The following is a 56,838-nucleotide window of genomic DNA, read 5'->3' on the forward strand; positions in this document are numbered from 1 at the left end:
GCGCACCGGCGATCTGGCGCAAGTCATCAACGGCATCGACGCGGCCAACGCCGCGGGATTTCGCCATACCAAACTCAATTGCGTGGTGATGAAGGGCCGTAACGACCATGAGATCAACGACCTCGTGAGCTTTGCCATCGACCGAAATCTCGACATTTCTTTCATCGAAGAAATGCCCCTGGGCACTATCCATGAACACAGCCGCGCCGAGTCGTTTTACGCAAGCAGCCAGGTACGAGAACGGATCGCTGAGCGCTACACGTTGATCGAGTCCGCCGAGTCGACCCAAGGCCCGTCGCGCTACTGGCGCCTGGCCGAGGCACCGCAGATTCGCCTGGGGTTCATTTCCCCCCACAGCCACAACTTTTGTGGCACTTGCAATCGGGTTCGGTTGACGGTGGAAGGTCGTCTGCTGCTGTGTCTGGGTAATGAGCACGCCGTCGATCTCAAGGCCGTTTTGCGCAGCCATCCCGGCCAGCCCGAGCGCCTGGAAAAAGCCATTATCGACTCGATGAAACTCAAACCCTATCGGCACAATTTCGAAGTGAACGACGATGTCCAGGTGGTTCGCTTCATGAACATGACGGGCGGCTGAACACCATGATCGTTAGACCCAAACCCAATCTGATCGGCGTCCTGACGTCACTCAAGGGCTCGATCGCCAAACGAATTGCCTGGCGCAGCCTTCTGGTGACGCTGCTCGCCTCGGCCATCGTGCTCATCGAAACCTTGCACCCGAGCTATTTTTCCAAGGTCAGTGCAACGCCCTTCACCCTGCTGGGTTTGTCGTTGTCGATCTTCATGAGCTTTCGCAACAACGCCTGCTACGACCGCTGGTACGAAGCGCGCAAAGCCTGGGGCGACATGCTGGTGGACGTTCGCTCGATGGTGCGCGAAACCCAGGTCATCAAGGACGCGAATGAGCGACACAATATCCTCAGCAACCTCTGCGGCTTCGCCCATGCACTGAATGCAAAACTGCGCAAAGAAAACGAACTGGCAGCCAGTGGCGAATGGCTGAACCCGATGCCCAAGGACAACGCGGCGGATATCAGCGGGGGGATTCTGCTGCAGGTCGGTCAACAGTGTTCGGCGCTCGCCGAGTCAGGCGCAATCAATGAATGGCGCTATACGCTCATGGCCAACCATTTGACCCGCCTGACCCAGGTGCAAGCGGTTTGTGAGCGGATCAAACACACACCGCTGCCCTTCCCCTACACCTTGTTGCTGCACCGGACCATCTACCTGTTCTGCATTTTGCTGCCCTTCGCGATGGCCGAGCCACTGGGCTGGCTGACACCGATTTTCACCGCCATTGTCAGCTACACCTTTTTCGGTCTGGATGCGATTGGCGATGAGTTGGAAGACCCGTTCGGTCGCGATGAAAACGACCTGCCCACCGATGCACTGGTGCGCAGCGTCGAACGGGATGTGCTGGCGGCACTGGGCGTGACACAACTGCCGCCGCAGCTGGAACCGGTGGACTATGTGTTGAGCTGATGGGCTCGATGATTCACCGGGCATTGGTACATGCCAGTAGACGCAGAACCTGTGGGAGCGGGCTTGCTCGCGAAAGCGGTCTTTCAGTCGACATCAATGTTGGATGTGCCGGCCTCTTCGCGAGCAAGCCCGCTCCCACAGGGGTTTCGTTTTCAGAACAATTCGCTGAAGGGGATAAACCGCGCCATGTCGCCGACTTCCAGCGTGCAGCCCTCTGGAATCTCGACCAGTCCATCCGCCCATGAGGCGCCCAGCAACACGCCGGAACTCTGGTTCGGATAGAGCACCGCTCGACCCGCCTCCAGCCGCGCCCTGAGGTACTCCCTGCGGCTGCCCGGTTTAGGCCAGGCAAAACCGACGTTGATCGGGAAGCTCAACGGCGTGACGTCTTCGACACCCTGAATCCGCAACACATAAGGCCGCGCCAACAGGCCAAACGTCACCAGCGCCGACGTCGGGTTACCGGGCAGGCCGATCACAGGCACGGTGCCAAAGTGGCCCACGGTCAACGGCTTGCCCGGCTTGATCGACAGCTTCCAGAGCAGCGGTTTGGCGCACTCACGCAGCACCTGCCCGAGGCAATCGGCGTCACCGGCGGACACCCCGCCCGTGGTGAGAATCAAGTCCGCCGCGTGCTGCAACTGTTCGAGCTTGAGCCGCGTCTGCCGCGCTTCGTCAGGAAGAATGCCGGCATCGATGACTTCGCAACCCAATGCGCTCAGCCAATGGCTCAACAAAGTGCGATTGCTGTTGTAGATGCTGCCGGGTTTGAGCGGCGTTCCCGGATCGATCAGCTCATCACCCGTGGAGAGCAAGGCGACCCGTGGCCGCCGCACCACGTGCACATAGGTGCAGCCCTGAGCCGCAGCGACGGCCAACTCGAAAGGCCCCAGTCGCTTGCCGGCCAGCAACAGCACTTGCCCGGCACGGTTCTCCTGGCCTTGCGGGCGGATATTGTCACCCACCGCCAGCGGCTGCTTGAAACTGACGCGGCCGTCGTCCAGCACCTGTGTGTTTTCCTGCATTTCCACGCAGTTGGCCCCTGACGGTACGGGGGCTCCGGTGAAGATGCGGGCGCAGGTTCCCGGGCGTAACGCTTCGGGGGCCCTGCCGGCAAAAATCTGCTGCGACACGGTCAGTGGCTCGCCGTGCCAGTCGTTCACATTCAGGGCATAACCATCCATGGCGCTGTTCGGCCAGGGCGGCAGATCCAGCGTCGCCAGCAAATCATTGGCCAGCACCCGTTGCCGAGCTTCACTCAACAGCACCGGCTCGCTGTCTTGAAGACGTTGCGCCTCGGCCATCTCCAGCAAACGGGCGATGGCCTCTTCCACTGGCATCAGCGGTGACCGATTCATCCCCGTGACCCGCATGTTTGCACAGGCTTGAGGTGCGGCACGAAATTGCACGGACGGTGGCGGGCGTCCAGTTGCTCAGCAAGAATGCCCTCCCACGCCGTGCGGCAAGCGCCCGTGGAGCCTGGCAGGCAGCACACCAGCGTGCCGTTGGCGAGCCCGGCCAAGGCCCGGCTCTGCACCGTGGATGTGCCGATGTCGAGGATGGAAATCGCGCGGAACAACTCACCAAAGCCATCAATCTGTTTATCCAGCAAACAGGCCACCGCCTCAGGCGTGCTGTCACGGCCGGTGAATCCGGTGCCCCCGGTAATCAGCACCACCTGAATCCCTTCATCGGCAATCCAGTGCGCGACTTGCGCGCGGATTTTGTACAGGTCGTCCTTCAACAGGTTCCGTTCACTCAGGGTGTGACCGGCTTCCAGCAAGCGGCTGACCAGTAATTGCCCGGACGTGTCATTGGCATATTCACGGGTGTCGCTGACGGTCAGCACGGCAATATTCAACGGTATAAATAACGCATCAGACTTCACGCTCATGTCATTCTCCGGCCGATATAAGTTAAATAACTTTCGGAGACTAAATGGCTTAAACAAGCACTGTCTAATCACTCTAATCAACCAGATTATCGAGCGTATCTATCGACAATAAGTGGGTGTTAATTGCAATTAATCCGACCAGTGATAGAGCCCATCGATAACCCCTTAAATACTGCTGATTGGACGCATGGCAACGACAGTGAGATCGTCTGCGCCTAACGCCATCAGCCCAGCCTTGTGTCTTGGGCACCTGAGTCAATACTTACCTCTCATTCCTCCGCCAGCGGGTGCCATCATGGACATCAAACAACTCAAGTTCCTGATCGCACTGGAGCAGACCCGACACTTCGGGCAGGCCGCCGCGCGCTGCCACATCACTCAGCCGACCCTGTCCATGCGCTTGCGCAACCTGGAGGATGAACTGGACCTGGTGCTGGTCACCCGGGGCCAACGCTTCGAGGGTTTTACCCAAGCCGGTGAACGGGTGCTGGCATGGGCCAAGACGTTACTGGCCGCCCACGACGGGCTCTTCGCTGAAGCCGCCGCGTGCCGTGGCCAGTTGGTCGGTAACTTGCGATTGGGCCTGGTGCCGCTGAGCAGCTTTAATCCCGTCAGCTACATTCAAGGCCTCAACCGCAGCTTCCCCGAGCTGAAATTCAGCCTGTGTTCCCTCAGTTCAGACCAGATCATCGAAGGCCTTGGCAACAATCAACTGGACTTGGGCGTGTGCTACCTCGATCACGTCAACCCGAACTATTTCGAGTCTTTCGAGATCGGCGAGACCCGCGTCGGCCTGCTGTACGACACGCGGCACTTTCATTTCGAAGGCACTGAAATGAGCTGGGAAGACGCCGCCGAACTGCCCCTGGGGATGATCAGCAACGGCATGCACTATCGAAAATCCATCGATCTGAGCTTCCGCAGCCGCGGGCTCAACCCGCAGCCGATACTGGAAAGCGATTCGACGTACCAGTTGCTCCAGGCGATTCACGAAGGCTTCTGCTGCGCCATCATGCCGCTGGACAGCGGTCTGGAAGAGCCCATCGAACATCTGGCGTTCATCAACCTGCCGGATGCCAGTGTGCTGGCGCCCCTGGGGCTCGTCATGCGCAAAACCGAGCCACGTTCGGCCATTGCCGAGAAATGTTTTGCTGAAGCCAGGTTGCTATTCAGTCCAAAGAGCTGACACTTGTTATTTTCAACTAACAACGTATTCACGCACTTTAAGACAGGGTGATCGACGTAACTAATCACTGAATCAGAACAAGCGATTAGACGCACTCATTGAATATCCGTAGCCTGAACTTAGTCCAGTGGGAGGACGCACAATGATTCTGATCAGTTACTTCGCTCGCTATCGCGAGCAGCTGAACCTTGGCGGTGAAAAGCTGCCATTGACGGCAACCCTCAAAAGCATCGACGACGTCCGCCAACTGCTGATCGCGCGTGGCGGTGTCTGGGCAGAGGTGCTCGGTGAAAACAACCTGATGTGCGCCTTGAACCAGGAGCTGTGCCACCCGGATCAGGCGATCGAGGACTTCGACGAGATCGCCTTTTTCCCGCCGGTGACCGGGGGCTGAAGCATGACGCGCTTCACGCCTCCACCTGCACCACTTCAATCCCGAGCTTCTGATAGTCCCCGACATTGCCCGACGCCACGTGGCGCTCGGTAATCAGGGTATGAATGCGCTGACACGGCGCGACCACGAACGGCTCCACCGCCCCCAGTTTGTCAGCAGTGGTGACGGCTACGACATGGGAGGCGCTGGCGAGCATCGCCTGTTTGACCGGCACCTCATCGAAATGCAGGGAGGTGATGCCGACTTCCGGGTGAATCGCACAGACACCCGTGAACAGCAGATCAGCCTTGATGCCCTCGATCAGCCGCAGGGTTTCATGTCCGCTGGCCGACATGGTCGCGGGGTTGAGTTGCCCGCCGGCCAGTATCACCGTGATGCCTTTGTATTCGGCCAGGGTGATCGCGATCATCGGCGAGGCGGTGACGGCCGTGATGACAATGTCCGAAGGTAGCGATCGGGCGATCTGCAGCGTCGTGCTCCCCGAATCGAAAATCACAATCTGGCCGTTGTGTACCTGGCGTGCGGCGAGTTGCGCCAGGTGAGTTTTCACCTCATCGGTTTCGCTGACGCGGGTGAAATAATCCTTGCCGGTGTCCTTGGGCCGCGGCAACGCCCCGCCGTGCACCCGCTGCACCAGCCCAGCAGTCGCCAGCTCCGCCAGATCACGGCGAATGGTGTCTTCGGACACCGCGAAATGCTGGCTCAGCTCGCCCGCCATGACCTTGCCGTCACGTTCGAGGATCAACAGGATTTTTTGCCGGCGCAGATGAGGGAGTTCGGCGGCTGAATGTGAATCGTGCATGTTTTTGCCCGCTTTTGCGTGTAATTGCGTGTTTGTGCGAGACTAGCCAAAGCGCGGGATAAACACAAACCAGCCAGCTATCAATTGTTTCGATGATTCAAATCATGAAGCCGAATTTTTTATTTGTTTGTGACCTATTCAAGATGGCGCCATCACACATGTTTTGGATGAAAACTTCATGAATCTAAATTTTGCCTTTGCCTGCATGATCGTGGTCTCGTTCGCGATTGCGTTGGGTCACGCCTAATCAGCAAAAGCCAAGGGCCATTCGCTCCCTCCTCCATCCAGAGTCCACTCATGCTGTGTTCCCTTGTTTCGAACGGCGCGCTCGTCACGCCTGAAAGGCCGGATACAACGGTTCCCTGGTGGAGCTTTACCAAAACCGTGCTCGCGGCCGCGGCGCTGTCACTGGTGCGTGACGGGTTGATCAACCTGGACGACACCGTCGCTGAAGGCCCCTTCACTCTGCGCCAGCTGCTGCGGCATGAGGCCGGGCTGGCGGATTATGGCGAACTCACCGACTACCACAACGCCGTGGCCCTCCATGAGACGCCCTGGCCTGCCGATGACATGCTGCAACGCCTTGATGCCAGCCGGTTGCGCTACGCACCCGGGGACGGTTGGCGCTATTCGAACGTCGGCTACTTGTTCGTGGCACGACTGATTGAACGCGTGACGGGGCGCTCGCTTGACGATGCGCTCGCGGAACGTGTGTTCGCCCCCCTCGGTTTATCCCGCGTACGCCTAGCCAAAACGCGAGCCGATCTGGAGGGCGTGAACATGGGAAGCGCGCCATCCTACGACCCCGGCTGGGTCTATCACGGTTTACTGGTTGGCCCGCTAGAGGAAGCCGCGCTTTGTCTGGACGGTCTGCTGGCCGGCAACCTTCTGCCAAACCCACTGCTGCAATCGATGCAATCGGCACGCGTCCTCGGCGGCCCGATTCCCGGTCGCCCATGGCTTTCCCCGGGCTACGGTCTCGGCCTGATGCAGGGTTTGGTCAGGGGCGATCTGTCGTTGAGCGGACACACCGGCGCCGGTCCGGGCAGCGTGGTGGCGGTCTATCGCTGCGTAGATGGCGAAAACGCGGCGAGTTGCGCGGTCTTTCATGAAGGTGCCGACGAAGGGGTTGCCGAAACAGAGGTGGTCGAACGCCTGTCGGCAGTCCTTGGCAAAAGCCGGTAGAAAAGCCGTAACCCTTCCCAACAGGGTCTAAACCCGTGTCCACATGATTTGGATCAGGGAGCCTTGAAGTCGCCCTCGCTAAATTGATCTCTTGAAAAAAGCCGACAAGTGACTGTCCGCCAGGAGATTCCCCCCCGCATGAAAGCAGCCCTGAAAATTGCCGCCAGTGATTCCGCGTTCGATTGTTTCCAGACCTCCCGAGAAGTAATTCCGCTCAATCAAACCGACTACACCGATGTCGCGGTTGCGGTGTTCTCTGTAGAAGATGTGATGGCGGGCGCCCTGGACGCCCTGCAGCGTACCGGTTTCGATATCCCCATTTTTCTCGTCGCCTCCCCCGGTTCCGGCAACCGCGCCCGGGACGTCTACCAGCACCTGCAAGATGTTCTGCTGCAGGTGAATGGCATTTTTGACCCCTCGCGCAACAACGCCGAATACCATGGCAACCAATTGGAGACCGCGGCAAAAGCCTATGAAGAAAGTCTGCTGCCGCCGTTCTTCGACGCGCTCAAGCACTACACCGAATCGGCCAACGCTACATTCGCCTGCCCGGGCCACCAGGGCGGCCAGTTTTTCCGCAAACACCCGGCTGGCCGGCAGTTCTTCGACTTCTTCGGCGAGACCCTGTTTCGCGCCGACATGTGCAACGCCGACGTCAAGCTCGGCGATTTACTGATCCACGAAGGCCCGGCCCTCCTGGCGCAAAAACACGCGGCGCAGGTGTTCAACGCCGACAAGACCTACTTCGTGCTCAATGGCACATCGGCCTCCAACAAGGTGGTCACCAACGCGCTGCTCACGCCTGGCGATCTGGTGCTGTTCGACCGCAACAACCACAAATCCAATCACCAGGGTGCGTTGATCCAGGCCGGGGCTACCCCGGTTTACCTGGAAACTGCGCGCAACCCTTATGGGTTCATCGGCGGGATTGACGCCCATTGTTTCGAAGAAGGCTACCTGCGCGAACTCATCTGCGAAGTCGCACCGGACAAGGCCGAGCTGCCACGGCCGTTTCGCCTGGCGATCATTCAGCTGGGCACCTATGACGGCACCGTCTACAACGCCAGACAGGTCGTCGATCGCATCGGCAAACTGTGCGACTACATCCTGTTTGACTCGGCGTGGGTGGGCTACGAACAGTTCATCCCGATGATGAAGGACTGCTCGCCGTTGCTGCTGGATCTGCATGAAAACGATCCCGGTATCTTTGTCACGCAATCGGTGCACAAACAGCAGGCAGGGTTTTCCCAGGCGTCGCAGATCCACAAGAAAGATCGCCATATCAAAGGCCAGGCCCGTTATTGCAGCCATGCACAGCTGAACAACGCCTTCATGGCCCAAGCCTCCACCAGCCCGTTTTACCCGCTGTTCGCCTCACTGGATGTGAACGCGCGCATCCATTCCGGCCGCAGTGGCCTGCGCCTGTGGGAAGACTGTGTGAAGTTCGGCATCGACGCACGCAAGTTGATTCTGGAAGCGTGCACCATGGTTCGTCCCTTCGTGCCGGACACCATTGACGGTCGCCCCTGGCAGGACCATCCGACCGAGGACATCGCCAACGACATCCGCTTTTTCGAGTTCCATCCGAAGGATCGCTGGCATGCCTTCAGCGGTTACGCCGACAAGCAATACTTTATCGACCCCTGCAAGTTGCTGTTCACCACGCCCGGCATCGACCCGGTGGATGGCAGTTACACCGACTTCGGCATCCACGCGGGCATCCTCGCCAACTTCCTGCGCGAGAATGGCATCGTTCCGGAAAAGTGCGACCTGAACTCGATTCTGTTCCTGCTCACCCCGGCCGAAGACTGGGCGAAGATGACTCATCTCGCTTCACAGATCGCGCGCTTTGAACGCTTCATCAGTGATGACGCGCCGATGAGCCGGGTGTTGCCGGCCATCTATGCGCAGCACGAGGAGCGCTATCGCAACTACACCATTCGCCAACTCTGCCAGGAGATGCACGACCTCTACCGCACCCACAACGTCCAGCAATTGCAGAAGGCGATGTTCCGCAAGGAACACTTCCCGAAAAAGGCCATGAATCCGCAGGCAGCGCAGTTCGAATTCATCCGTGGCAACGTCGAACTGGTGGCGCTGGCCGACGCGCAGGGTCGCATCGCTGCCGAAGGTGCGCTTCCCTATCCACCCGGCGTGCTCTGCGTGGTGCCCGGGGAAATATGGGGCGGTGCGGTGCTCAAGTATTTCCTGGCGCTGGAGGAAGGCATCAACTCACTGCCTGGCTTCACGCCGGAACTGCAGGGCGTGTACTTGAAGCAGGAAGGTGATCGTATTCGAGCCTATGGGTACGTGATCAAGACGCTCCCACATTAAGTGACGCGCACATCATCTGTAGGAGCATGGCTTGCCCGCGATGGGGCCCTCGGGAACGCCAACAGCATCGCGAGCAAGCTTTGCTCCTACAGGGCCGGTTTGCAGAGAATCGGAAGGTGATCGCATTCGAGCCTATGGGTACGTGATCAAGACGCTCCCACATTAAGTGACGCGCACATCATCTGTAGGAGCATGGCTTGCCCGCGATGGGGCCCTCGGGAACGCCAACAGCATCGCGAGCAAGCTTTGCTCCTACAGGGCCGGTTTGCAGAGAACAGGAAGGTGATCGCATTCGAGCCTATGGGTACGTGATCAAGACGCTCCCACATTAAGTGACGCGCACATCATCTGTAGGAGCATGGCTTGCCCGCGATGGGGCCCTCGGGAACGCCAACAGCATCGCGAGCAAGCTTTGCTCCTACAGGGCCGGTTTGCAGAGAACAGGAAGGTGATCGCATTCGAGCCTATAGGTACGTGATCAAGACGCTCCCACATTAAGTGACGCGCACATCATCTGTAGGAGTATGGCTTGCCCGCGATGGGGCCCTCGGGAACGCCAACAGCATCGCGAGCAAGCTTTGCTCCTACAGGGCCGGTTTGCAGAGAATCGGAAGGTGATCGCATTCGAGCCTATGGGTACGTGATCAAGACGCTCCCACATTAAGTGACGCGCACATCATCTGTAGGAGCATGGCTTGCCCGCGATGGGGTCCTCGGGAACGCCAACAGCATCGCGAGCAAGCTTTGCTCCTACAGGGCCGGTTTGCAGAGATCTCATTCAGAAAACAATTGCCCGCAACAACTGATGCGCCGGATCGCGATGCGGCTCACAGGGGGGATAGCCCAGGGGTAAACGTGATGGCGAGTGGATATCTGCGCGAAGCCGATTATGCTTCAAGAAACCTTGCAGCGATGCGAGGCCGTCAGCCTGTGTGCATGCTTCGCGCAATCCGTAATCCGACGACATCAGCCCCAGGGCCTGGGTGCGGCAAAAAGGTAACGAGGTACTCCGGCCTATAACAAGAACGACGGAGAAGACTCATGGCCGCAATCGACAACACTTCCACGGGCAGCGCGCCCCACCACGGGATCACCAAGGAGGAGCGCAAGGTCATCTTTGCCTCGTCCCTGGGCACCGTGTTCGAGTGGTACGACTTCTACCTTTATGGGTCTCTCGCGGCGATCATTGCCAAGCACTTCTTCGCCGGCGTCAATGAGACAACGTCCTTCATCTTCGCGCTGCTCGCGTTCGCCGCGGGCTTTGCGGTACGCCCCTTCGGTGCCATCGTGTTCGGCCGACTGGGGGACATGATCGGGCGCAAACACACCTTTCTCATCACCATCGTGATCATGGGTATCTCCACCGCCGTGGTGGGCTTTTTGCCCGGCTACGCGACCATCGGCGTGGCAGCACCGATCATCCTGATCAGCCTGCGCCTGCTGCAAGGCCTGGCCCTGGGCGGTGAGTACGGCGGCGCGGCGACCTACGTGGCCGAGCATGCGCCGAAAGGCAAGCGCGGCTACTTCACCTCGTGGATTCAAACCACGGCAACCCTTGGGCTGTTCCTCTCGCTGTTGGTGATCCTCGCCTGCCGAACCATTCTCGGCACAGAAGCGTTCGAGGCCTGGGGCTGGCGGATTCCGTTCCTGCTGTCGATCCTGCTGCTGATCGTCTCGGTGTACATCCGCTTGCAACTCAGCGAGTCACCGGTGTTCTTGAAAATGAAGGAAGAAGGCAAGTCGTCCAAGGCGCCGCTGACTGAATCCTTCGCCCGCTGGGAAAACCTCAAGATCGTGATCATGGCCCTGCTCGGCGGCACTGCCGGCCAGGCCGTCGTCTGGTACACCGGGCAGTTCTACGCGCTGTTCTTTCTGCTGCAGACGCTGAAGATCGAACCGCAGACCGCCAACCTGTTGATTGCCGGCTCCCTGCTGATCGGCACGCCGTTCTTCGTCATATTCGGCAGCCTGTCCGACCGCATCGGCCGCAAGGGAATCATCATGGCCGGCTGCATCCTGGCGGCAGTGACCTACTTCCCGATCTTCCATGCGTTGACCCAATACGGTAACCCCGACGTGTTCATCGCGCAGGAGAAGAACCCGGTCACGGTGGTTGCCGATCCGGGCCAGTGCTCGTTCCAGTTCGACCCGGTGGGCAAGGCCAAATTCACCAGTTCCTGCGACCTCGCCAAGACCGTGTTGGCGAAGAGGGCCATTCCCTACAAGAACGTGAAAGCCGAACCGGGCACCGTCGCGCAGGTCCGCATCGGCGACAAGGTGATCCCGAGCTTCGAGGGCACCGGCATGCCGGCCGCCGACTTCAAGGTCAAGAACGACGCCTTCGCCGCCACCCTCGGCACCGCGCTCAAGGACGCCGGCTACCCCGAGAAGGCCGACCCGGCCAAGACCAACTACCCGATGGTGCTGCTGCTCCTGACCATCCTGGTGATCTACGTGACCATGGTCTACGGCCCGATCGCCGCCTGGCTGGTGGAACTGTTCCCGGCGCGCATCCGCTATACCTCGATGTCGCTGCCCTACCACATCGGCAATGGCTGGTTCGGCGGTTTTCTGCCCACGGTGGCGTTCGCCATGGTCGCGGCCACGGGCGATATCTACTACGGGCTGTGGTACCCGATTGTCATCGCTGTGATGACGGCCATTCTTGGCACGTTCTTCCTGCCGGAAACCAAGGATCGGGAAATTCATCACACCTAAGGCTGGCACCCGCCCTCTCCTGCCAGGGAGAGGGCAATCCGAAAGGAAATGGGGATCTATTTGTTCGGCTCGTCAGGAGCGCAACACGCCGATCGCCCGCCGATATTTTTCAACGCGCTCCAGGTCTTCCCACGACGGCTGCGCGATTCGCGACAAGTCGCTGTTCTCTTCCAGGTCCGCCAGTTTCACCACCCGGCCTATCGGGTTCTTCGCCGCGCGTTCGACGAAGGCTTCATAGGACTCGCCCGGCACTTTGGTGACCGACTCGATGGCGGTCAGAACGGCTTCGCTGAAGCCTTCCTTGCGCAGGTCATCAAGGCTGATGCCGCAGTCTTCGACCACGTCATGCAGCACCGCGACGATGCGTTCTTCCAGCGTGTTGACCCGCAACATGACTTTCAGCGGATGCAAGATGTAAGGACTTCCGCCCTTGTCCACCTGCCCCTCATGCGCGGTGGCGGCGATGGCAATGGCACGTTCCAGTGTCTGGCTCATGTCGTTCTCGAAAATCCGGGATCAGCCCAACAGATGCTGTGAGATGAGTTTGGAAATCTCGACCATAGACGTCTTTCCGGTGAATTCAAACTTCACTTTGCCCAGCGCCGAGAAGTAGATTTCCAGCTCAGAGTCCAGGTCGAAGGTGCCCGAGGTTTCCACGGAGTAAGCGACGATGTTCTTGTAGGGCAACGAAGTGAAGTCTTTTTTGCTGCCGGTGATGCCTTGCACGTTCACCGCGATGATTCGTTTGTTGGTAAACACCACGCCGTCGCGCATGGATTTATAGGCATCAATGACCTGCTCGCCGTCCAGCAGCAGCGCGGTGACTCGCTCTGCGTACTCGTTGTTTTGCTTGAGTTTGAAAAAGCCTTTGTTGTTGAAATCGATCATCCGTCATCCCCTTCCTTAAAGAGTGTTCCCTGGATTGCCAGCACGTGGCGCGGCGAGCATACCATCGGGCCCGCGCTTTTTCGCGCCCCCTCCCACAGCGGATCTAAAAAACCAATGGAACCTCGCGCCTCATCGCGTTTTCGAAACCCTATCAGCGCTGATCTTTGATCAAACAAGGCGCCATTGGAGAGGAAATCCCGATGAACAGTAGACTGCTGTTTTTGCTGGCCAGCCTGAGTCCCACCCTGGTCATGGCTGAAGGCTGTGACGTGCTGACCCGCTCTCAAAGCCCTTCCGTGCCGGTGGTCGAAACGCATAGCTGCTATGAGTACGAAGGCATGCCGGTGAACGCCATCGATTGGTCATGCAGCAACGAGAGCAAAGACATGCTGACCAGCACCAAGAAAAAAGTCGAACAGTGCGCCGATCATTCTCAGGCCACTTGCATCGCCACGTTGACCCAAGAATCGCTGGCCAATCCTCACTCCACCAGCAAGGACAAGAGCAACACATCGCTGAATATTCCGAACAATGCTCAGGTCACTACGTATTACTACGGCGCTGAGCATTTGAGTCAGGCGAAAATTGATTGCGAGTCGGGTGGAGGTCACTGGAAAGCGCAGTAACCCCCCAGCAGCGTGGGTTAGCCCTTAACAGCCGCTTCAATCGTAGCGATGTCGATCTTTCCCATCTCCATCATGGCGTCGAACGCGCGTTTGGCCGCTGCTTGATCAGGATTGGCTATCGCGGCGCTCAGAACACGTGGTGTGATCTGCCATGACAATCCCCACTTGTCCTGGCACCAGCCGCATACATTTTCCTGGCCGCCATTTCCGACAATCGCGTTCCACAAGCGGTCCGTTTCGGCTTGGTCGTCGGTCGCCACCTGGAACGAAAAAGCCTCATTGTGCTTGACCCCCGAGCCCCCGTTCAGTCCGAGGCAAGGGATGCCCATCACCGTGAATTCGACCGTCAGGACATCGCCCTGCTTGCCTGCCGGATAGTCGCCAGGCGCGCGAAGGACCGCTCCCACAGCGCTGTCGGGAAACGTCTTGGCGTAGAACGTCGCAGCGTCCAGCGCGGTGCCGTCGTACCACAGACAAATCGTGTTTTTGCTGATCATCTTGGTTCTCCAGAATCAAAACGGGTTCGTGCATTCTGGTACGGGTTCGCTCTTCGTGCACCTTGAAGTCAGAAACCCCCAAGCGCTGAGTGTAATGCTGTTCACTTAAGACATTCTTCAGTCGAGCTAGAGCCTGTGGCGAGGGGATTTATCCCCGTTCGGCTGCGAAGCAGTCGTAATCCAGACAACTTAGTCTGTCTGAAAAGATGCTGGGGCCGCTTCGCAGCCCAACGGGGATAAATCCCCTCGCCACAAATGTGGAAGCCGCGCTTAAGTGAACAGCATTACAATCGCTGAGTGACGCCAACGCCACTCAGCGCGCCGCGTCCACCGGTTGGATCACCAGGTAGCTGTCGACGGCATCGTCGATGGTTGGAAAGAACGCCGTTTCGCCAAGCCGTGCGAACAGCCCGAATCGCTTCAGCTTGTCCTTGACCGGGTCCTTCATCTCGGCCACGCACAACTTGATGCCCGCCGCGTGCAAGGTGTCGTCCAGTTCAGCCAGCATGTCGGCAGAGGTCACGTCCACACTGGTGACGGGTTCTGCCGCAACGACCAACCAGCGCACGGGCGTAGGCGACGCCGCCACGGCAGCAAGCACTCGGTCATTGAACAGTTCGGCATTGGCGAAAAACAACGGCGCATCCCAGCGAAACAGCACCAGGCCGGGGATAAGGCTCGCGTCGGGATAACGCTGGATGTCGTGGTAGCCCCTGACCCCCTTGGCTTGCCCCAGCACCGCGGAATACGGCCGCCAGCCATCCCACAGAAATTCGATCACGGCGATCACGATGGCCAGCCCGATGCCCTCGATCGCACCGAACACGGCCACGCCGACGGTGCAGACGATCGACAACCAGAACTCCCAGCGCTGGATACGATAAATGCGTCGCAGGTCGGCGACTTCAATCAGGCCGATGGCCGAGGCGATCACCACCGCTGCCAGTGCGCTACTGGGCAAACTCTGCAACAGGTTCGGCGCCACCATCAGCAGCAGGGCAACGGCCAAAGCGCCGACAACCCCGGTCAACTGGGTTTTGGCGCCTGCGGCTTCGGCCACGGGGGTACGTGAAGAACTGCTGCTGATTGGAAAGCCCTGGAAAAAACCCGCCGCCAGATTGGCAAAACCGAGCCCTGCCATCTCCTGGTTCGGATCGACATAGGAACGGGTCCGCGCCGCATACACACGCGAGAGCACGCTGGTGTCGGCGAACGACACCAGGGCGACGGCGAAACCGCCGATGAGCACGGGGACAATATCGGCGCGGGTGATCCAGGGGATGGCGAACGCCGGTAAACCTTGTGGCAAAGCACCGAGGACCGACACACCCGCACGCGCGGCAAGGTCCAGCACACCGACGGCAATGGTCGCGCCTGCCACGGCGATCAAGATGCCCGGCACGCGTTTGAAGCCCTTGAGCAGCATGATCACGACCAAGGTGGCTGCGCCGATCATGAACGTGGTCCAGTTGGTCTTTCCTTCCATCACCGCGGTGACGATCGCCCATATGTTTCTCAGCGGGCCGTCGGACTCAATCGAAAAACCGAAAAACTTGGGCAGTTGGCTGATCAATACGGTCAGCGCGATGCCGTTCATGTACCCGTAACGAATCGGTTTGGAAAGCAACTCCGTGATGAAGCCCAAACGCATGATGCCCGCCAGGATGCACACGGCGCCTGAAACGATCGCCATCATGCCCGCCAGGGCGATGGCGCGATGCGGGTCGCCACCCGACAGGGGCAGGACGACAGCCAGGATAACGGCGGCCAGTGAGGAATCCGGGCCCAGCACCAGAATCCGGCTAGGCCCGAACAATGCGTAAGCGAGTAACGGAACGATGGTCGCGTAGAGGCCATAGATGCCGGGTACGCCCGATGCCACGGCGTAGGCAATGCCGACGGGCACCAACATCGTGGTGAGCACCAGCCCGGCCATGATGTCGTGACGCAACCAGGCCACCTGGTAACCGCGCAGCGTGCGAAGCCCGGGAAGCCAGCGGCTCCAGCCGGATTGCACGCCGGTATTGCGGTGTGCAATCCGGCCCGGTTCCGGGACGGGAGGTGAAGAATCCGAATCGCTCATAGAGCTGTGGCCTATAGGTGTACAGCGCAGATTCGTTTAAACGTGTCCGTCAGAATTTTTCGGGCACTCGCCGGTGCGGATAATCCGGGTCACGATAGCCGCCTGGCTTCTGCCGTTTGGGCAATACCACCTCCTCGCGTGCGACTTCCTTGTACGGGATACGGCTGAGCAAATCGTTGATGATGTTAAGGCGCGCCCGCCGCTTGTCGTTCGAGTTGGCCACCAGCCAGGGGGCATGATCGGTGTCGGTTGCCTTGAACATGTCGTCACGCGCGCGTGAATAGTCATACCAGCGGCTGTATGACTTGAGATCCATGGGGGTCAGTTTCCAGATTTTGCGCCCATCCTTGATGCGCTCCTGAAGCCGGCGGGTCTGCTCCTCTTCGCTGACTTCCAGCCAGTATTTGAGCAAGATCACGCCCGAGTCGACGATTGCCCGCTCCACCAGAGGCGTTGTCCTCAGGAAATTGGCCACCTGCGCTTTGGTGCAGAACCCCATCACCCGCTCGACACCCGCCCGGTTGTACCAACTGCGATCGAAGATCACCACTTCGCCGGCCGCGGGCAGGTACGGCAGGTAACGCTGGACATACATCTGGCTTTTCTCTCTATCACTCGGCGCCGTTAGCGCCACCACCCGAAAGACACGCGGGCTCACGCGCTCGGTAATCGCCTTGATCGTTCCGCCCTTGCCAGCGCCATCGCGCCCCTCGAAGACGATGCAGACCTTGATGCCCTTGGCTTTTACCCACTCCTGCAACTTGACCAACTCGACATGCAGGACGCGCAGTTGCTCCAGGTAATCCTTGTTTTTCAGCTTCAGGGTTTCAGCAGCATTACGCTTAGGGGCTTTCTTCTTGTCCTTTGCCATGACCAAGACCTCATAGATGCCAGTCGCCAATAGGTATTCAGCGTAGGTTGCTTTCTGCTCATCCGCCGAGCGCGATGATCGCGGTGATCAGTACAGCGCCGATGACTGCCGTCGCAAGACCGCCTTGCCACGGTTTTGCGCCGGCGTACTTCGAGAGCATCCAACCGGCGATGAACAGCACCCCGAGTCCGATCAGGTTAGACAGGCGCACGGCGAGCTCCGTCTGGTCGAGCAACAGAAACGGCACGACAAGCGGGAATGTCGATAACACCACCAACAGAAACACGCCGAAAGCGCCCCTGAAATCATCCCAACCGAGGCGCGGCTGTACCGGCATGGATGAATATTCGACCAGGCGGCGACGCAACGATTCCAGTTCTTCAGGGCCGGCCGCAGCTGCGAGACGCGGGGGTAACGCCTCGGCAATGAGCGCTTGCCCGGCGGCGGCATCCGTCGCACCGAGCAGGTTGGTGCGAAGCGTACGGTTGCGCGTGCGCTCGATCAGGGTCCGCAGCAAATACATCACGGCGTCCGCGAGTCCCCAGGCGAGGTTGCAACCCAGCGCGGCGATCATCATCGTGCGCTCCGCCTCCTGGCCAGACGTGGCCACGCTGATCGTCCCAGTGAAGGTCATTGCCATGAGCAGGCCGAAGATGACCTCCGTGACACGGTCGACCGGATCAAGAACACGGGCCCGCTTTTGCTCTCCAGTGCTTTGCATGCGCTCATCCTCGCCACGGCTGCGTCAGCGTGGTCCTGTCCTGGTTTTCAGCCGTGCCTGGATGGCCAAGACCCGGCATCCGCAAGCACACGGAACAGCTTAGTTCAGACTTGACCTATCACAACGCGACGTATCGACAACGACTAAACTTTTGCGATTGAACCTTGTTTCCAAGGAGATCTCTGTGAGCGCCGCGCCCCTGTCCGAACTCGATGCCGCTCTACCCGGTCTGGCCCGCAAGATCCACGTGCTGGAGGCCCTGGCCTGGCCGGACGGGGTCGAGGAAGTATTCCTCGCGCGTTGGCGCGCCGGGCGGGCGGAACTGCCCAAGGTCGAACTGCGCCCGCATGACCACAGCGCCGACATCACCGCCCTCGAAGCCTTTATCGGCCGCTGCGATGAGGGCCATCCGGCCGGGCGTCACCTCGCCATGACGGCGCGCAGCTATGCGACGGCGGGGCAAATGCTAGGTGCCATTGGCACCCCCGCCTTTACGCAGTATTCGTCAGCGTTGTACCGGCGCCCGGACTTCTACTATCCACGCCTGAAACTGAGCATGCTGGACGCGGCCCAATTTTTCCTCAAGACCACCGACGCCCTTCTGGGCGGTGCGCGGATTCCACCGTGCCCGGCCGACATCCCGGCCGAGGTCTTCGCCGCCTGGATGCAACCGGAACTCGACCGCTTCTTCGGACCGGGCCGGATCACCATCGTGCTCGATCCGACCCTGGCCGCCAAGGCCATCGCCGGGGCCAATCGCATCCGCCTGCGTGCCAGCGCCCTGTTCTCGGAACTGGACAAGAACCAGCTGTTGCAGCATGAGGCCTTCGTGCATGTCGCCACGGCACAAAACGGCGCGCTGCAACCCAACCTCAAAAGCCTGGGCCTGGGGGCGCCACGCACGACCCAGACCCAAGAGGGCATCGCCACCCTGGCCGAGCTGTTCACCGGCAGCATGGACATCAACCGCCTGCGCCGCCTCGCCCTGCGCGTACTCGCGGTCCAACAGGCGCTGGATGGCGCCGATTTCATTCAGGTATTCGAAGGTTTTCTGGCGGCGGGTCAGTCGCAAGAGGAGTCCTTCCGCTCGACCCAGCGGGTGTTCCGCGGTGCCGACCTGCGCGGCGGCTCGGCGTTCACCAAGGATGCCGCCTACCTGACCGGTTTGCTCGGCGTGCATACCCTGTTGCGCCTCGCGATCCGCGACAACCGGCCGGAACTGGTGGGCCATTTGTTCGCCGGGCGCCTCAGTCTGGGCGATACCGTTCGCCTGGCCCCGCTCTTCGAGTCCGGTTGGCTGCAGGGGCCGGTCCATGTCCCGGCCTGGGCCTCCGATCTGCGCCTGCTCGCCGCCAACCTGGCCTTTTCCGCTTTTATTTCCCGAATCAAGCTGGATGTACTCGACCTGGAGGTGCTCATGGCCTTCGCCGACGAGCATGAAGCCGATGCCAGCGCCTAGCGTTTAAAGGACGAGCCACCGAACCAAACGCTCTGCATCAGTTATTTATACTCAAATGCCAGCTTAATAATATTTTACCGATACCAGGGTGATCCCTAGTCTTGACCCCAAGAAATGGCAGGCCGTTACCGACCTAAATCCAACTTCGAAGGGTATAGAGATGACCACTGAAAAAATAAAAACAGATACGCTGATTGTTGGCGCCGGTCAGGCTGGCGTGGCCATGAGTGAACACTTGAGCAAACTCGGGGTGCCGCACCTGGTGCTGGAGCGCAACCGTATCGCCGAACGCTGGCGCACCGGGCGCTGGGATTCGCTGGTGGCCAACGGTCCAGCCTGGCACGACCGTTTTCCCGGTCTCGATTTCGACGACCTCAGCCCCGACGACTTTGCCCCGAAAGAGCGGGTCGCCGACTATTTCGAAGCCTACGCCAAAAAATTCAACGCCCCGATCCGCACCGGCGTTGACGTGCTGAAGGTTGAGCGCAATGTCGGTCGCCCGGGCTTCACCATTGAAACCTCTGAAGGCGTGATCGAGGCCAACCGCGTGGTGGCTGCCACCGGGCCTTTCCAGCGCCCGGTTATCCCGCCAATCGCGCCTAAAGATCAGCCATTCACCCAGATCCACTCGGCCGAATACCGCAACCCGGCGCAACTGCCTGAAGGGGCTGTTCTGGTCGTCGGCGCCGGTTCGTCAGGCGTGCAAATCGCTGATGAACTGCAGCGGGCCGGCAAGAAGGTTTATCTCTCGGTCGGCGCCCACGACCGCCCTCCTCGCGCCTATCGCAACCGTGATTTCTGCTGGTGGCTGGGTGTGCTCGGCGAATGGGATCAGGCGGCCATGAAACCCGGCCGGGAACACGTGACCATCGCGGTCAGCGGCGCACATGGCGGCCGCACCGTGGACTTCCGTGGGCTGGCCCATCGCGGCATGACGCTGGTGGGCTTGACCCAGTCGTTCAACGGCGGCGTAGCGACTTTTCAACCGAACCTTGCGGAGAACCTGGCGCGCGGCGATGAGAACTATCTGGCGCTGCTCAACGCGGCTGACGCCTACATCGAGCGCAACGGTCTGGACCTGCCGGAAGAACCTGAAGCGCGCATTACCTTTTCCGATCCGGAATGCGTGACTCACCCGACTCTTGAACTCGACCTGACCAAGGCCGGCGTGACCTCGATCATCTGGGCCACCGGTTTTGCCACGGATTACAGCTGGCTCAAGGTTGATGCCTTTGACGACAACGGCAAGCCAGCGCATCAGCGCGGCGTGTCGAGTGAGCCGGGAGTGTATTTCCTCGGCCTGCCGTGGCAGTCCCGCCGCGGGTCTTCGTTCATCTGGGGCGTTTGGCACGACGCCAAGTACGTGGCTGATCACATCGCCATCCAGCGTTCCTACCTCGACTACCACGACGCCGCGCAACGCGAGGCGGAAACCGTCCCGGCCGCCCATAAAGCAACCGTCAGCGCTTGAGCCATTTTTCTTTAGGAGCTTCAAATGTCCACACCAACCCATACCCGTATTCGCATGTTCAACACCAAGGAAACCTACCCTAACCAGAGCCTGGACAATGACCTGTGCCAAGCGGTCCGGGCCGGCAACACCGTTTATGTTCGCGGTCAGGTCGGGACTGATTTCGAAGGCAACCTGGTGGGCCTCGGCGACCCGCGAGCGCAAACCGAGCAAGCCATGCGCAACGTCAAACAGTTGCTGGAAGAGGCTGGTAGCGACCTTAGCCACATCGTGAAAACCACTACCTACCTGATCGATCCGCGGTATCGCGAGCCGGTTTATCAGGAAGTCGGCAAATGGCTTAAGGGCGTGTTTCCGATTTCGACCGGGTTGGTGGTGTCCGCGTTGGGGCAGCCGCAGTGGTTGATGGAGATTGATGTGATTGCGGTGATTCCTGAGTAAGCAGGTACACCGAGTCGCGGCCATCGCAGGCAAGCCAGCTCCCACAGGTTAGTCGTCGTACACAAATCTGTGGCCACTGAAGATCCCTGTGGGAGTGAGCCTGCTCGCGATGGCGCCCGCCCAGACACCCATTTCGCCAAGGCAAACCAAGGAGCAAAACCATGACCTTCTCCATCGCAGCACGTTGCCCCGAAACCGGTCAGTTCGGCATTGCGATCAGTTCCTCCAGCATCGCCGTCGGCGCCCGCTGCCCCTGGCTGCTGCCCGGCGTCGGCGCCGTCTCCACACAAAACATCACCTTGCCGTCACTCGGCCCGGAAGTCCTCGCCCTCATGGAACAGGGCCTTGCACCGGCCGAGGCGTTGGACAAAGTCCTGACCCGCAACGGCTACAGCCAATATCGCCAGATCACGGCGATTGACCACCTCGGCCAGACCGCACACTTCAGCGGTTCGCAAACCCTGGGCAACCACAACGCCGTGTCCGGCGACCAATGCGTCGCTGCCGGCAACATGCTGGCGGACCGATCAGTGATCGAAGCCATGGTCGAGGCATTCGAGCATGGTGAAGGCCAACTGACCGACCGCCTGCTCGCGGCCATGAAAGCGGCCATCGCCGCGGGTGGCGAAGCCGGGCCGGTGCATTCGGCGGCGGTGGTGGTGGTCGGCGAATTGACTTGGCCGATCATAAACCTGCGGGTGGATTGGGCGGATCACGATCCAATCGGTCAATTGGAGAAACTCTGGGACGCCTATCGCCCCCAAGTCCAGGACTACATCGACCGCGCCCTGGCCCCCGACAAATCCCCTGGCTACGGTGTCGCCGGAGACGACCGATGAGCAACAGCCTCGATTTGCTGAAAACCTTGGTGGCGTTCGACACCACGAGCCGCGAATCAAACCTGCACCTCATCGAGTTTGTCCGCGACTACCTCGAACGATTCGACGTGCCTTGCGAGCTGGTCTACAACGAGCAGCGCAACAAGGCCAACCTGTTCGCGACCATTGGCCCGGCGGACCGGCCGGGCATCGTGCTGTCGGGGCACACCGACGTGGTGCCCGTCGACGGCCAGCCGTGGACCGTTGCGCCGTTCGAACTCACCGAGCGCGACGGCAAGTTGTACGGTCGCGGCACGGCGGACATGAAAGGCTACATCGCCTGCGTACTCGCGCTGGTCCCGTCGCTGGTGAACGCCACGCTGCGGCTGCCGGTGCACATCGCGCTTTCGTACGATGAGGAAGTCGGTTGCCTCGGTGTGCGTTCGTTGCTGTCGGAATTGGAAATGCGCCCGGTCAAACCGATGCTCTGCATCATTGGCGAACCGACCGAGCTCAAACCGGTGCTGGGCCATAAAGGCAAACTGGCGATACGCTGCGACATTCACGGTGAAGCGTGCCATTCGGCGTACTCACCGCTCGGGGTCAATGCGATTGAATACGCCGCTGAACTGATCGGTGAACTGGGGCGGATCGGCAACCGGCTCAAAGCGCCGGAGCATCACGATACGCGTTTCGATCCGCCGTTCAGCACCGTGCAAACCGGCGTGATTTCCGGCGGCAAGGCCTTGAACATCGTCCCCGCCGATTGCCGCTTCGACTTCGAAATCCGCGCCCTGCCCTCGCATGATCCGAGCGAGGTTGCGCAGGAGCTTAAGGCCTATGCCGAGCAACAGGTTTTGCCGCGCATGCGTGCTGTGAGTGAACAGAGCGAGATTCGATTTAGCGAGTTGTCGGCGTATCCCGGTTTGGCGACCGATGCTCATAGCGAAGCGGCTGAGTTGATCGCTGCGTTCTCAGGCTCCCGAGAGCTCGGCACCGTAGCCTTCGGAACCGAGGGCGGCCTGTTCGACGCCGCAGGCATTCCCACCGTCGTCTGCGGCCCCGGCAGCATGGATCAAGGCCACAAACCCGACGAATTCGTCAGCCTCGAACAACTCACCGCCTGCGACGCCATGCTCCATCGAATGCTGCTATCAATCAGCTAATTCGCCCCCACACGCCTCCCCTGTGGGAGTGAGCCTGCTCGCGATAGCGGTCTGACAGTCAAAATTTATTTGGCTGACAGACCGCTATCGCGAGCAGGCTCGCTCCCACAGGTTTTGTGCCCATCCAACGACTGGTATTCAACCCCGTCTGCGCCCGCGCGGACGCCGTAAAACCAGCCATCACACCCTCCCCACACGACATACATTTTTTAGCGTCTATACCCACAAACTTACTAATTTATCTCTCACTCCCCACCGCACATCATCAACTCCAACAAGAAAAGCGTCGCCCCCGTGCAGCGCTCACCGAAGTACGTCCACGTACTCAAATTGCCTTGGAGTCCGTCATGGTTACCGCAGCAACAACCTCCGCCCCGCTCATCGAAAAACACACCATCGGCTACGTGCCGCCCGAAGATCGCCACGGAAAAACCCGCGACCTGTTCACCCTCTGGTTTGGCGGCAACATCGCGCCGTTGCCCATCGTCACCGGCGCCCTCGGCGTGCAAATGTTCCACCTGAACCTGGTGTGGGGCATCGTCGCCATCCTCGTCGGCCACCTGGTCGGCGGCGTGCTGATGGCGCTGCACTCGGCGCAAGGCCCCCAGATGGGCATTCCACAAATGATCCAGAGCCGCGCCCAGTTCGGCTCCCTCGGCGCACTGCTGGTGGTGCTGATCGCCGGCATCATGTACATCGGCTTCTTTGCCTCCAACATCGTCCTCGCCGGAAAATCCCTGCACGGCGTGGTCGACAGCGTGCCAGTGCCGGTCGGCATCGTCATCGGCGCCCTTGGTTCCGGCATCATCGGCATCATCGGCTACCGCTTCATCCACGTACTCAACCGCATCGGCACCTGGGTACTCGGCGCCGGCATCGTGCTGGGCTTCGGCTACATCTTCACCCACGTGCAGACCGCCGACTTCCTCACCCGCGGCAGCTTCAACATCTCCGGCTGGCTCGCCACCGTCTCCCTCGCCGCACTCTGGCAAATCGCCTTCGCCCCCTACGTCTCCGACTACTCGCGCTACCTGCCCGCCAACGTGCCCGTGGCCGCAACGTTCTGGACCACCTACCTGGGCACCGTGCTCGGCTCCAGCCTCTCGTTCATCTTCGGCGCCGTCGCCGTCCTCGCCACACCCGTCGGCATGGACACCATGGACGCCGTCAAACTCGCCACCGGCTCCATCGGCCCACTGATGCTCGTGCTGTTCCTGCTCAGCGTCATCAGCCACAACGCCCTCAACCTCTACGGCGCCGTGCTGTCGCTGATCACCCTGGTCCAAACCTTCGCCTACCGCTGGATCCCCACCGCCAAAAGCCGCGCCGTCCTCTCGGTCATCGTCCTCGCGGCCTGCTGCTTCGCCGCCGTCGGCGCCTCCGCCAACTTCATCGGCCACTTCGTCGACATGGTGCTGGTGCTGCTCGTGGTACTGGTGCCGTGGACCGCGATCAACCTGATCGACTTCTACGCGATTCACAAAGGTCAGTACGACATCGGTTCGATCTTCAAGGTTGATGGCGGGATCTATGGGCGGTACAACCCGCAGGCGTTGTTGGCGTATGCGATCGGGATTGTGGTGCAGATTCCGTTTATGAATACGCCGCTGTATGTCGGGCCGATTTCAGAGCACATCAATGGGGCTGATTTGTCGTGGCTGGTGGGGTTGTTGGTGACTTCGCCGTTGTATTTCTGGTTGGCGAATCGGGACAGTGCTTACAAGCGTCGGTTGTCGAGTGGGAAACTGGCCACCAGTCTCTAACTGAAACCCAATCCCCCTTGTAGGAGTGAGCCTGCTCGCGATGAGGCCCTGACAGTCAACATCAATCTTGACTGTCACACCTTTCGCGAGCAAACCCATTTGCACAGCCCATAAAAACCTCACAAATCACCCGACCCAGATCTGCTACATTCCCCACCCTCAATGTCCCAACAAGGAATGTTCGCACATGAAATTCGGCTACCTGATCATCTACGTCCCTGACGTCCCAGCCTCCCTCCAATTCTTCTCCTCCGCCTTCGGCCTCACCACTCGCTTCCTCCACGAATCAGGCACCTACGGCGAACTCGAAACCGGCGAAACCGCCCTGGCCTTCGCCGCCGACGAACTCGCCGCCATGAACTTCAGCAGCGGCCACGTTTCTGCTCACTCTTCCGCCAAACCGCTGGGCATCGAAGTTGGCCTGGTGACCGACGACGTCCCCTCCGCCCACGCCAAAGCCCTGAACGCAGGCGCCACCGAAATAACCGCCCCAGCCCTAAAACCCTGGGGCCAAACCGTCTCCTACGTGCGCTGCCCGGACGGGACACTGGTGGAGCTTTGCACACCGATAAAATGAACCCTGCCCACCACTGCCCACCTAACTGAATGACTATCAGGAGGTGGCTAATGCAAATCGAAGCAATCTGGATCGTGCTGACAGCAGCTCTTTTGCTGGTCGAGTTATGGGCAATCAACAAAGTGCGAAAAGCCGAAGGCAAATCCAGCAACAAACTGGTGTGGATAGTGGTAATCGTGTTTGTGCCACTGTTCGGACTGATAGCGTGGGCACTGGCGGGACCGAAACACACCGATCACAACCCGCATTCACCGCAGGCCAGGCAATAACGTCGGATGCTGTGCGGTAAGGATTTTTGAACGGCGCTATCGCACCACCCGATTCTATAAACCTGACGTCCGAAAATTTCGTAGGAATGTACCCTTTGTGGCGAGGGGATTTATCCCCGTTGGGTCGCGAAGCGGCCCCAAAACCTGCCCCTCATTTCCCAAGGCACTCCACACGGCCCGAATCACCGCGACAAGCCCGAAAACAGTGGCATTCAGCCTTGTCACAACAAACGCCAAACCGTCCTACAGCCCGGTTGTGAGCACAAAAATGGACGCCTATATTCGACCCGTCGCTCACAGCAGTTAGCGGCAGGGATTCGCAGCCCTAAAAAGAAGACACCGAATACCGTTATCCACCACACAGCCGATTTCCGTCTGTGCATTGGTTATGACGGATGTGACTCATCTTTCTAGGACTAAAACCATGACAACCCAAAACCCGCCTCGCCGCTTCACCCCCATGTCCCAATTCGCAACCGACTACCCCGTCCTGCTCATCGACAGCGACGCCCCACTCCGCGAACTCCACAACTGCGTCAGCGAACGCCTCAGCGCCGTCCTCAAGTACCTCAATCTCATGGCCTGCACCAGCCTCCCTGACTACGCCGAAAACGACATCAACACCGTCACCAACATCGCCAGGATCATGGTCCAGGATGTGAGCGATGTGTTTCGGGTGATTGAGCAGCGGGGGTTTGATACGCCTCAGGGCTAATGACTACATTCGGCCCTAAAAAACCTGCATTGTTGCGGGTTTTTTATTGTCTGCTCCGCTCGTCTGAACCACACCGCACCAAGCTATAATCACATCATGCTTGGTTTTTTTTTGCATCACTGTTGATTTTTGTTTGACGCTAAAATACCATCACCACGTCAATACAGAGGATATACCCATGAGCAAATTGAGTACCCTTATAAAAGAATCAGTGGCCGCCAAGCGGGAGTCTGTCGCATCAACCGTCCGACTTCCTAAAGAGCTGTACTCGTTTGTCGAGGGGTTGGCAGAGCACCTCGCAATTTCCAAGCAAGAGATGCTGGTACACCTAATTGAAGCTGGGGCGGAACAGGCAGAGGAAGAGTTAAAGCTCAATGAAGTTAGCGAACAAGATGACGCGACCTTCCATGTTCTAAACACGAACAAACGTCATAGCCTGGATGATCACGAGCGGATGGTGGACGAAGGCCTTGCAGCAGCGTTTTATGCCCCTTGGAAATTCAACATCAATAGAATTAAGAAAAACGATACTGTTTTTCTGTATGAAAATGGTGTCGGCATCATTGCGTACGGAAAAGGAACTGGCGAAACACTAACTGCTGATCATCATGGTAAGAAAGATGAACGTCACTACCAAAAACTCACGGATTTCAAGGTACTCAGCAAACCACTTCCGGCTAACGAAATTAAGAAGATCCTCAATCGTAACGTTATATTCCTACGCACAATGTCGGGCATGCCTGACGGCCAGAAAATAATGGATAGACTGAAATCAGAATAAGGTGACGTGGCAAGTTCACTTTATCCTCAGACACCTGTCCCTCACTGCACTCTAACTAAAAGAACGATTAATAAACTGTATTTATCCATTAGTTCAACGGAGTCAATATGCCAAAAAGAGAAAACTTCAGCACATCATTGAAATGTCCTAATTGCAAGTTGGTTGGCCGTGCCGGGTGGTCTGAAAATGAAAACCCTGTGCACGGCGACGGTCTGGATTCGACACTTGAGTCTGTGACTGATGGATTTTTAATAGGCCACAATAAAAACCTGCAAGGTGACACTAAAATCTTGTGTTCAAAGTGCAACATTACGATCGTCAATTGAGCATACAAGAGGGTGATCAACCTATTGGTTCAAATAGGTTGAGCATTTCCCACCTTAAACCTACAAATTTATTGACTCATTCGCCTGCATTAAAATTGCGATCATATTAGGAAATAGAAACTTACGAAATGTTCCCACTGGATAAGCGTTCATACGCTGCTGAAGCGATTTTACCCCAATCGCCTTATTTACATTTATTACAATTTGAGTAGGAACCGATTGATTTGGCGTAGACTTAATATTGTTCAGGACATTATCAAACAGTCGCCCAGGCATTGCCGGTTGCAAAGTCAGAGCCAAGTACAAACGAATTGCTGTGGCCACCTCTTGATTAAGTGGGCTTACTGAGACTGTAGTTCCCGCGCTCGCCCCTACTCCCGAATTTGCGCCTGAGACAACAGAAGTACTAATCAACGGATTGAAGAGCGGTAAGGCATTATGCCCGGTCAGTTTCAGAAACTGCTTTGCGCAATTATCCCCCACAAAAAAATTACTCAACACCTTTGTTATACGGTGCTCCGCAGAAAACTGATAGTACACATCCGTCAATTCTTTTCGACAGCAACTATAAATAGTCTGCCCGGGCAACAACTGAATATGTTCAATAGGCCGAATAACATATTCGCGCACAATCTTGTTTTTTTTGACCCCGTGACAATCCTGAATACTCATCTCACTTCCTTTTTATCTAGTTACTTCTGGGCATTACGGGCGGATAGATCTGGGCGCTGCCCCTTTCCCTCAGCGACAAACAACTCTGCCTTCAGTCGATTCAAACGAAAAACTATCCGAATTATTGAATTCAAAACACTCCATCTCAGTCAAATACTCGAAGAATCCATTATTATGGACCCCAGTAAGTTTATTCAAGCACGAGTAAGACACCTGAAGAAGGTCCGCACTTTCCTTCTTGAATGCGAAATTCACCCCGTACCTATTCTGCATTGAGGGGTACGCTATAGCATCGATATCTTCATTTGTGGAAAAAATAGCATCAGCCAATATTGACGATAAAATATGGTAACCATCGTCTTGATCATACAAAATATCAGACATGGCACACTCTAATGCCGAGTAGCCTTTAATAGTTCGGTCAAATCCATCAGCACCAAACAACTCTCTCATTTTCCCCTTAACATAATCAGAATCTCTGGGGCTATTTGAGTAGAGCTCGCTAAAAAAACCAAGCCTGTACACTTTCAATGGCCTATTGGCAGTAAACCTGGTCAACTGAAACTTCTGCCCTATAAATTCTTCTCCTATACGGGTTTCCGCCATTGCAGTAAACTCATGAAAAGAAGTATACAAAACGCGAAAAGATGTATTATTCATCCTATCTTTATGTTCAAGGCTTGGGTCAGGGTAAACCAACTCTTTTCTTGAACCGTAAGGCCTTCCGTCCTTCGCTTTCCGGACCCGGTAGAAACTCCCCCCGCTAATCTCGGAGCCATACCGAAGAAAAGATGTAAAACTACAAAAATATTTTTTTATTTCATTATATATCCTACCATGTTCAAGCACTTCTTTTCGAAAAGCCTCATCTTCAGAAATCCTTGTCTTTAATATATTAGATTGCTCAACAAACGCTCTAACCTCGGCTAAGTTGCATCCCCAAATTGCCATAATCTCACCCAACATTAGTTTTAATTATCGCTACAGGCCACCCAACTAAAACTTAGCCTAAGACTAAAAAAAGCGACAGATCTATTTATTAAATAGACTCACCTTTTTATTGATTTTGACCAGTTGCTAGGGGGCTTGATGTTTCACAATTGTATTACACGCACCTTTCTTTTTTCTTTTTTTGACTCGCGCCAGACCTCTACACGAAATTGTTGACCAATAAGTGGTTCTGGCTTAGGGCGCGGTGAGCGCGGTGAGCGCGGTTGGCGCTTTTTATTTCCGACCTGTAGAAAAACGTCTTGCTCAAAAGTATTTAGAGGTAACGTTAATTGCTTTGCTAGTAGAGGAGTGTTTTCAAATGAACTTTTCATTTCACTCATGAAGTCTGGCTCGGATTTCGCTTCGTCGCCGAACATGACTTCAGCCTCAAGCATTGCTTGTTCAGCCGTAATTTTTCCTTGCTGAACTTTAAAAAAAAGGTGTTGCAGCGCACCTAAAGAACCACTATGTTTTTTGATTTTTGGTTTGACTTCATTAGAAGAGAAAGGCGTAGTCGCGTGAGTAGCCAGAAAATCGCCTATTGAGCTTATTTGGCCTTGTATTGTTTGAACTCCCGATATGAACGAGCCATATTGGCCTACGCCCATATAAAGAGCGTAAAGAGTTGCTGCAATTTTAGCTCCACCTTTTATTGAGCCCTCTTCAACCTCAAGCGCAAGTGCATAATCTGGGATTTTTAATACTTGCTCGACATATGCCTCCCACTCATCAAACAACTTAGTCGAATATTTCTCGAACTCATGCCGTGGCAAGCTCGGTACGTCAATATAAAAATCTGTTGCTCCGAGATCGATCATGTTTCATCCATGTACTGTATTGACGCACCCTAACTAAAATTGGGTGACATGCTATGTCGCATCCAAGCGCGACATAGGCGACTCGATCCTTTTCGAGCATTTCTAGCTACAGGCTATCGTTTTGCCAGCATGGTGTCCACTGACGGCTCTTGCCCGATTACTACCCGTCATGCCAGGCACAGTACTCGACCCTTGGCAGCCGTTCGAGGAGCCGGATGCGTGTTGCAGTTATGAAATGAAGTCCATTTACTTTGAAAAACCCTGTGCCGCGGTTTCCATTGGGAATTGGTGTTGGTCGCGGACGCAGCCTTCGGCAGCTGCTACAGGATTGCGTCCGTTTTGAGGTTAGAAGTTGGCTGGGGTGTTAGCACTGATGATTTCCGCCTCATCCGCCCCAATATTCCGAAACCGATGCGGCAACGTCGTCGGAAAGTAATACCCATCCCCAGCATTCAACACACTAATCTGCCCATCAACCGTCAACTCAACCGTCCCCCGCGTAACCAGCCCACACTCCTCCCCTTCCGAATGCACAATCGGCTCTTCCCCCGAGCTCGCCCCTGGCGCGTACTGCTCGCGCAACAGCCGCATCTGCCGACTCGGCACCGAAGCGCCAATCAACAACAACCGCAGCCCATGACGGCCGAGGTCCGGCTGTTCATTAGCGCGGAACACGTATTGATGCTCACGCGGCGGCTGATCAAAGGTAAAGAAGTCCGCCAAAGACATAGGTATGCCTTCGAGCAGTTTTTTGAGGGAGCTGACGGAGGGACTGACGCGATTTTGTTCGATCAGGGAGATGGTGGCATTGGTGACGCCGCTACGCCGGGCCAGCTCGCGCTGGGAGAGTTTGTAGCTTTCGCGTACTAATTTGAGTCGTGAGCCCGTGTCCATGACAGCCTTATGCGAGGAATACTTAAGGGTTATGGGGGTGGATGGCGGGCGACTTTTGGCCGCGAAAACACCGCTTCCCTGTCCCGGAAATTTGAAAGGCGGGTATTAAATCACGTTTGGTGGTGTTGCTCAGCAGGTTCGATAAATGGTTGGGTAAAAAGGTTGTTTTGTCCTGAGGTTGGGTGGTTTGGCTGTACAGACTGTGGATGTGATTGCTGTGTGTCAGTTGGGATTGATGGTGACTGGTATGGCCTCTTCGCGAGCAGGCTCGCTCCCACAGTTTGGTTCTGGTTGGTCACAGATTTTGTGTCTGCCATGGATCTCTGTGGGAGCGGCGGTGCGACGATTCGACTTGCTCGCGATGGCGGTGTGTCAGTCGATATCAATGTTGACTGTGCCGCCGTCATCGCGAGCAAGCTCGGCTCCTACAGGGTAGTGGTGTGGCAGGCGCCTTCGATGGTGGCTGGTATGGCCTCATCGCGAGCAGGCTCACTCCCACAGTTTGGTTCTTCTGGTTGGTCTCGGATTTTGTGTCTGTCATGGATCTCTGTGGGAGCGGCGGTACGACGATTCGACTTGCTCGCGATGGCGGTGTGTCAGTCGATATCAATGTTGACTGTGCCGCCGTCATCGCGAGCAAGCTCGGCTCCTACAGGGTAGTGGTGTGGCAGGCGCCTTGATGGGGGCTGGTATGGCCTCATCGCGAGCAGGCTCGCTCCCACAGTTTTGGCGTGGGCGATCACAGGTTTGTGCCCATCATCAATCTGCTGTGGGAGTGAGCTTGCTGGCGAAAACGGTGTGTCAGCCACTTCAATGGCGGCTGACAGGGCCCTTTCGCGAGCAAGCCCGCTCCCACGGTTGATCAGTGGTGTTTCCACAGTATCTGCATTGGGGTTAGATGCCGAAACGGTCGCGCAGTGCGTAGTACGCGGCGCCCATGGCGGTGAGTGGGGCCTGGAAGGTGCGGCCGCCGATCATGGGCATGTGCGGGAGCGAGGCGAAGGCATCGAAGCGTTCGGCGTCGCCGCGGATCATTTCCGAGATCAGTTTGCCGGCCAGGTGCGAGCAGGTGACGCCGTGGCCGCTGTAGCCTTGCATGTAGTAGGCGTTTTTCTCGATGCGGCCGAATTGCGGCATGCGGGACATGGTCAGCAGGAAGTTGCCGGTCCAGCGGTAGTCGATCTTCACGTCCTTCAGTTGCGGGAAGGTCTTGAGGATTTTCGGCTTGATCAGTTGCTCGATGTCGTCCGGTTCGCGGGCGCCGTAGACCACGCCGCCGCCGTACAGCAAGCGGTTGTCGGCGGTGAGGCGGTAGTAGTCGAGCAGGTAGTTGCAGTCTTCGACGCAGTAGTTGTTTTTGATCAGGCTGCGGGCAACCTTTTCGGACAACGGTTCGGTGACGACGATTTGCGAGCCGCACGGCATGCTTTTGCGCGTGACGCGGTTGTCGAGGTCTTGTGGCAGGTAGGCGTTGCCGGCGATCAGCAGGTACTTGGCGCGGACCACGCCTTTGGCGGTGCGCACGGTGATCGGTTCGCCGTAGGTGATTTCCACTGCGGCCGATTGTTCGTAGATTTTGCCGCCCAGGCCGATGATGGCCGAGGCTTCGCCGAGGGCCAGGTTCAGCGGGTGGATGTGGCCGCCCTGCATGTCGAGCAGGCCGCCGACGTAGTTGTCGCAACCCACTTCGCGCTTGATGTCTGCCGCGTCGAGCATTTTCAGGTTTTTGTTGCCGTAGCGTTCCCAGCTGCTTTTCTGCTCGGCCAGGCCTTTGAGTTGCTTTTTGTTCAGCGCGGCGAAGATGCCGCCCGGGCGGTAGTCGCACTGGATGTCGTAGTGCTGGATGCGCTGACGGATGATGTCGGCGCCTTCGAAGATCATGCTACCGAGGACTTCGGCGGTTTTGTCGCCGTAGCGTTCTTCGATGACATCGACGTCGCGACTGTAGGAGTTGACCAGTTGGCCGCCGTTGCGACCGCTGGCGCCGAAACCGACTTTAGCGGCTTCGAGCACGGTCACGCTGTAGCCCGCTTCGGCGAGGAACAGGGCCGAGGACAAACCGGTGTAGCCGGCGCCGATCACGCAGACGTCGCATTCCACCAGTTCTTCAAGCACCGGGAAGTCGCCGGTGAAGTTGCGGGTGGCGGCGTAGTAGCTGTTTACATGTGTTGTTTGTTTCATAGGTTTCTCCGATGGCCGCTGGCATGTGCCGGCGACCGTCGCTTTTTTTATAGGTGTTAGAGCTTGATCCAGGTCGCTTTGAGTTCGGTGTATTTGTCGAACGCGTGCAGCGATTTGTCCCGACCATTACCCGACTGCTTGTACCCGCCGAACGGCGCGGTCATGTCGCCGCCGTCGTACTGGTTGACCCAGACGCTGCCGGCGCGCAAACCGCGAGCGAAGGTGTGGGCCTTGCTCAGGTTGCTGGTCCAGACACCGGCGGCCAGGCCGAAGATGCTGTCGTTGGCGATGGCCAGCGCTTCTTCCTCGGTGTCGAAGGTGATCAGCGACAGCACCGGGCCGAAGATTTCTTCGCGGGCGATGGTCATGGCGTTGGTCACGCCGTCGAAGATCGCCGGTTCCACGTACAGGCCACCGGTGGCTTCGAGGGTGCGGCTGCCGCCGGCGATCAGTTGCGCGCCCTGGTCTTTGCCGACCTGGATGTAACGCAGCACATTGTCCAGTTGACGCTGATCGACGACCGCGCCGACGGTGGTTTCTGGATCGAGGGCGTGCCCCGGTTTCCAGGCTTGCAGCGCTTCCACCAGCAGCGGAATGAACTGCTCGCGGATCGAACGCTCCACCAGCAAGCGCGAACCCGCGGTGCAGACTTCGCCCTGGTTGAAGGCAATCGCACCGGCCGCCGCTTGTGCTGCCGCGCGCAGATCCGGCGCGTCGGCGAACACCACGTTCGGGCTCTTCCCCCCAGCTTCGAGCCAGACGCGTTTCATGTTGCTTTGGCCGGAATAGATCAGCAGTTGCTTGGCAATCGCGGTCGAGCCGGTGAAGGCCAGCACGTCGACGTCCATGTGCAACGCCAGCGCCTTGCCGACGGTGTGACCGTAGCCCGGCAGGACGTTGAACACGCCTTTCGGGATGCCCGCTTCCAGCGCCAGTTGGGCGATGCGGATGGCGGTCAGTGGCGACTTTTCCGAAGGTTTGAGGATGAACGAGTTGCCGGCCGCGAGGGCTGGGGCGAACTTCCAGCTGGCCATGATCAGCGGGAAGTTCCACGGCACGATGGCGGCGACCACGCCCGCAGGTTCGCGGGTAATGAGGCCGAGTTGATCGTGCGGCGTGGCGGCGACTTCGTCGTAGATCTTGTCGATGGCTTCGGCGCTCCAGCGGATCGCGTTGGCGGTCGCCGGGATGTCGATGTTCATCGAGTCATTGATCGGCTTGCCCATGTCGAGGGTTTCGAGCAGGGCGAGTTCTTCCTGGTTGGCCAGGATGAGATCGGCGAAGCGGATCAGGATGCGCTTGCGCTCGGCCGGGGCGAGATTGGCCCAGATGCCGGATTCGAAGGTGCGGCGCGCGACGGCGACTGCCGCATTGGCGTCGGCTTCGTCGGTGCTGGCGACGTTGGCCAGGAAGCGGCCATCGACCGGGCTCATGCATTCAAAGGTGTCGCCGCTGAGTGCCGGGCAGTATTGGCCGTCGATGAATGCGCGGCCTTCAAGTGTTAGGGACTGGAAGCGTTGCTCCCAGTCGCTGCGAGTGTTTGTCATGGTTGTGACTCGACGCGGGGAAATTGGGTGGTTGTCTGGCTGATGTGTTCGGCTTGGGATCCAGCCCTCACCCTAGCCCTCTCCCGGAGGGAGAGGGGACTGACCGAGTTGTCTAAGGAAATTCAGCGACCTGATCGATCCAGTCGATTATGGATTCGATACAAAAGCATCAGGTCGCAGGAGCTCCCGAGCATCCCCCGGTCAGTCCCCTCTCCCCTTGGGAGAGGGTTAGGGTGAGGGCCTTCGCAGACTCAAACCGTATGCAGATACCAGTTGTACTCAAGGTCCGAGATGGAGTTTTCGAACTCGGCCAGCTCGCTTTCCTTGCACGCCACGAACACGTCGATGTACATCGGGTCGATGTATTTGGCCATGACTTCGCTGTCGTCCAGCTCGCGCAGTGCATCACGCAGGTTGTTCGGCAGGCTCTGCTCGTTCTGCTCGTAGCTGTTGCCTTCAACCGGGGCGCCCGGCTCGATTTCGTTGGTCAGGCCGTGGTGAATACCGGCCAGTACCGACGCCATCAGCAGGTACGGGTTGGCATCGGCGCCCGCTACGCGGTGCTCGATGCGCACGGAGTCCGGCGAACCGGTCGGCACACGTACCGCAACGGTACGGTTGTCGATGCCCCAGCTCGGCGAGTTCGGCACGTAGAACTGCGCGCCGAAACGACGGTACGAGTTGACGTTCGGGCAGAGGAAAGCCATCTGCGCCGGCAGGGTCTCGAGCACACCGCCGATCGCGTGACGCAGTGCGGCGTTCTGCTCGGGATCCTCGCTGGCAAAGATGTTGTTGCCTTCGTTATCGAGAATCGAAATGTGTACGTGCAAACCATTGCCCGCCTGGCCCGGATACGGCTTGGCCATAAACGTGGTGTCCATCTCGTGGTCGTAGGCGATGTTCTTCACCAGACGCTTGAGCAACACCGCGTAGTCGCAGGCCTTGATCGGGTCATTGACGTGATGCAGGTTCACTTCGAATTGCGCCGGGGCGCTTTCCTTGACGATGGCGTCAGCAGGAATGCCCTGCTCTTTCGCGCCTTCGAGGATGTCTTGCAGGCAATCGACGTATTCGTCCAGGTCGTCGATCAAGTACACCTGAGTCGACATCGGACGTTTGCCGGAGACCGGCGAGCGTGGCGATTGCGGACGACCGTTCACGTTGTCCTGGTCGATCAGGTAGAACTCGAGTTCGAACGCGGCGCAGATGGTCAGGCCCATTGCATCGAACTTGCTCACGACCTGACGCAGCACTTCGCGAGGGTCAGCGAAGAACGGCTGGCCTTCGAGTTCGTGCATGGTCATTAACAGTTGCGCGGTCGGGCGCTTCTGCCAGGGCTCGATGCTGAGGGTATCGGGGATGGGGAAGCAGATTCGGTCTGAGTCACCGATGTCCAGACCCAGGCCGGTGCTTTCCACCGTAGAACCGTTGATGTCCAGAGCAAACAGTGACGCCGGGAGGTTGATGCCTTTTTCGTAAACCTTATGAAGACTGGTGCGTTCGATGCGCTTGCCGCGCACCACACCGTTCATATCCGCAATCAGAAGGTCGACGTACAAAACCTCAGGATATTTCTTAAGGAATGCGTTTGCTTCGTTGAGTTGAACGGTACGCAGAGGGACCGACATGATGCACCTATTAGCTGTTAATTATTATGTTCACTACCTTGTTGCGAGCCCAGTCAACCCGAACGGCAAAGTGAAGTCAATAGCGAACACCTGGCCTCTCAACCTTTATTTTCGGGCCTTTCTTGGGCGCGAGAGTGCCAAATCAGTCTTGCGCACCGTGTAACCCCTGAAGATCAGACGTGCGGCGTTTAGAATTTTTTACATGAGAGTTGTTAATTAAAATCAACAAGGCTAAGCTCCGGAAAAGCTCGTTCAAGTGTGAAACTTCGAGGTGATAAAAATGGCACTCAAGCCATTGATCGGTGTTACTGCGTGCGTCAAACAGATTGGCCTGCACCCCTACCATGTCAGCGGCGACAAGTATTTGCGTGCTGTCAGCGTCGCGGCTTTGGGGCTGCCGGTTGTCATTCCTTCCTTAGGCGATCTGACCGAAATCGATGACCTGCTCGCGCAGCTCGACGGTCTGCTGCTGACCGGATCGCCCTCGAATGTGGAACCCTTCCACTATCAAGGCCCCGACAGCGCCCCCGGCACGGATCACGATCCGCAACGGGACGCCACCACCCTTCCTTTATTGCGTGCGGCCATTGCGGCGGGCGTTCCGGTGCTCGGCATCTGCCGGGGCTTTCAGGAAATGAACGTGGCGTTCGGCGGCAGCCTGCATCAGAAGGTCCACGAACTCCCGGGCATGCTGGATCACCGAGAAGCGAATCATCCGGACCTTGCGGTGCAATACGCACCGGCGCATGCGGTCAACATGCAACCGGGCGGTGTGTTCGAGGCGCTGGATTTGCCGCAGGTGTTCCAGGTCAATTCGATTCACAGCCAGGGCATCGACCGACTGGCGCCCGGCCTGCGTGCGGAAGCGATTGCGCCGGACGGTTTGATCGAGGCGATTTCGGTTGAACACAGCCCGACCTTCGCCGTTGGCGTGCAATGGCACCCGGAATGGCAGGTGCTTTCGAATCCGCCCTACTTGAGTATTTTCCAGGCGTTCGGTGATGCATGCCGGCGACGGGCGGCGCTACGCAACAAGCGCTGACTTAACACTCGATTAATCAATTTACTGCCCCCGAGAGTCAGGCGGGCGTGCCTTTGCGCGCCGGTCCCTCACGACAACAACAAACGCGATAACAACAAGTACCACCAGGCAGCCAGGACGGCGGCGCCGAATAAGCCCAGCCGGATTGGGTAACCCTGTAGGAGCCGAGCTTGCTCGCGATGGCGGCCGAACATTCAACAGTGATGTCGGTTGTCAGGGCCTCATCGCGAGCAAGCTCGGCTCCTACAGGGACCGTACCGGGATTGGGCTTGCAATCAACTATTAAGTCAGGCCGCGTTGGCCCGACGACTGAAACCTGTTGGGAGTTTCACATGGCAAACGCCTCCAGCATCTACAGGAAGGCTCTTGAAGGTCACCAGTCACCGAAAAAGGTGCTGGTGAAAGTCGACCGCGTCACCAAGAAATTCGACGAAACCACCGCGGTGGACGATGTCTCGCTTGAGATCCATCAAGGGGAAATCTTCGCCCTGCTCGGCGGTTCCGGTTCGGGCAAATCGACCCTGCTGCGCATGCTCGCAGGTTTCGAGCGCCCGACCGAAGGGCGGATTCTGCTCGACGGTGTCGACATCACCGACATGCCGCCGTACGAACGGCCGATCAACATGATGTTCCAGTCCTACGCGCTGTTCCCGCACATGACGGTGGCGCAGAACATTGCGTTCGGGCTGAAGCAGGATCGCCTGTCCACCAGCGAAATCGACGCCCGCGTTGAAGAGATGCTGCGACTGGTGCACATGACCCAATACGCCAAGCGCAAACCGCATCAACTGTCCGGCGGTCAGCGTCAGCGTGTGGCCCTGGCTCGTTCCCTGGCCAAGCGTCCGAAGCTGTTGCTGCTCGACGAACCGATGGGCGCGCTGGATAAAAAGCTGCGTTCGCAGATGCAACTGGAGTTGGTCGAGATCATCGAGCGGGTCGGCGTGACCTGCGTGATGGTGACTCACGATCAGGAAGAGGCCATGACCATGGCCCAGCGCATCGCCATCATGCACCTCGGCTGGATCGCACAGATCGGCAGCCCGGTGGACATTTATGAGGCGCCGGTCAGCCGCATGGTCTGCGAATTCATCGGCAACGTGAACGCCTTCGACGGCACCGTGGTCGAGGATCTCGAAGGTCACGCGATCATTCACAGCCCGGACCTTGAACAGAAGATTTACGTCGGTCACGGCGTCAGCACCTCAGTGCAGGACAAGTCGATCACCTACGCCATCCGCCCGGAAAAACTGCTGGTCAGCACCACCCAACCGGATACGCGCTACAACTGGTCCAGCGGCAAGGTGCATGACATCGCCTACCTCGGCGGCCACTCGGTGTTTTACGTGGAATTGCCTGGCGGCAAGATCGTGCAGTCGTTCATGGCCAACGCCGAACGCCGTGGCGCCCGTCCGACCTGGGACGACAAGGTCTACGTGTGGTGGGAAGACGACAGCGGCGTGGTACTGCGCTCATGAAAACACTCAATCAGCAGTTTATGCGGCTGATGCCGAGTGGTCGAAAGCTCGTCATCGGGGTTCCTTTCCTGTGGCTGTTCCTGTTCTTCATGCTGCCGTTCTTCCTGGTGATGAAGATCAGCTTCTCGGAAGCGGCCCTGGCCATTCCTCCTTACTCAGAGATCTACACCTTCGCCGAGCAGAAATTCCAGCTGCTGCTGAACCTCGGCAACTACTCGTTGCTGACTCAGGATGAGTTGTACATCTCGGCCTACTTCGGCTCGTTGAAGGTCGCGTTTTTAAGCACGCTGATGTGCCTGGTGATCGGTTTCCCGATGGCCTATGCGATCACCAAAGCGAGCAAGGAAACGCAAAACGTTCTGCTGCTGTTGATCATGATGCCGACCTGGACCGCGATCCTGATCCGCGTTTACGCGTGGATGGGCATCCTCAGCAACAACGGTTTGCTCAACGCGTTTTTGATGTGGACCGGGCTGACCGATCACCCGATCGAGATCCTCAACACCAATACCGCCGTGTATATCGGCGTGGTGTATGCGTATCTGCCGTTCATGGTGTTGCCGTTGTACGCCAACCTGGTCAAGCACGATCAAAGCCTGCTGGAAGCCGCTTCGGACCTGGGTTCGAGCAACTTCAACAACTTCTGGAAAATCACCGTGCCGCTGGCCAAGAACGGGATCATCGCCGGCTGCATGCTGGTGTTCATTCCAGTAGTCGGTGAGTTCGTGATTCCGGAGCTGCTGGGCGGCCCTGAGACCCTGATGATCGGTCGCGTGCTGTGGCAAGAGTTCTTCAATAACCGCGACTGGCCGGTGGCGTCTGCCCTGGCGGTGGTGATGCTGTTGATCCTGATTGTGCCAATTCTGTTGTTCAACCGCAGCCAGGCAAAAGAGATGGAGGCACGGGGATGAAACGCTTCGGATTTTCAAAGTTCATGCTGATTTTCGGCCTGTCGTTTATCTACCTGCCGATGTTGATTCTGGTGATCTACTCGTTCAACGCCTCGAAACTGGTAACCGTATGGGGCGGCTGGTCGTTCAAGTGGTACGCCGGCCTGCTCGATAACTCGCAACTGATGGGCTCGGTAGTGCGCTCGCTGGAAATCGCCTGCTACACCGCGATTGCCGCGGTGGCGCTGGGGACATTGGCGGCGTTTGTGCTGACTCGCGTCACTCGCTTCAAGGGCCGCACGTTGTTCGGTGGTTTGGTGACGGCGCCGCTGGTGATGCCGGAAGTGATCACCGGTCTGTCGCTGTTGCTGCTGTTCGTGGCGATGGCGCAGTTGATTGGCTGGCCGCAGGAACGTGGCATCGTCACCATCTGGATCGCTCACACCACGTTCTGTGCGGCGTATGTGGCGGTGGTGGTTTCGGCGCGCTTGCGTGAGCTGGACCTGTCCATCGAAGAAGCGGCCATGGACCTCGGGGCGAAGCCGTTCAAGGTGTTTTTCCTGATCACCATTCCGATGATCGCGCCATCACTGGCGGCCGGCGGCATGATGTCGTTTGCCCTGTCGCTGGATGACCTGGTGCTGGCGAGTTTCGTGTCCGGCCCGGGTTCGACGACCCTGCCGATGGAAGTGTTCTCGGCGGTGCGTCTGGGCGTGAAGCCTGAGATCAACGCCGTGGCCAGCCTGATTCTGCTCGCCGTATCGATCGTGACCTTCATGGTCTGGTACTTCAGCCGCCGCGCCGAAGCGACCCGCAAACGTGCGATCCAGGAAGCGATGGACCAGACCGCCAGCGAATCCTGGCAGCAACCTGAAAAACAATTGGTAGAAGCGACGGCCTAGGCTGTTGAGTTAACTGTGGCGAGGGAGCTTCTGTGGCGAGGGGATTTATCCCCGTTCGGCTGCGCAGCAGTCGTAAAACAGGTGTACTCGGTGAACCTGATACACCTCGGTTGCAGGTTTTGGGGCTGCTTCGCAGCCCAACGGGGCGGTGCGACGTTTCGATAAATCCCCTCGCCACAGGGTTTGGGTTTAACCCACATGTTCTGTGTTAACTGCACAGGGTTTGTGTGTACTGCACAGGTTGTGTGTTCACTGCATTTTTGCTGTGTGATTTTGAATAAAAAGAGAAATGGAGTTGTACCGATGAAAATGTTTGGCAGGACTCTGCTGACACTGTCCTTATTGGGCGCGATGGCCACCGGCGCCCAGGCCAATGACAAGGTACTGCGCGTCTACAACTGGTCGGATTACATCGCCCCGGACACCGTCAAGAAGTTCGAAGACGAGACCGGCATCCGCGTGACCTACGATGTGTTCGACAGCAATGAAACCCTTGAGGCACGGCTGCTCGCCGGCAAATCCGGCTACGACATCGTCGTGCCGTCCAACAGTTTCCTGGCCAAGCAGATCAAGGCTGGCGTCTATCAGGAACTGGACAAGTCGAAGCTGCCGAACTGGAAAAATCTCAACCCGGTCCTGCTGAAAAACGCTTCCGCCAGCGATCCCGATAACGGCCACGCCTTCCCGTACATGTGGGGCTCGATCGGCATTGGCTTCAACCCGGAGAAGGTCAAGGAAGTGCTCGGCAGCAACGCGCCGACCAATTCCTGGGACTTGCTGTTCAAACCGGAAAACGCCGCGAAGCTGAAAGCCTGCGGCATCAGTTTCCTGGATTCGCCGACCGAGATGCTCCCGGCCGCCCTGCACTATCTGGGTTACCCGGTGAACTCGCAGAACAAGGATCAGATCGCCGAAGCTGAAGCGTTGTTCATGAAGATTCGGCCGTCGGTGGCGTACTTTCATTCGTCGAAATACATCTCCGACCTGGCCAACGGCAACATCTGCGTGGCGGTCGGTTACTCCGGTGATGTGCTGCAAGCCAAGGCGCGCGCTCAGGAAGCGGGCGATAAGGTGAAGGTCGATTACAGCATTCCCAAGGAAGGCGCCGGCAGCTTCTACGACATGGTCGCTATCCCCCGGGACGCGGCGAACGTGGAAAACGCTTACCTGTTCATGAACTTCCTGATGCGCCCGGACATCATCGCCGAGATCACCAACAACATCGGCTACAGCAACGCCAACGCGGCGGCCACGCCTTTGGTGGATGAAGCGATTCGGGATGATCCGGGGTCGTATCCGTCGCAGGCGGTGATGGCGACGTTGTATGCCATTCCGGACATGCCGATTGGCGTTCAGCGGGTGATGACCCGCGGGTGGACGCGGGTGAAGCTCGGCAAGTAATTCACTCGAAGCCGCCATCGCGAGCAAGCTCGGCTCCTACAGGGGAGCACAAAATGACGAGCGACGCTGATCCTGTAGGAGCCGAGCTTGCTCGCGATGAGGCCATAACATCCAACATCAAAATTGCAGATTACCGTGTCAAAGATTTCCGTTCACGCAGCGCCTTACCACCGCTGCACTCCTATCTGTAGAACGGCCTCACCTGGCTTCCTCGGTTAAGGTGATTTTGGGCGCCCTCCTCGGGCGCCTTTTTTTATGAGGGGACGAGCGGCCACTCGGCCAGCGCTCGGTAGCGGCCCTTATGGGATTCGAACAGGGTGAAGTGATCGGCCCGCAGATAGAATTCGGGCGGCGTCGCTGACTCAGGCACCGGCACTCGGTAATCGCGCATCAGCGTCAGATGCGGCCGAAACTCCTTCGGCGAATCCTCAAACCCGAACGGCAGCATTGCCTGCTCAAGCGCATACACCAGCCGCAGCAACTCCGGTGATGCCTGCTCCGGCGCGAGCACCAGCACCCCTGCCCTGCGCCAGACATCCAGCCGATCAAGCGCCACCCTCAAAGGCGCACCCGGCGTTCGAATGTTGGCAGCGGCCGTGCAGATATCGGCGATTTTCGCCACTTCGACAGCCCCCAAAAACTTCAACGTCAGGTGAAAGTTCTCCACCGGCACCGGGCGTCCGCTCCTGAGCCCTAGTGAGCTGCGCCATTGGGCAATGGCTCGACGTTGCTCGGGTGTGCAGTTCAGGGCAAAAAACAGTCGTTTTAACGGCTCATGGGATTCATCGTTCATAGCTGGCACCTCCTGACATCCAAGTTATAGTTCATGCAAAGGATTCAACTGGAGGGGGCCATGCGCGAGATCATCAGCAAGGAACCGTGGTGGGCCGTGCCACCGAAACCCGGTCAGGATGAGTCCGAGCTGGAATGGGGCTGGCTGGTTCATTACAACGAAGGTGAGCCGCGCTTCGAGTTCATCAAAGAGCGGCCGACGGACAGCGAGATTCGTAATCGCAAGAGCTGCAGGACCACCCCGACGCCGGAGTGATCCTGTCGCTGGCTTCAGGCTTTAACGATCATTTCGAACCCGCCAAAGATCAGCCTCTGGCCATCAAATGGCATCGGGTTCACATCCTGCTGCATGCGCGGATCGTTCATGAGTTTCTCCATGCCTGCATCGCGGGTGGTCTTGTCGGGCCAGATGATCCAGGAAAACACCACGGTTTCGTCTTCCTTGAGTTTTACCGCCATAGGAAACGAGGTCACTTTGCCGTCAGGGACGTCGTCGCCCCAGCATTCGGCGACGCTGAGTGCGCCGCTCTCCTTGAAAATGACCGCGGCGGTTTCGGCGTGTTTCTTGAATTTTTCGCGGTTGGCGGTGGGTACAGCTGCGATGAAGCCATCAACGTAGGACATGGTCGTTCTCCTTGGGTTATGGGGCGATCTGCTGGTTAGTCGATTCCGTCGGTGACCAATCGACAGATCCGCTGCCCGAACTGACCGACGGTACTTCGGCGCTCCCCGCCAGATTGCCCTCGATCTGCGCCGCCATGTACAACGTGCCGGCCATCACGCCGGTGGTCGGATTTTGCACCAGCTTCAGCCAGGCTTTGTCGAACGTGTTACCCAGACTGCTGCGAATCAGTGCCTCGCTGTCAGGCCGATCATTGGCCTGGATAATCGCGCGGATCCCCGCCACACCCACGGAAATCAAGCCCCCGACCAATTTACCCGCTGCAGCGGCCACTGCACTGGCGGCACCTCGCGGGACCATTTCGGCTTCCATCCGTTTGCTGGCGCGCTTGGCCACCGGGGCCATGGCGGTGTCTGTCGAAGCCACCCCCTTGTCACCGCCGGCCTTGTGGATTTTCTCGATCAGCGCCGCATAGGCCGGCAGCGTAGTCAGTGGTTGGGTGTGCACCACTTGATACAGCGAGGCGTCCCGGGCAGGCGGTGGCCCGAGGGCGATGGCGGGGATTTTCTGGATCCGCCCGTTGAGCTGAGCCATCGGCACGCCGTGGCGCTGGGAGATTTTCTGCAGTTCTTCCTGAAGGATGTCGACGTAGAACGCCGTTGCCTGGCCGAGAATCGCATCGGGATCGATTTCCACCGCGACCGGCGCCAGCACGCGCTGCTGGTATTGCTCCAGCAGATAGGCCGCCAGGCGCTTGGCCGAGGCATCTTGCTCGCCCTTGGCGCTGATGGTGTACCAGCTGACTTTCATCGACAGCCATTCCTGAGTCCAGTAACTGCTGAACCAGGGAATGAAGTTCTCTTCGGTCAGTTGATAGACCCGTGTTCGCCAGTAATCCATGGCACCGCGCGCGTAGATTTTGGTCTGCTCGGTGGCCGATTGCGACGCCGCGACAATCTCTTGGTCGACGATCTGCCAGGTGCTTTGGGAAACAACCACCGGCACCACTTCCACCGGGGCGCGCGCAGTCGTGACGCATCCCGCCAACACCACCAACACGGCGACGATCAGCGAACGCACGTTCAAGGTCGCGGTTCCTACAGACTTGCCCGAACGGGATGTCCGGTGTTCAAAGGTCTATTAATTTGAGTATAGGTGTCGGTGTTTGTTCGTTTGGGGTTGAGGGTGTTCTTAAGGGCCTCTTCGCGAGCAAGCCCGCTCCCACATTTGATCTTCAGTGGACACAGTATTTGTGAGCGCCACGGGACAAATGTGGGAGCGGGCTTGCTCGCGAAGAGGCCGGAACAGTCAGCGACCCACCATCACTTATGTCGATATTCACCATCGCCGCGAATGCCTTCCGCTCAAAAACCGTCAGCGTAGGATCAGCCCTAACCCAACGCAAAACCCCGCATCGGAGGGGCGAATCATGATTATCCATCTCCTGACCTGCCTGGCCCTGACAGCCGTGACACTGAGCGTTTTTTCCTGGTACGTCCTGTCCGAAGAGCGCACGTCATGATCCACTCCGTGACCCTGGCCGTAAGCTTTGCGGTGTTCGGCAATAACTACTATTCCCAGTCATTCGTTTCGCGCAAAACGTTCGAACTGGTGTTCGATAAAAACTTCGAGGCGTTGCTGATGCCGTCCGCCGCCAATCACTTCAACAATGAAGTGATCGGGCTCAATGATCAGTTCCGGTTCCTGAGCGATGTACTGGAAGAGCACCTGCTGGCGACTGAGCTCGCCGCTACCGCCCCCCGGAATCGATACTTCTGAGCAACTGCCCCAGGCCCTCGGTAAAACAGGTCGGTGAGCTCAAGGAAAAACGCTCAAGCAGGCGACTGTTGTCGGCTCGCGAATGTTTGATATCACCGGAACGCGGCGCGTCGTAATTCAATGTCAGGGACCGTCCCAAAAGCTCGCTTAACGTCGCCGCCAGTTCGTTAACGCTGGTGGATCGGTTAAACCCGACATTGACCGGCTCGTTAATCGGCTCTGACTCACTGACCGCCTGTACCAGGACCTTTACCAGGTCATTGACGTATACAAAATCCCTTGTTTGCTCCCCATCGCCATAAACCGTGATGGGGAGTTTTTTTTGCGCCCTCTCGCTGAAAATGCTGATGACACCGGAGTAAGGCGATGACGGGTCCTGACGGGGTCCGTAAATATTGAAAAACCGCAGAATGACCGGTTCAAGACCGTGTTGGCGTCGGTAGAAATCGAGAAAGTGTTCGCTGGCCAGTTTGTCGGCGGCATACGGCGTCAGCGGATTCTTGGGCGTGTCTTCGGTAATCGCCATGCCCTCGCCATTGTTGCCATAGATCGCCGCGCTGGACGCATAAACCACTCGTCTTACGCCTGCCTGGCGCATGGCTTCGCAGATGTTCAGCGTGCCGACGAAATTGCTTTGGTGAGTCGCGACCGGGTCATCGACCGACGCCTGCACCGAGGCCACCGCCGCCAGATGCACCACCGCGCTACAGTCTTTCATCGCCCGTTCTACCGTCGGCGCGTCGGCGACATCCCCCACCACCAGGGTCAAATGGCAGCGATCAATCGGCAAATTCGACAATTTTCCACTGGAAAGATCGTCCAGAACCCGAACGCTATAACCGCTTTCCAGCAGTGCTTCGACCAGGTGCGAACCGATGAAACCGGCACCGCCCGTCACAAGAATTCGTTCAGCAGTCATGATTTATTTACTCCCCGGTGCAGTGGTGGGTGTTTTATCCATTGCAATGAAGTCGCCTAATTGCGAAATCAGTTCACGGCTGTCACTGAGCATTCGTTGCCAGTCGGTGGGAAAACGAACATTCAACGGCAGTTGATCGATTCTCCAGCGCGGCGACAGGGGGTGATCAAACCGGGCGGCGACCTGCAAGCCCATCTCGCTGGCAGCGAACGGCCCACGCAACACCGTCGGCGTGCGACCGGCGCTGTCGACGGCCTGGACAACATGGGCCGCCAACCACTCGCCATCGGGCATGCGAACGCGCAGCGGCTGGCCAATCGCGGCGTAGCTGATGTTCAGCGGTTCCAGATAAATCCACAGCAGAGGCTCTTCCAGCCGCTCAAGGCGCATCAACAACGTACCCGCACCGACGTTCTCGCCGGGCGTGACCAACACCTCCGCAATGCGACCGCTCTGCGCCGCCTTGACCGACAACGCGGCGAGGCGCGTTTTCAACCACTGTTGCTCGGCGGTCTGTTGAATGATTTCGCGCTCCACGCTCAACGGCGACTGACGAGCCAGTTGTTCACGGCGCTCGAACGCCAACAGGTCCGCTTTAAATGCGTCAAGTTCAGACTGCGCGGCCAGCACTTCTCCACGAGACACGGCGCCTGAATCAACGAGGTCTTCAAGCACCTGTACGCGCTCCTCCGTCCTGCTCACTCGGGTCTTGAGCAACTGACGCTCCCTCGTGTCCAGTTTGGTGTTGGTGACGGGCACCGATTTCTTCGGCATCGCGGCGAGCTGCGAGAGCCGCGCACGCCATTCGGGATTGTCGAGATTGACCAACGGCTGATCGATCTGGACCTGCTCCCCGGCCATGACGAACAGCTGATCAACCCGACCGGCATCCCGCGCCCGTACCTCCAGAATCGGCAGGCGCAATTGAGCCGGCGCGTCGATCATCACCAGGCCGTAAGTCAGCCGCGCTCCCAGCCAGATCAAGGGACTCGCGACCAGGAACAGGATCAAATACCAACGCGCGCGAAACGCCATGCGTTTGCCCGGCGCGTAGAGCACCGTCAAACCCTGCTCCTGAGTAGGATTCAGTTCTTTGCGACTATCGAATCGAATCTTCATGACGGCTCACCGTTTTGGAAAGTCTCGCCAGGCTTGCCAGTCAATGCCGGCAATCCCCCGTGGTTGCAGCTGTTCGCGCCAGACACTGGTCTGGTGCTGCAACTGCTCAGTCGACGCGCCGGCCCAGGATTCAGTGGCATCCAGTTGCGGCTCTGTGCTTTGCGCCAGGCGAAATTGCAGATCAGGCCAACGTTGGGCGATCTGCTCTGCCATTCGTGCGCTGTTTTTCGGGTTACGGGTGTAGATCATCAAGCTGACCTGACGCACGCCCGCCTCGGGAAGCGCGCACGGCAGACAGGTTTTGCCGGGTTTTGCCTCAGCGAACCAGCGATGGTGACTGGAGATTTCTACCGGCCAAGGGCTGGCAGCTGAGGCTGCGCGTAAGGTATCGAGCAAGTCCTTCAAGCGCTGATCAGGGACCGGCACACCCAGTTGTTCGAGTTCCAGGTCCAGGTGCAGGCTGGTGAATGAAAGCCCCTTCAGCTTCGCCAGTAAGTCGGTGAGCTGATGGCGTTCCTGCGGCTCGATCCAGGCCGGATCGCCGAGCAACAGGCTGACTTGCACCCCCTTGCCGGCCGCGTCCTGCAGCAATTGCGCCAGCCGTTGGCGCGTGGTGGCAAGGTCTTTCAACTGGGAGGACTTGAGGCCAAGGTAGATCTTGTCCATCCCGGCCCTACGCAATTGTTCGAGTTCCGCCTTGCGTTGATCGGGATCGAGCAACGCTTCGCTGTCCCAGACATAACTGGCCTGGGACCATTGGCTCGACGGCGCCACCGCCGCCTGAGCCGGCAGGGGTTGTGCGGCCAGTATCATCGGGGGCAACGACAGCGTCAGCAGCAGAAGTATCGATCGCATAATCAAAACCTCGTGGCTCGTTTAAGCACCCACCACGGCGCCATAGAGCTTTCTTCGTGGCCCCGGCGAAAGATCTCGTTGAGCATGGCCACTGCGCTCCAGCACCGCAGGAGTAGCATGAACAGCGGGAAGAAAGGCACCAACAACCCCAGGACAATGTCCTTTGCAGGCCGGTCGGACACCATCAACAACATGGCGGCGAATAACATCGCGGTGATCGCCAGGTACAGCGCATAGATCAGTACAAACAGAAACAACAGCGTCTTGCCCGGCAGAACAAATAGCGCCAGCAAGGTGTAGCTGAAGATGAGAAACGGCAGCACCAGCTGAAAAAAGAAGCCGCTGAGCAGGATCATCAGAAAGGTCGGCCAGCCCAACAAACTGGGGTTGATGTTGTGGTGGTGCTTTCTGATGTACAGAAAAAACAGGTCGCCATCCCAGCGCAAGCGTTGCATCAGAAACTGACTGAGCGTCGACGGTGCATCGGTGTGTCCAATCGCTTCCGGCTCGAAGGGAATCCTCAAGTCGTGTCGCTTGAAGTAACTTTTGATGCGCAACGTCAGGTCCAGATCCTCCGCGGTGTGCGTGTTCCAGCCACCGATTTTCACCAGGAAGCTGCGGCGGAATGCCCCGAAGGCCCCCGAAACGTTATTGACCAGGTTCCATTCGGCCAGACCGATTTTCGACATGTGGATGGACAACAGGTATTCCAGCGCCTGCATCGCGGTCACCCACGAAGCCCAGACATTGCGCACTCGCAGGCTACCGGCGACCGCAGGCACCGACGGGTCCTCGAAATGGCGCACGATGGAGCTGACCATGTTGTTGTCGAAGGATGTATCGCCGTCGAGCGCCATCACGATTTCACCGCTGGCAAGCGACAGGCCGGCGTTCAATGACGACACCCGCCCGCCCCTCTGCCATTTGGCGATCGGGCGCAAATGGCGTCTGGGGTACAACTGCGGATCCACGTTGAACTTGCGAACGGCGCTGAGCGTCGGCTGGTTCACCGTGGCCCCGTCCACCACCGGAATCATCTCGATGTGGCCGGGGTACGTCTGCTCGCACAGGCTTAACAGCGTGGTCTGAACGTCCATCCCTTCGCTGTAGCAGGTAATGATGCAAGAGACCTTGGGCCGATAGACACTGATCTTCGGTATACGGGTACGCCGACGTGCGAACCAGCGCAATACTCCCAGCATCACCATGATCATCAGGGGCAATTCAAATATCAGAAACAAAGGGAAAAGCATGAAAAACACCCGGCTCAAACCATCCGGCCCCATGAGCGAGCTGAGTGCGCTGAGGAGTTGCTCCAGGAAAGGGCTCATGGCGGTCACACCAACTCACTGGCCAGACGGGCCAGTAGTAGTTCGCCATCTTCCTGCTCGAGCAGATCCTGGGGCGCCGTGATGCTGACGACACGCAAGGAAATGTCGCTGACCTCCGGTGCTGAAAACAATTCGGCGACCCGGCTCAAGCGTTGTTTGACGGTTTCCAGGCCCTTGTCATCGGTATGCGGAAGCATGATCCAGAAGTACTCTTCGGTACTTCGAGAGCAACGGTCCGTGTCCCTGACGGTTTCTTTCAAACGCTCGGCCACGCTATCGATGAAGGCATGACCGTGATGTTCACCCAGGCGAGTCAACGTTTCGGCCAGGTTGACGAAGCGCAGACCGAGCAGTGAGAAGGCAGGCGTCTGGTAGCGGCGTACGACCTGCATCTGCCAGGTCAGCAGGTCATAGAAATCCTTGCCGCCTAACAGATTGAGTCGTCCGAAGTGATGGACCGTCTGATCGCTGAACTCCTGGCGGCAGCGGAAACGACCGGCCTCGGCCAGGCGAAAATCTCTGACCTCGCGTACGCGCAACTTGTCAGGCGTGTGTGACAGGCCGCAATCCAGGCAGCGCGCCTGCACGTCGGCATCGACAAAAAACGCCTGACATGACCGACAGCGATAGTTCTCCATAGGGCGGTCGTAATCGCTGCCGATATGGCGCAACCGGTTCAAGCAGTTGGGGCACAACAACACCCCGTCTTTGAGAAAGTTTTCCTGTGGCCCCACATGCCCACAGGTAAAGCAGTGCAATGAAGGCTGCCGTGAAATGTCCAGGGCCTGGCATTCGGCACACACATCAATGTAATTGAGCCGGCCCGAGCCACACTCCGAACACAGGCGAACGCGATCGACCAGGACCCCCTCTTGCAGCCAGTCCTGCTGCACCATCAAGCTGAGCCAGACAAACGAGTTGACCTGCTCGTTATCAGCCAGGGCGTCCAGCAACGGATAGCGATAATGCTGAGGCACCTCCGGGTCTCGAAGGGCATAGATGTGTGCGTTGTCGCGCAACCACAACCATGAAAGCACCCGACTTTCAAAACGCTCGGGGGCAGAACCCTGTTTGAACAACCTGTAGCGTTCTTGCCACACGCTCCAGAGGGTTCTGATTTCGTTGGAATCGACAGGGCACCCGCCATCACCCAAGGCTTCACACCAGCCGTTCTGATCACGGCAACAGTAAATGAGGTTGTAGCGATAAGGAGGAATGGTGCGCAACTTTCGAAGCACCCGCCCTGCGTAAGCGGCTGGCAGGTCCAGCAGCACGACATCGAAGGCGGGGGCAGCCAACAAGCTGGTTATATCGGCAAAGTGTTCAATCTCTGGACTGTTCAAGCTGGGAGCTCTAATACCCAGTATTGCAATCCGTGGAGTTTGAGTCGGCATGACGCATGGCCTCTGCAGACAGACAAGTACGATTAAGACGAGTTAGAAACACTAGCACCGCACCGGAAAAACGTCAGTATTATTATGAAGTTATTTTTTGATATATAGACCGCCAATATTTCGCCATCCACCTCAATTGGATCCCGCCTTGTCCGCCGAGTTTCGGCGCAATAAATCGCCTTATCGAAAGAAACTATAATTACTTATATTTCATCTAGTTACACACACTAAGTAATTTAATAGTTACAACTACACTCACTACTAGTTAATGGCCACTATTGATAGCGCTGCGCCACTTAACGGCATCAGCAGTTAATTCCCATTTGCGACAAACCCCTTCAGTACCGCCTGTGTATTAATAAGTTCAAAGTATTTTTATACCGAAATTGCTCACTTATAGAGCCAGAATAGTCATGCAATAGTTACACGCGTGAAACATCTCTGTTTCAATAATGAACATTAGATCAAATCTGACAACTTTCTTACTCGGCACACACCTCTCGAAGGCAACCCCGCAACCAGCGATGCACAGGATCGGCATCCAGCCGCGGATGCCAGAGCATGGCGACGGTGAACGCCGGCAGAGACAACGGCAGTGCAAAGCTGTGCAGGCCGGTGCGCAGGCTGGCGGTGTGGCGTTCGGGAACGCTGGCGATCAGGTCAGTGGCCCGGGCGAGCGCCAGCGCAGTGGAGAAACCTGCAACGATGGTTGCTATGTGCCGCTCCAGTTCATGGCGCTCAAGGGCTTCATCAATGGGTCCCTTGTCGAGCCCCCGCCGAGAGACGCTGATATGGTTGCCCGCCGCGTAACGCGCGGGGGTTATCTCGCCTTCGCTCAGCGGATGCCCTCTTCGCACGACGCCAATAAAACGATCCCGAAACAAGCCCTGGGTACGCAACTCCGGCCCAGTGGCCTTCCCCACCACACCTGTTTCCAGATCGACCGTCCCATCGCGCAGTGACGCGCTGTCTTTGTCCGGTTTGTGCATGAAGCGCAGCCGCACGCCAGGGGCTTGCTCGGCGACGCGGGCAATCAGGTCCGCGCCAAAATTCTCGACAAAGCCTTCACTGGTGCGCAGCGTGAACGTGCGGCTCAGCTGCTTGAGGTCGGGTTGCTCGGCAGGCCGAAGGACCGCTTCTGCGTCCAGCACCAGCTGACTGACCCGCTCGCGCAGTTCGAGCGCTCGCGGGGTGGCAACCAGGCCCCGTCCGGCCCTGACCAACAGCGGATCGCCGGTGGTTTCACGCAATCGCGCCAGTGCCCGGCTCATGGCCGACGGGCTCAGCCGCAAGCGTTTGGCGGCGCGCGCCACGCTGCCTTCGGCGAGCAACACATCAAGGGTAATCAGCAAGTTGAAATCGGGAGTGGACATGCGGCGCCCCGTGGCAGAGTGATATGGCGTTTAACGCACGTATCAAGTGCAAACGGTGCGTCTTCCGCCATGTTAGGCCGAGGCGTAGCTTTCTGATAGCTCCGCTTCGGGAGTGGCCAGAAAAGAGGAACAGCATGAAATCAATCAGCGCAGTCGCAGAGCGTGCACAACAGACACCGTCGGTTCGGTGGGCGCTGGCCAGTCTTTCACTGTCGATGCTGCTGTCCTCGCTCGGCACCAGCATCGCCAATGTGGGTTTGCCGACCCTGGCCCAGGTGTTCAACGCCTCCTTCCAGGATGTGCAGTGGATCGTCCTCGCCTACCTTCTGGCTATCACCACCCTGATCGTCAGTGTCGGGCGGCTCGGTGACCTCACTGGCCGTCGGCGGCTGCTCTTGACCGGCATCGGCGTGTTCACCCTGGCGTCGGCCCTGTGCGGCTTTGCGCCCACGCTCTGGATGCTGATTGGCGCCCGGGCGCTGCAGGGAATCGGTGCGGCAATCATGATGGCGCTGACCATGGCCTTTGTTGGCGAGACGGTGCCGAAGGCAAAAACCGGCAGCGCCATGGGCTTGCTCGGGACGATGTCGGCGATTGGCACCGCGATGGGGCCGTCGCTCGGTGGCCTGCTGATTGGCGGGTTTGGCTGGCAGGCGATCTTCTTCATCACCGTACCGCTGGGCTTGCTGACGCTGGTGCTCGCGCATCGTTACTTGCCTGCCGATCGCCAGAAGCCCAAGACCGCTCGAGCCGGCTTCGATCCGCTGGGCACGCTGCTGCTGGCGTTGACGCTCGGCGCTTATGCGCTGGCCATGACCCTTGGGCGAGGCAATTTCGGGCCGTTCAACATCGCTTTGCTGTTGGCGGCCGGCGGCGGCGCCTGCCTCTTTGTATTCACCGAGGCGCGAGTCGCCTCACCGTTGATTCGATTGGCGATGTTCCGCGATCCCGTGCTCAGTGGCAGCCTCGCCATGAGCCTGCTCGTCGCGACCGTGATGATGGCGACCCTCGTGGTTGGCCCCTTCTATCTCGCGCATGGGCTGGGGCTCGATGCCGTTCTGGTTGGACTGGTCTTGTCGGTCGGGCCGTTTGTCGCGGCGCTGACGGGTGTGCCCGCTGGCCGTATTGCCGACCGCTTTGGCGCCCAACGCATGACCCTCGCCGGGCTCATCGCCATGGCGACCGGGTGCCTCACGCTGTCGGTATTGCCGGAGACGTTCGGCATCGGCGGCTACCTCTTGCCCATGGTCGTGATAACCCTCGGCTATGCCCTGTTCCAGACCGCCAACAACACGGCGGTCATGGCGAATGTTGAGCCGGACCAGCGAGGCGTCATCTCCGGCATGCTCAACCTGTCGCGCAATCTAGGGCTCATCACCGGGGCGTCCGTCTTGGGCGCGGTGTTCGCGCTCGCATCGGCCTCGGTCGACATGGCAACGGCGCGACCCGAAGCGGTTGCCAGCGGTCTGCGGATCACCTTTGCCGTGGCGCTGGTGCTGATCGCTTTCGCACTGGCCATCGCGTTGGGAAGCCGCGCGCTGGCAGTGCGTCGTGACCGCCGGTAAGCCGACAGGTCGTTTACTTTTCCAGCACGACCAGTGGCGTGTCTTTCTTCACAATGTACGTCGCCAGCTCAGACGCTTTGCCCGCGCCGACGTTCTTCGCCACGTGCGCAGTGCCTGCGGGGATGTACAAGGAATCGCCAGCCTTGAGCGTTACAGGAGGCTGACCTTCGAGTTGATATTCAAACGTGCCTTCAATGACGTGGGCCACTTCCACCCCGGGATGCGAATGCTTGGGGGACACCACACCTGGCTCGAAATCAACGCGGACCTGGATCACTTCACGCCCGGCGACGTCGAGGTCCTGGCGCAGCAGATCGGTGCGGTGAAGGCCCGCCTGCCAGTTTTTTACAGCAGGCGCCTCTTCAGCTTGAGAGAGGCCCGCGAAAGCGGTGAGTGCCGCGGCAACGGCGACGCCGAGCATGCCAGCGCAGATACGGTGGTTGAAACGGGACATGGCATTTCTCCAATCAATCAATGCGCGGGAATGCGCGCGGAGCTTGCCGCGGATGCGGTGGCGCTATTGGGAGGCCGCCGTGTATCGCGCAAGTGTCGCCAATGCCTTGGTTTTGTATGCGAAGGTAGCTGCAGGTGCGCGGGATACGTTCCGATACAAACAGATCCCGCGAATACGAAAAAGCCCGCACAAGGCGGGCTTTGTAATTCGAGTAGGTGGCCGGCGCTGGTCTCCGGCTTACAAGGTTTATCAGGCCTCCCACAGAACAGTTTTGTGCTGTCCTGCTTCACACGGCATAAGGGCTGGATCTCAGCGCGGAGATCTTTCTAACCGTGTACCCTTCGGAACGCGCCCCACGTTTCCTCGCCATCCGCTTGCGCATCAGTCTGCGTCTTCACCTACAACTTCAAGACTAGTACAAACTCCAAAGCACAAAGTGGACTTTTTAGAACGATTTTGCCCTGTGGGAAGCGCGGCAGGATGGAAAAACACTAACGCCCTGATGCGATCGCGAATTTCCTGAAGGGCATGACGAAAAGGCTCACGTCGCTGGCCGTCATCGAAGCAAGGTTGCTACGGGCTGATCAGTGTTTACTCATCAGACCATGCAGAACGCCGAACCTCAGACCCGGTTCGGAAGGCGTCATCTGCAAGACACCAAACACCTTGAATGCCGCCAGCATGAGCACCAGACCACCAGGCAAGATGCTCTGGCGATGGGTTTGCAACCCCGCCAGGCCGAGCTGTTTGACATGCCCCACTTCAAGCAGGCGCAACGACAAACGCAACAGGCCGCTGTAGGTGATGCCGCTTTCGCCATCGTCGTTCAACCCGTTGGCCTTGAGGACTTTGGCCAGCATCCGTGCGGTGCCTGAAGAGCCAATCACCTGCTGCCAACCCAACGCGCGATAACGACGTGCCACTTTTTCAAATTGCAGAGTGGCTACGCGCTCAGCTTCCAGGAGCGCCTGAGCCGTGATGCAGCCCCCCTGAAAGTAACGCGCGCCGAAGGTGCCGCTGCCTATGGCAATACTCTCGGTCATCAAGGGTTGAGCGCCCTGCCCCAGAATCAATTCAGTGGAGCCGCCACCGATATCCACGACCAGTCGCCTGTTTTCGGTACCGGGTATCGTATGGGCAACACCGGCGTACACCAGTCGGGCCTCTTCATGCCCAGAGATGACGTCAATCCGAAATCCCAGGTGCCGCTCCGCGCTGGCTAAAAACAGTTGCGCATTGTCGGCGTCGCGCACGGTACTGGTCGCCACCGCCCGCACACGACCGGCCTCGAAGCCGCGCAACTTTTTGCCAAATCGCGCGAGCGCTTGCCAGCCCCGATCCAGCGCCAACTCGTCCAGCGCACCGCCTTGAAAGCCTTCTGCCAAACGGACAGGTTCACGCAGGGTTTTCACTTCCTGGATAACGAACCCCTGACGCCGTCTGACTGACTGGCCGATTATCATGCGAAACGCATTGGAACCCAGGTCAATGGCTGCAAATAGAGAGGCGTCTCCTTTCATGGGGGGATTCCTTGCAAGCGAGCGCTAGGCGGTTTGCGAGGATCTTGCCATGGGGTCGATGACGCTAAGATGACACCCTCTTTCCTATATGGGTCAGTGCGTCCGACCGGTCGTGCATTGAGTCAACGGCCCTCGAGAGATCGTGCCTGGCACTCCTTCCAGACCTTGCGCATCAACTCCTTGAGCATCAACGCCTCGGCCCAGCGATCGGTAATATCGCCTCCGTTGGCCCCTGTAATGGCATACGGCGGCGGGCCGAGTTCACAGGTAAAAGGCAGGCTGGAGGGTGTGTTCGGTCGGGCCAGCCAATCCTCGATCCCATAGCGCCACCAGCCCAGGAAACGCTCCAGCCAGGGTCGATGTTGGGCGAAACTCAAAGGCACTTGGACCTGTTCGCCGTTGGAAACACGACCATGGAACCCCCAACTGTGACGCAGGATGGTGTGGATCTGTTCGTCGTCTTCGGCGGTGGCCGGCTCTGGCAGTTCGCGGCCCACGACATAGTGGGACAAGTCAGCCAACAGCTTGAGATCGGGCATTTCAGCGAGGATGTCGAGGGTAAACAACAGGTCGCTGGTGAGGCGATAACGGTGGGTTTCCAGCAGGATGGGAAAATCCACCTGTTCGGCCAGACGTTGCCAGCCTTCGATCAGCTTGATCGCTTGCGCCAGCGTGCGCGGCCTGACGTCGGCTTGCAGCGTGAGGTGGTGGCAGCCGTAGCAGGAGGCGACATCAATTGCCGCCGCCAGATCATCCACCGTGCGAGGGAACAGCTGACCTTCGATTTGCAGGCCCTGCGCCTTGGCGGCGGCACTCAGGCGCGCTGCATGTTGCGCGACCCAGAAATGGTCGGTGATCCCGTCGTAGCCAGCGGCGGCGATTTTCTCCAGCTGCGCTTCCAGCGCAAGGTCGCATTGGCCGCGATGATCTTGCATGGCCCACAGGGACTGGAATACCAGAAATTCACGCATGTCAGCTCCTGAGCAGTTGTTTGAGCGGCACACCGGCATCGGCCAGCGCGTCCACCGAGACGGAGTTATGGGGAGCGATCAGCCGTTCGCACAACTTGATGTCCTTGGCGACGCTATTGCCCTGACCCCAGCCGCAAGCACCTTGCAGGCGTTGCTGGGCATCAAGGTAGAACAACAGGAAACCACCGCCCTGGGTTGTCCGGATTGCCGTGGGTTCGG

The 56,838-nt window shown here is 58.3% G+C and carries 55 protein-coding genes (2 of these 55 only partly in view); 26 read left to right on the plus strand and 29 right to left on the minus strand.

Annotated features, from left to right (window positions below):
• Both moaA and PMI27_RS20260 read left to right on the plus strand, forming a co-directional pair.
• On the plus strand, nt 1-595 hold the 3' portion of the coding sequence (gene moaA, locus PMI27_RS20265) for a GTP 3',8-cyclase MoaA (RefSeq protein ID WP_008151531.1). Its footprint begins 404 nt before the window's first position; 595 of the gene's 999 nt are visible here — the last part of the coding sequence; its start codon lies beyond the left edge, outside the window; the stop codon is at nt 593-595.
• Between the two features lie 5 nt (nt 596-600).
• Complete coding sequence (locus PMI27_RS20260; protein ID WP_008151533.1) at nt 601-1,500, plus strand: bestrophin family protein; 900 nt, start codon at nt 601-603, stop codon at nt 1,498-1,500.
• Nucleotides 1,501-1,652: 152 nt separating this feature from the next.
• Here the strand turns inward: PMI27_RS20260 and PMI27_RS20255 are convergent, their stop codons facing one another.
• Together PMI27_RS20255 and moaB are read right to left on the minus strand one after the other, a co-directional pair.
• Nucleotides 1,653-2,858 carry a molybdopterin molybdotransferase MoeA gene (locus PMI27_RS20255; RefSeq protein ID WP_008151535.1) on the minus strand — a complete coding sequence of 402 codons (1,206 nt, stop codon included), beginning with the start codon at nt 2,856-2,858 and terminating at the stop codon, nt 1,653-1,655.
• Nucleotides 2,855-3,394 (minus strand): molybdenum cofactor biosynthesis protein B, encoded by a 540-nt coding sequence (moaB, locus tag PMI27_RS20250; protein WP_008151537.1) that lies wholly within the window; start codon nt 3,392-3,394, stop codon nt 2,855-2,857. Before moaB ends, PMI27_RS20255 begins: the two co-directional genes overlap by 4 nt.
• 295 nt (nt 3,395-3,689) lie before the next feature.
• Between moaB and PMI27_RS20245 the strand changes: the two genes are divergently transcribed.
• Both PMI27_RS20245 and PMI27_RS20240 read left to right on the plus strand, forming a co-directional pair.
• Complete coding sequence (locus PMI27_RS20245; protein WP_008151540.1) at nt 3,690-4,580, plus strand: LysR family transcriptional regulator; 891 nt, start codon at nt 3,690-3,692, stop codon at nt 4,578-4,580.
• Nucleotides 4,581-4,722: 142 nt separating this feature from the next.
• The gene (locus tag PMI27_RS20240) at nt 4,723-4,974 is read left to right on the plus strand and encodes a MoaD/ThiS family protein (RefSeq protein WP_008151542.1); all 252 of its coding nucleotides are present in this window, start codon (nt 4,723-4,725) and stop codon (nt 4,972-4,974) included.
• 13 nt (nt 4,975-4,987) lie between these two features.
• Here the strand turns inward: PMI27_RS20240 and PMI27_RS20235 are convergent, their stop codons facing one another.
• Complete coding sequence (locus PMI27_RS20235; protein ID WP_008151543.1) at nt 4,988-5,776, minus strand: DeoR/GlpR family DNA-binding transcription regulator; 789 nt, start codon at nt 5,774-5,776, stop codon at nt 4,988-4,990.
• 297 nt (nt 5,777-6,073) lie between these two features.
• On the opposite strand from PMI27_RS20235, the gene PMI27_RS20230 reads away from it, so the two are divergent.
• The 3 genes from PMI27_RS20230 (at nt 6,074) to PMI27_RS20220 (ending at nt 12,013) form a co-directional block, all read left to right on the plus strand.
• Nucleotides 6,074-6,961 carry a serine hydrolase domain-containing protein gene (locus PMI27_RS20230; RefSeq protein WP_008151546.1) on the plus strand — a complete coding sequence of 296 codons (888 nt, stop codon included), beginning with the start codon at nt 6,074-6,076 and terminating at the stop codon, nt 6,959-6,961.
• A 138-nt stretch (nt 6,962-7,099) separates the two neighbouring features.
• A complete protein-coding gene (speF, locus tag PMI27_RS20225) occupies nt 7,100-9,295 on the plus strand; it encodes an ornithine decarboxylase SpeF (protein ID WP_008151548.1) in 2,196 nt (731 codons plus the stop codon).
• Between the two features lie 1,041 nt (nt 9,296-10,336).
• A complete protein-coding gene (locus tag PMI27_RS20220; RefSeq protein ID WP_008151882.1) occupies nt 10,337-12,013 on the plus strand; it encodes an MFS transporter in 1,677 nt (558 codons plus the stop codon).
• A 72-nt stretch (nt 12,014-12,085) separates the two neighbouring features.
• Here PMI27_RS20220 and PMI27_RS20215 read toward each other — a convergent pair whose 3' ends face one another.
• Both PMI27_RS20215 and PMI27_RS20210 read right to left on the minus strand, forming a co-directional pair.
• Complete coding sequence (locus PMI27_RS20215) at nt 12,086-12,508, minus strand: HD domain-containing protein (protein ID WP_008151880.1); 423 nt, start codon at nt 12,506-12,508, stop codon at nt 12,086-12,088.
• Between the two features lie 21 nt (nt 12,509-12,529).
• The gene (locus PMI27_RS20210) at nt 12,530-12,901 is read right to left on the minus strand and encodes a PH domain-containing protein (RefSeq protein ID WP_008151878.1); all 372 of its coding nucleotides are present in this window, start codon (nt 12,899-12,901) and stop codon (nt 12,530-12,532) included.
• A 200-nt stretch (nt 12,902-13,101) separates the two neighbouring features.
• Here PMI27_RS20210 and PMI27_RS20205 point away from each other — a divergent pair, with 200 nt between their 5' ends.
• The gene (locus PMI27_RS20205; protein ID WP_008151876.1) at nt 13,102-13,527 is read left to right on the plus strand and encodes a hypothetical protein; all 426 of its coding nucleotides are present in this window, start codon (nt 13,102-13,104) and stop codon (nt 13,525-13,527) included.
• A 17-nt stretch (nt 13,528-13,544) separates the two neighbouring features.
• Here the strand turns inward: PMI27_RS20205 and PMI27_RS20200 are convergent, their stop codons facing one another.
• The 4 genes from PMI27_RS20200 to PMI27_RS20185 all read right to left on the minus strand — a co-directional run bounded on the left by PMI27_RS20200 (nt 13,545) and on the right by PMI27_RS20185 (nt 17,699).
• Nucleotides 13,545-14,024 (minus strand): VOC family protein, encoded by a 480-nt coding sequence (locus PMI27_RS20200; protein WP_008151874.1) that lies wholly within the window; start codon nt 14,022-14,024, stop codon nt 13,545-13,547.
• Between the two features lie 313 nt (nt 14,025-14,337).
• Nucleotides 14,338-16,107: a SulP family inorganic anion transporter gene (locus PMI27_RS20195; protein WP_008151872.1), complete on the minus strand. Its 1,770-nt coding sequence runs from the start codon at nt 16,105-16,107 to the stop codon at nt 14,338-14,340.
• Nucleotides 16,108-16,156: 49 nt separating this feature from the next.
• Nucleotides 16,157-16,978, minus strand: coding sequence for a polyphosphate kinase 2 (gene ppk2, locus PMI27_RS20190; RefSeq protein WP_008151870.1), 822 nt, complete (start codon nt 16,976-16,978; stop codon nt 16,157-16,159).
• Nucleotides 16,979-17,036: 58 nt separating this feature from the next.
• The gene (locus PMI27_RS20185) at nt 17,037-17,699 is read right to left on the minus strand and encodes a hypothetical protein (protein WP_008151869.1); all 663 of its coding nucleotides are present in this window, start codon (nt 17,697-17,699) and stop codon (nt 17,037-17,039) included.
• A gap of 184 nt (nt 17,700-17,883) precedes the next feature.
• Here PMI27_RS20185 and PMI27_RS20180 point away from each other — a divergent pair, with 184 nt between their 5' ends.
• The 10 genes from PMI27_RS20180 (at nt 17,884) to PMI27_RS20135 (ending at nt 27,159) form a co-directional block, all read left to right on the plus strand.
• Entirely contained in the window at nt 17,884-19,158 is a 1,275-nt protein-coding gene (locus PMI27_RS20180) for a flavohemoglobin expression-modulating QEGLA motif protein (RefSeq protein ID WP_008151867.1), read from the plus strand.
• Between the two features lie 160 nt (nt 19,159-19,318).
• A complete protein-coding gene (locus PMI27_RS20175; protein ID WP_008151865.1) occupies nt 19,319-20,629 on the plus strand; it encodes a flavin-containing monooxygenase in 1,311 nt (436 codons plus the stop codon).
• Nucleotides 20,630-20,653: 24 nt separating this feature from the next.
• Nucleotides 20,654-21,070 carry a RidA family protein gene (locus tag PMI27_RS20170; protein WP_008027166.1) on the plus strand — a complete coding sequence of 139 codons (417 nt, stop codon included), beginning with the start codon at nt 20,654-20,656 and terminating at the stop codon, nt 21,068-21,070.
• 161 nt (nt 21,071-21,231) lie between these two features.
• Nucleotides 21,232-21,909 (plus strand): DUF1028 domain-containing protein, encoded by a 678-nt coding sequence (locus PMI27_RS20165; protein ID WP_008151862.1) that lies wholly within the window; start codon nt 21,232-21,234, stop codon nt 21,907-21,909.
• Nucleotides 21,906-23,054 (plus strand): acetylornithine deacetylase, encoded by a 1,149-nt coding sequence (gene argE, locus PMI27_RS20160; RefSeq protein ID WP_008151860.1) that lies wholly within the window; start codon nt 21,906-21,908, stop codon nt 23,052-23,054. Before PMI27_RS20165 ends, argE begins: the two co-directional genes overlap by 4 nt.
• Before the next feature lie 347 nt (nt 23,055-23,401).
• Nucleotides 23,402-24,817, plus strand: a complete 1,416-nt coding sequence (locus PMI27_RS20155; RefSeq protein ID WP_008151857.1) for a purine-cytosine permease family protein — start codon at nt 23,402-23,404, stop codon at nt 24,815-24,817.
• Nucleotides 24,818-25,004: 187 nt separating this feature from the next.
• Entirely contained in the window at nt 25,005-25,394 is a 390-nt protein-coding gene (locus PMI27_RS20150; RefSeq protein ID WP_008151854.1) for a VOC family protein, read from the plus strand.
• A 50-nt stretch (nt 25,395-25,444) separates the two neighbouring features.
• Nucleotides 25,445-25,663: a PLD nuclease N-terminal domain-containing protein gene (locus tag PMI27_RS20145; RefSeq protein WP_008151852.1), complete on the plus strand. Its 219-nt coding sequence runs from the start codon at nt 25,445-25,447 to the stop codon at nt 25,661-25,663.
• Nucleotides 25,664-26,087: 424 nt separating this feature from the next.
• Nucleotides 26,088-26,378 (plus strand): hypothetical protein, encoded by a 291-nt coding sequence (locus PMI27_RS20140; protein ID WP_008151851.1) that lies wholly within the window; start codon nt 26,088-26,090, stop codon nt 26,376-26,378.
• Nucleotides 26,379-26,556: 178 nt separating this feature from the next.
• Entirely contained in the window at nt 26,557-27,159 is a 603-nt protein-coding gene (locus PMI27_RS20135; protein WP_008151849.1) for a hypothetical protein, read from the plus strand.
• Between the two features lie 386 nt (nt 27,160-27,545).
• Here PMI27_RS20135 and PMI27_RS30035 read toward each other — a convergent pair whose 3' ends face one another.
• From PMI27_RS30035 to PMI27_RS20105, 7 genes are all read right to left on the minus strand, one after another.
• Nucleotides 27,546-28,157 (minus strand): hypothetical protein, encoded by a 612-nt coding sequence (locus tag PMI27_RS30035; protein ID WP_008151844.1) that lies wholly within the window; start codon nt 28,155-28,157, stop codon nt 27,546-27,548.
• 69 nt (nt 28,158-28,226) lie between these two features.
• A complete protein-coding gene (locus tag PMI27_RS20130) occupies nt 28,227-29,108 on the minus strand; it encodes an RES family NAD+ phosphorylase (RefSeq protein ID WP_008151841.1) in 882 nt (293 codons plus the stop codon).
• Nucleotides 29,109-29,251: 143 nt separating this feature from the next.
• Entirely contained in the window at nt 29,252-29,965 is a 714-nt protein-coding gene (locus PMI27_RS20125; protein ID WP_008151840.1) for a hypothetical protein, read from the minus strand.
• Nucleotides 29,966-30,310: 345 nt separating this feature from the next.
• Complete coding sequence (locus tag PMI27_RS20120) at nt 30,311-30,859, minus strand: cupin domain-containing protein (protein WP_007895886.1); 549 nt, start codon at nt 30,857-30,859, stop codon at nt 30,311-30,313.
• Nucleotides 30,860-31,753: 894 nt separating this feature from the next.
• The gene (locus PMI27_RS20115; RefSeq protein ID WP_008151838.1) at nt 31,754-33,040 is read right to left on the minus strand and encodes an NAD(P)/FAD-dependent oxidoreductase; all 1,287 of its coding nucleotides are present in this window, start codon (nt 33,038-33,040) and stop codon (nt 31,754-31,756) included.
• A 56-nt stretch (nt 33,041-33,096) separates the two neighbouring features.
• The gene (locus PMI27_RS20110; RefSeq protein ID WP_008151837.1) at nt 33,097-34,587 is read right to left on the minus strand and encodes an aldehyde dehydrogenase; all 1,491 of its coding nucleotides are present in this window, start codon (nt 34,585-34,587) and stop codon (nt 33,097-33,099) included.
• Nucleotides 34,588-34,838: 251 nt separating this feature from the next.
• Nucleotides 34,839-36,215, minus strand: coding sequence for a glutamine synthetase family protein (locus PMI27_RS20105; RefSeq protein WP_008151835.1), 1,377 nt, complete (start codon nt 36,213-36,215; stop codon nt 34,839-34,841).
• A 280-nt stretch (nt 36,216-36,495) separates the two neighbouring features.
• On the opposite strand from PMI27_RS20105, the gene PMI27_RS20100 reads away from it, so the two are divergent.
• From PMI27_RS20100 to PMI27_RS20080, 5 genes are all read left to right on the plus strand, one after another.
• On the plus strand, nt 36,496-37,257 hold the full coding sequence (locus tag PMI27_RS20100) for a gamma-glutamyl-gamma-aminobutyrate hydrolase family protein (RefSeq protein ID WP_008151832.1): 762 nt from the start codon (nt 36,496-36,498) through the stop codon (nt 37,255-37,257).
• 332 nt (nt 37,258-37,589) lie between these two features.
• Complete coding sequence (potA, locus tag PMI27_RS20095) at nt 37,590-38,732, plus strand: polyamine ABC transporter ATP-binding protein (protein ID WP_008151829.1); 1,143 nt, start codon at nt 37,590-37,592, stop codon at nt 38,730-38,732.
• 29 nt (nt 38,733-38,761) lie between these two features.
• Nucleotides 38,762-39,643 carry an ABC transporter permease subunit gene (locus PMI27_RS20090; RefSeq protein ID WP_161990859.1) on the plus strand — a complete coding sequence of 294 codons (882 nt, stop codon included), beginning with the start codon at nt 38,762-38,764 and terminating at the stop codon, nt 39,641-39,643.
• Nucleotides 39,640-40,524, plus strand: coding sequence for an ABC transporter permease subunit (locus tag PMI27_RS20085; RefSeq protein ID WP_008151824.1), 885 nt, complete (start codon nt 39,640-39,642; stop codon nt 40,522-40,524). Before PMI27_RS20090 ends, PMI27_RS20085 begins: the two co-directional genes overlap by 4 nt.
• Before the next feature lie 303 nt (nt 40,525-40,827).
• Nucleotides 40,828-41,925: a polyamine ABC transporter substrate-binding protein gene (locus PMI27_RS20080; protein ID WP_008151822.1), complete on the plus strand. Its 1,098-nt coding sequence runs from the start codon at nt 40,828-40,830 to the stop codon at nt 41,923-41,925.
• 253 nt (nt 41,926-42,178) lie between these two features.
• Here the strand turns inward: PMI27_RS20080 and thpR are convergent, their stop codons facing one another.
• Complete coding sequence (gene thpR, locus PMI27_RS20075; RefSeq protein ID WP_008151817.1) at nt 42,179-42,718, minus strand: RNA 2',3'-cyclic phosphodiesterase; 540 nt, start codon at nt 42,716-42,718, stop codon at nt 42,179-42,181.
• A gap of 60 nt (nt 42,719-42,778) precedes the next feature.
• Here thpR and PMI27_RS20070 point away from each other — a divergent pair, with 60 nt between their 5' ends.
• Complete coding sequence (locus PMI27_RS20070; RefSeq protein WP_008151815.1) at nt 42,779-42,973, plus strand: hypothetical protein; 195 nt, start codon at nt 42,779-42,781, stop codon at nt 42,971-42,973.
• Between the two features lie 14 nt (nt 42,974-42,987).
• Here the strand turns inward: PMI27_RS20070 and PMI27_RS20065 are convergent, their stop codons facing one another.
• On the minus strand, nt 42,988-43,341 hold the full coding sequence (locus PMI27_RS20065) for a DUF1428 domain-containing protein (protein WP_008151812.1): 354 nt from the start codon (nt 43,339-43,341) through the stop codon (nt 42,988-42,990).
• Between the two features lie 16 nt (nt 43,342-43,357).
• Nucleotides 43,358-44,425 (minus strand): hypothetical protein, encoded by a 1,068-nt coding sequence (locus tag PMI27_RS20060; protein WP_008151811.1) that lies wholly within the window; start codon nt 44,423-44,425, stop codon nt 43,358-43,360.
• Nucleotides 44,426-44,857: 432 nt separating this feature from the next.
• Here PMI27_RS20060 and PMI27_RS20055 point away from each other — a divergent pair, with 432 nt between their 5' ends.
• A complete protein-coding gene (locus PMI27_RS20055) occupies nt 44,858-45,118 on the plus strand; it encodes a hypothetical protein (RefSeq protein ID WP_008151806.1) in 261 nt (86 codons plus the stop codon).
• Here the strand turns inward: PMI27_RS20055 and PMI27_RS20050 are convergent.
• The 6 genes from PMI27_RS20050 to PMI27_RS20025 all read right to left on the minus strand — a co-directional run bounded on the left by PMI27_RS20050 (nt 45,090) and on the right by PMI27_RS20025 (nt 52,109).
• Nucleotides 45,090-46,037, minus strand: coding sequence for an NAD-dependent epimerase/dehydratase family protein (locus PMI27_RS20050; protein ID WP_008151803.1), 948 nt, complete (start codon nt 46,035-46,037; stop codon nt 45,090-45,092). The genes PMI27_RS20055 and PMI27_RS20050 overlap by 29 nt on opposite strands.
• A 3-nt stretch (nt 46,038-46,040) precedes the next feature.
• Nucleotides 46,041-47,156 carry an HlyD family secretion protein gene (locus PMI27_RS20045; RefSeq protein WP_008151801.1) on the minus strand — a complete coding sequence of 372 codons (1,116 nt, stop codon included), beginning with the start codon at nt 47,154-47,156 and terminating at the stop codon, nt 46,041-46,043.
• Nucleotides 47,157-47,162: 6 nt separating this feature from the next.
• Nucleotides 47,163-48,011, minus strand: a complete 849-nt coding sequence (locus tag PMI27_RS20040) for a hypothetical protein (RefSeq protein WP_008151799.1) — start codon at nt 48,009-48,011, stop codon at nt 47,163-47,165.
• Between the two features lie 2 nt (nt 48,012-48,013).
• Nucleotides 48,014-49,342 (minus strand): glycosyltransferase family 2 protein, encoded by a 1,329-nt coding sequence (locus PMI27_RS20035; RefSeq protein ID WP_008151796.1) that lies wholly within the window; start codon nt 49,340-49,342, stop codon nt 48,014-48,016.
• Nucleotides 49,343-49,347: 5 nt separating this feature from the next.
• Nucleotides 49,348-50,736, minus strand: coding sequence for a diguanylate cyclase domain-containing protein (locus PMI27_RS20030; protein WP_008151794.1), 1,389 nt, complete (start codon nt 50,734-50,736; stop codon nt 49,348-49,350).
• Nucleotides 50,737-51,218: 482 nt separating this feature from the next.
• Nucleotides 51,219-52,109: a LysR family transcriptional regulator gene (locus PMI27_RS20025; RefSeq protein ID WP_008151792.1), complete on the minus strand. Its 891-nt coding sequence runs from the start codon at nt 52,107-52,109 to the stop codon at nt 51,219-51,221.
• Nucleotides 52,110-52,243: 134 nt separating this feature from the next.
• Here PMI27_RS20025 and PMI27_RS20020 point away from each other — a divergent pair, with 134 nt between their 5' ends.
• Nucleotides 52,244-53,674 carry an MFS transporter gene (locus tag PMI27_RS20020; RefSeq protein WP_008151790.1) on the plus strand — a complete coding sequence of 477 codons (1,431 nt, stop codon included), beginning with the start codon at nt 52,244-52,246 and terminating at the stop codon, nt 53,672-53,674.
• Nucleotides 53,675-53,687: 13 nt separating this feature from the next.
• On the opposite strand, the gene PMI27_RS20015 is transcribed toward PMI27_RS20020, so the two are convergent.
• The 4 genes from PMI27_RS20015 to PMI27_RS20000 all read right to left on the minus strand — a co-directional run.
• Nucleotides 53,688-54,128 carry a cupin domain-containing protein gene (locus PMI27_RS20015; protein ID WP_008151787.1) on the minus strand — a complete coding sequence of 147 codons (441 nt, stop codon included), beginning with the start codon at nt 54,126-54,128 and terminating at the stop codon, nt 53,688-53,690.
• A gap of 584 nt (nt 54,129-54,712) precedes the next feature.
• A complete protein-coding gene (locus PMI27_RS20010; RefSeq protein ID WP_008151785.1) occupies nt 54,713-55,648 on the minus strand; it encodes a Ppx/GppA family phosphatase in 936 nt (311 codons plus the stop codon).
• Nucleotides 55,649-55,770: 122 nt separating this feature from the next.
• Nucleotides 55,771-56,619, minus strand: coding sequence for a hypothetical protein (locus PMI27_RS20005; protein ID WP_008151783.1), 849 nt, complete (start codon nt 56,617-56,619; stop codon nt 55,771-55,773).
• 1 nt (nt 56,620) lies between these two features.
• Nucleotides 56,621-56,838: the 3' end of an NAD(P)/FAD-dependent oxidoreductase gene (locus tag PMI27_RS20000; RefSeq protein ID WP_008151780.1), read on the minus strand. The gene runs 1,024 nt beyond the window's last position; 218 of the gene's 1,242 nt are visible here — the last part of the coding sequence; its start codon lies off the right edge, out of view; it ends in the stop codon at nt 56,621-56,623.

It is taken from the genome of Pseudomonas sp. GM41(2012) (genome assembly GCF_000282315.2).
Taxonomy (GTDB): Bacteria; Pseudomonadota; Gammaproteobacteria; order Pseudomonadales; family Pseudomonadaceae; genus Aquipseudomonas.

Bases quoted from the DNA above. Each gene is read 5' to 3' on its own strand.
- PMI27_RS20260 (WP_008151533.1), top strand. From the start codon at position 601: ATGATCGTTAGACCCAAACCCAATCTGATCGGCGTCCTGACGTCACTC.
- PMI27_RS20255 (WP_008151535.1), bottom strand. From the start codon at position 2,858: ATGAATCGGTCACCGCTGATGCCAGTGGAAGAGGCCATCGCCCGTTTG.
- moaB (WP_008151537.1), bottom strand. From the start codon at position 3,394: ATGAGCGTGAAGTCTGATGCGTTATTTATACCGTTGAATATTGCCGTG.
- PMI27_RS20245 (WP_008151540.1), top strand. From the start codon at position 3,690: ATGGACATCAAACAACTCAAGTTCCTGATCGCACTGGAGCAGACCCGA.
- PMI27_RS20240 (WP_008151542.1), top strand. From the start codon at position 4,723: ATGATTCTGATCAGTTACTTCGCTCGCTATCGCGAGCAGCTGAACCTT.
- PMI27_RS20235 (WP_008151543.1), bottom strand. From the start codon at position 5,776: ATGCACGATTCACATTCAGCCGCCGAACTCCCTCATCTGCGCCGGCAA.
- PMI27_RS20230 (WP_008151546.1), top strand. From the start codon at position 6,074: ATGCTGTGTTCCCTTGTTTCGAACGGCGCGCTCGTCACGCCTGAAAGG.
- speF (WP_008151548.1), top strand. From the start codon at position 7,100: ATGAAAGCAGCCCTGAAAATTGCCGCCAGTGATTCCGCGTTCGATTGT.
- PMI27_RS20220 (WP_008151882.1), top strand. From the start codon at position 10,337: ATGGCCGCAATCGACAACACTTCCACGGGCAGCGCGCCCCACCACGGG.
- PMI27_RS20215 (WP_008151880.1), bottom strand. From the start codon at position 12,508: ATGAGCCAGACACTGGAACGTGCCATTGCCATCGCCGCCACCGCGCAT.
- PMI27_RS20210 (WP_008151878.1), bottom strand. From the start codon at position 12,901: ATGATCGATTTCAACAACAAAGGCTTTTTCAAACTCAAGCAAAACAAC.
- PMI27_RS20205 (WP_008151876.1), top strand. From the start codon at position 13,102: ATGAACAGTAGACTGCTGTTTTTGCTGGCCAGCCTGAGTCCCACCCTG.
- PMI27_RS20200 (WP_008151874.1), bottom strand. From the start codon at position 14,024: ATGATCAGCAAAAACACGATTTGTCTGTGGTACGACGGCACCGCGCTG.
- PMI27_RS20195 (WP_008151872.1), bottom strand. From the start codon at position 16,107: ATGAGCGATTCGGATTCTTCACCTCCCGTCCCGGAACCGGGCCGGATT.
- ppk2 (WP_008151870.1), bottom strand. From the start codon at position 16,978: ATGGCAAAGGACAAGAAGAAAGCCCCTAAGCGTAATGCTGCTGAAACC.
- PMI27_RS20185 (WP_008151869.1), bottom strand. From the start codon at position 17,699: ATGCAAAGCACTGGAGAGCAAAAGCGGGCCCGTGTTCTTGATCCGGTC.
- PMI27_RS20175 (WP_008151865.1), top strand. From the start codon at position 19,319: ATGACCACTGAAAAAATAAAAACAGATACGCTGATTGTTGGCGCCGGT.
- PMI27_RS20170 (WP_008027166.1), top strand. From the start codon at position 20,654: ATGTCCACACCAACCCATACCCGTATTCGCATGTTCAACACCAAGGAA.
- PMI27_RS20165 (WP_008151862.1), top strand. From the start codon at position 21,232: ATGACCTTCTCCATCGCAGCACGTTGCCCCGAAACCGGTCAGTTCGGC.
- argE (WP_008151860.1), top strand. From the start codon at position 21,906: ATGAGCAACAGCCTCGATTTGCTGAAAACCTTGGTGGCGTTCGACACC.
- PMI27_RS20155 (WP_008151857.1), top strand. From the start codon at position 23,402: ATGGTTACCGCAGCAACAACCTCCGCCCCGCTCATCGAAAAACACACC.
- PMI27_RS20150 (WP_008151854.1), top strand. From the start codon at position 25,005: ATGAAATTCGGCTACCTGATCATCTACGTCCCTGACGTCCCAGCCTCC.
- PMI27_RS20145 (WP_008151852.1), top strand. From the start codon at position 25,445: ATGCAAATCGAAGCAATCTGGATCGTGCTGACAGCAGCTCTTTTGCTG.
- PMI27_RS20140 (WP_008151851.1), top strand. From the start codon at position 26,088: ATGACAACCCAAAACCCGCCTCGCCGCTTCACCCCCATGTCCCAATTC.
- PMI27_RS20135 (WP_008151849.1), top strand. From the start codon at position 26,557: ATGAGCAAATTGAGTACCCTTATAAAAGAATCAGTGGCCGCCAAGCGG.
- PMI27_RS30035 (WP_008151844.1), bottom strand. From the start codon at position 28,157: ATGAGTATTCAGGATTGTCACGGGGTCAAAAAAAACAAGATTGTGCGC.
- PMI27_RS20130 (WP_008151841.1), bottom strand. From the start codon at position 29,108: ATGGCAATTTGGGGATGCAACTTAGCCGAGGTTAGAGCGTTTGTTGAG.
- PMI27_RS20125 (WP_008151840.1), bottom strand. From the start codon at position 29,965: ATGATCGATCTCGGAGCAACAGATTTTTATATTGACGTACCGAGCTTG.
- PMI27_RS20120 (WP_007895886.1), bottom strand. From the start codon at position 30,859: ATGGACACGGGCTCACGACTCAAATTAGTACGCGAAAGCTACAAACTC.
- PMI27_RS20115 (WP_008151838.1), bottom strand. From the start codon at position 33,040: ATGAAACAAACAACACATGTAAACAGCTACTACGCCGCCACCCGCAAC.
- PMI27_RS20110 (WP_008151837.1), bottom strand. From the start codon at position 34,587: ATGACAAACACTCGCAGCGACTGGGAGCAACGCTTCCAGTCCCTAACA.
- PMI27_RS20105 (WP_008151835.1), bottom strand. From the start codon at position 36,215: ATGTCGGTCCCTCTGCGTACCGTTCAACTCAACGAAGCAAACGCATTC.
- PMI27_RS20100 (WP_008151832.1), top strand. From the start codon at position 36,496: ATGGCACTCAAGCCATTGATCGGTGTTACTGCGTGCGTCAAACAGATT.
- potA (WP_008151829.1), top strand. From the start codon at position 37,590: ATGGCAAACGCCTCCAGCATCTACAGGAAGGCTCTTGAAGGTCACCAG.
- PMI27_RS20090 (WP_161990859.1), top strand. From the start codon at position 38,762: ATGCCGAGTGGTCGAAAGCTCGTCATCGGGGTTCCTTTCCTGTGGCTG.
- PMI27_RS20085 (WP_008151824.1), top strand. From the start codon at position 39,640: ATGAAACGCTTCGGATTTTCAAAGTTCATGCTGATTTTCGGCCTGTCG.
- PMI27_RS20080 (WP_008151822.1), top strand. From the start codon at position 40,828: ATGAAAATGTTTGGCAGGACTCTGCTGACACTGTCCTTATTGGGCGCG.
- thpR (WP_008151817.1), bottom strand. From the start codon at position 42,718: ATGAACGATGAATCCCATGAGCCGTTAAAACGACTGTTTTTTGCCCTG.
- PMI27_RS20070 (WP_008151815.1), top strand. From the start codon at position 42,779: ATGCGCGAGATCATCAGCAAGGAACCGTGGTGGGCCGTGCCACCGAAA.
- PMI27_RS20065 (WP_008151812.1), bottom strand. From the start codon at position 43,341: ATGTCCTACGTTGATGGCTTCATCGCAGCTGTACCCACCGCCAACCGC.
- PMI27_RS20055 (WP_008151806.1), top strand. From the start codon at position 44,858: ATGATCCACTCCGTGACCCTGGCCGTAAGCTTTGCGGTGTTCGGCAAT.
- PMI27_RS20050 (WP_008151803.1), bottom strand. From the start codon at position 46,037: ATGACTGCTGAACGAATTCTTGTGACGGGCGGTGCCGGTTTCATCGGT.
- PMI27_RS20045 (WP_008151801.1), bottom strand. From the start codon at position 47,156: ATGAAGATTCGATTCGATAGTCGCAAAGAACTGAATCCTACTCAGGAG.
- PMI27_RS20040 (WP_008151799.1), bottom strand. From the start codon at position 48,011: ATGCGATCGATACTTCTGCTGCTGACGCTGTCGTTGCCCCCGATGATA.
- PMI27_RS20035 (WP_008151796.1), bottom strand. From the start codon at position 49,342: ATGAGCCCTTTCCTGGAGCAACTCCTCAGCGCACTCAGCTCGCTCATG.
- PMI27_RS20030 (WP_008151794.1), bottom strand. From the start codon at position 50,736: ATGCCGACTCAAACTCCACGGATTGCAATACTGGGTATTAGAGCTCCC.
- PMI27_RS20025 (WP_008151792.1), bottom strand. From the start codon at position 52,109: ATGTCCACTCCCGATTTCAACTTGCTGATTACCCTTGATGTGTTGCTC.
- PMI27_RS20020 (WP_008151790.1), top strand. From the start codon at position 52,244: ATGAAATCAATCAGCGCAGTCGCAGAGCGTGCACAACAGACACCGTCG.
- PMI27_RS20015 (WP_008151787.1), bottom strand. From the start codon at position 54,128: ATGTCCCGTTTCAACCACCGTATCTGCGCTGGCATGCTCGGCGTCGCC.
- PMI27_RS20010 (WP_008151785.1), bottom strand. From the start codon at position 55,648: ATGAAAGGAGACGCCTCTCTATTTGCAGCCATTGACCTGGGTTCCAAT.
- PMI27_RS20005 (WP_008151783.1), bottom strand. From the start codon at position 56,619: ATGCGTGAATTTCTGGTATTCCAGTCCCTGTGGGCCATGCAAGATCAT.